The sequence below is a fragment of the Pedobacter suwonensis genome (assembly GCF_900111825.1).
In the GTDB taxonomy this organism is placed as follows: domain Bacteria; phylum Bacteroidota; class Bacteroidia; order Sphingobacteriales; family Sphingobacteriaceae; genus Pedobacter; species Pedobacter suwonensis.
The window spans coordinates 1-57,671 of the sequence record NZ_FOJM01000014.1; the positions used below are offsets into that span (position 1 = coordinate 1).

A 57,671-nucleotide genomic window follows, 5' to 3' on the forward strand; every position below is an offset into this window, starting at 1 on the left:
CAGCACTTGCTAAATAAAAATGGTATCAAGTGCAGCATGACGGAAAGTTACGATCCTTATAGCAATGCAATAGCCGAACGTATAAACGGAATTTTAAAACAAGAATTTATCCCTATTAGAGAAGGAATAACAATTTCAAAAATGAAGAAAATAGTTTCTGAAAGCGTTAATATTTATAACAATTTCAGGCCGCATCACGCATGCTTTATGAATACACCCAAATTTATGCATAGGCAAAGCAAAATTAAAATCAGAACTTATGGACAAAAAAATAGCAGCCAGAATGAACTAGCTGCTACCTAAAATTGTAACTTTATTTATTATTAATCCTGTATCAAAATTTCAGGACTAGTCAATCTGGTTAATAACTAACTGAAATACCAAAATTTACCGAAGTACCTCTCCCTTTTGAATAAAAACCCGGCTGCATAAACCATTGCGCCCTGGCCGGGAAATAATCCTGGTTAAAAATGTTATCAATACCCAGAGTAAGCCTGGTGTTCTTTTTTACCTGATAAATACCCGCAAAACTGAATAAATGATAAGCTTTAACAGCACCTTCATTACCGTTATACACGCCATTGCTGTTTTTTTCAAACCTGTTACGCGAATTGATACCGGTGTAATTTAAGGTCAAGTCCAATACTTTTAACGGACTATAGGTAACTGAAGCCGTAACTTTTGGCGCGGAAATGCGGCGACCATTGAGGTACATGTCAACGGCATCGTTAAACTTTCCATTCTTGTCAATATCGCGCTTACCTTCAGTATAACTGTAACTTGCAGATAGACCTAACTGATCAAAAAGGTGATAATCGGCCGCCAACTCAAAACCATAAATCTTTTCAGGGTTTCTTGCCGTATTGAAAAGCCCGGTAGCAGGATCATAAACCACTTCGATACCCAGTTTGGATGTACTGATATAACCCGACGCAGAAAATGTTAATCCAGCGACTTTACTTTCAAAACCAGCCTCATAATTATTAACCTTCACCGCATCGGTATTGATCTTATCAATGCTGTTTACTTTGGCATCACGTAAAGCCAATCCAATATCCATCACAGAAAAACCCTGAGAGAAACTTACAAAGGGGCTGAATAAATTAAATTGATTATACCTTAAACCTGCATTAAAGAGATAAGTGCTGTATTTTAAATTTCCCCCTGTTACATCAAAAGATGGTGTGATGGTTGAATTGTTTGCACCAGTGGTTCTTAAGGTACGGTAATCATCAACGGCTATATTTACATTTTCGTAACGCAAACCTGTTTTAAAAACCAGTTTACCTAAAATGTTGAAATCTGCCTGTGCGAAGGGTGCGATGTTGGTCATATCCATTGTAGGCACCCATACCCTACCATCAACCAATGGCTGCGCCGTTTTATCTTTCATGAAATCTGCACCATAGGCCAGATTCATTTTCAAAGAGTTGAGGTTAAGTATTGGTGTTTCGAGAAATAAACGCGCGCCTCTTTTATCGTTTTTGGCCAACGATTGACCATCACCCCCATCAAAACGACCTAAAGAGACATAGAACACATCTTTTCGGGTTTCATAATAAACATCTGCATGCAGGCTGGAATGCAGAAAGGTGCTATCAATCTTATATGATAGATTTAGATTATGGTTGTAATCAACCCCGGTCGGAATCCCAAGTGGTTTTCCCAGTACCCCTGTTGCTTTCTGACCGGTTGCCAGGTTACCGTTTACCAAAGTAAAATTGCTGTTTTGCAAACTGCTGTAGGTATTATAAGAAAGCTGAATACGCTGATTTTTTGCTGGCACATAACCGAATTTGGCAAAAGCATTGTAAGTGTCTGTTTCGCCAAGGCTATAGTTTGGTCCTACCACATCACCTTTTGCATCTTTATATTCACCGGTTTGCTCGTACATACCGCTAACCACGTAGTCGAATTTACCTAATTTCCCATAAAACATCTGGCTAATTCTACCTCCTTCTGAGTTTTTGACCTTAACCAACGATCCATTTAAATTAAGCTGGGTTTTACCTGCAAACCTGGCCGCTGTATCCGGAACCATGGTGATGTAATTTACCAGACCTCCTGCAGCACCATTACCATAAATGGCAGTAGCTCCTTTTACCACTTCGATACGTTCAAGCACCGATGGATCTATGGATCTTAAATCCACCTCTGCGTTTCTTAATGGCGATGATTGGGACACACCATCAATCATCACCAGCATGGGGCGGCCCCTTAAGTTTTGCCCTACATTATTTCCGGTTTGCGCCGTAGGCGCAAAACCAGGCACCTGATTAGCCAATATTGTACTTAAATCGGGTACAATAGCCAACTCTTTTTCCAGTTTCTGCTTATTTACAATAGTCACTGAAGCGGTGACATTTTTGACGTTTTCCGGCTTTCTCGAAGTCGAAATCAATACATCATCTAAAGTATTGGGTACTGGTTCCAGTATAAAATTTATAACCGTATCAGCCTGAACTGAAGAAAATTGCTGTACAAATGTTTTATATCCAACCGCAGTCAACTGGACACTGAAGGGCACGCCACTTTTAATATACATTGTATAATAACCTTTGCTATCGGCCTGAGTTTTCTGGCCCGGCAACAAAATGGTTGCGTACGGAATTCCGCTACTTTTATCCTTGATGTATCCTTCAATCTTCACATTTTGGCCATACGCCAAAAGAAGTTGACACATCAGGATGGTCATGATCAGTATAATTTTTTTCATCTATCTTTAGTTTTCGCCAAAGATAGAAAATAGACGCTAATAAGAATAGGTCTAAATAAGAATTAGAATATATTAGTTGTTTTGACTGAAAATAGCACTGAAATCCTTGGTTACATAAACAATAACCAAAAGCGCAGCAATCACCAAGGCACCCAGGATGATTACGCCCCAGCTTCCTTTCAGCTTGTTTTTATCTTTTCTGATTAACCAGTATATCAGGCCGATTAAAGGTGCCGCACAGATAATCCAAAATATTAATGATGCTCCAGTCATATATGTATTTAATTTAATAGTTTTTATTGATTCGAAGTCGGAAGTTAAGGTGTTAATCCATTCAAGGGGCTATAATCCACATCAGTTTTTTGTATGCAATTTTCAGTTCACAGTTGCCGGTCTCCAGTTTTCAATCTATATGCTTTAAGAGCTATAACCCCAAAGCAGGCGTCCTCCTGATCCGATAGCTTCGGATTTATTTCAGGATCTATCCACAGCATTAATCATCATGGCGTCCCCTTACATCAGCCTGCAACCAGCTATCGTTGTAAGATTGATTCCCTGAAAAGAGATAACTAATGAATCAGTCAATATAATATGGAGTTGTTAAACTATTCATTCTAAACCAATGACCAATAAACCAATGACCAATAAACCAATGACTAATGAACCAATGACCAATAAACTAATGGCCAATGAACCAATCCCCAATGAACCAATGACTAATGAACCAATGACCAACAAACCAATGACCAATAAACCAATGACTAATGAACCAATGACCAATAAACCAATGCACCAGCTTTAAAACTCCATCCGTGCCATTGGAGAAACATTCTGCCCTACAAAATCCTGTTTCAGGTATTTGTGGTAACCAGCAATGGCAATCATGCCCGCATTATCCGTACAGTATTGAAAAGCCGGTATGTAAATCTTCCAGCCCAATTCGTCGGCAGTTTGTTGCAAACCGTTCCGTAAACCAGAGTTTGCCGAAACACCTCCTGCAATAGCTATTTCATTTATTCCGTACTGTTTTGCAGCTTTTTTCAATTTGTTTAGCAAAATCTGCACAATACTATGTTGAACCGATGCACAAATATCATCTAAATTTCCGGCAATAAAAGCAGGGTTCTCTTGCTCCTGTTTTCTGATGAAATACAAAATGGAGGTTTTGAAACCACTAAAGCTAAAATTCAGATCAGCTATTTGTGGTTCGGCAAACTTAAACGCCAAAGGATTTCCCTGTTGTGCATGCTTATCAATCAATGGGCCGCCAGGATAAGGCAAAGCCAGTAGTTTTGCGGTTTTATCAAAAGCCTCGCCTGCAGCATCGTCCAGGGTTTCGCCAATAATTTCCATATCAAAATAATCCTTTACCAGCACAATCTGTGTATGTCCGCCAGAAACGGTTAAACAGATAAACGGAAAATTTGGCTTGGGATCATCAATAAAATGCGCCAGAATATGCGCATGCATATGATTAACAGAAATTAAAGGTATATTTAAAGCTAATGCAAAAGATTTTGCAAAAGAAACACCCACTAATAACGATCCCAGGAGTCCGGGGCCACGTGTAAAAGCAACGGCATTAATGTCCTGTTTTGTAACCTGAGCATTAATTAAAGCCTGTTGTACAGCAGGCACAATATTTTGCTGATGTACCCTTGAAGCTAATTCAGGGATAACACCACCATAATTTTGATGAATTGTTTGGTTTGCAATAACATTGGCAGTAATTTTGCCGTTGTTACAAACAGCAACGGATGTATCATCGCAAGAGGATTCGATAGCAAGTATAACAGACAAATTATTTAATATTTAAGCTGCAAAATTATTAAAAAACTATTTAAAATACTCCTTTGGGTAATTGCATCAATAATTTTGCTGCTTGCGCTTCTTATTTTCTCACTCCAATTTAAGCCTGTTCAAACCTATTTTGCACAGCGGGCTGCCGCATACCTGTCTAAAGAGCTTAAAACCACAATATCAATCAAGAGTCTTTACATCAAACCATTTAAATCTATTGTACTTAAGGATTTATTGGTTTTAGATTTACAAAAAGACACTTTATTAAGCACGCCACAATTCATGGTCGATATTAATCAGTTATCCATTGATAAAAAGATTATTGATATCAATACCGTCCAAATTAATAATGGTCAGTTTTTCCTAAAGGATTTCAAAGATAAGTCTTCTAATCTCGATTTCATCATCAACTACTTCGATTCTGGTAAACCCAAGGTAAAGAAAAAGAAAAGCAAGCCTTTTGACGTCAACCTGGGCCGTCTTATTTTAAACAAGTTTGCCTTCAGGTACATCAACTATAATGCAAAAGACACCACTCAGGGTAAAAGTGTAAACTTTGATAATGTAAACGTAAAAGAGTTGAGTGGGATTTTTGAAGGGTTGGACACCAAGAAACACTTGTTGAAAACCAATATCAAAAACCTAACACTTAAAGAGCGTAGCGGGTTTTACCTCAAAAATTTAACGGCACAAACCACGGTAGACAGTAATGCCATCGAACTGAAAAACCTGCTGCTTGAAACCAACCAGAGCCGCTTAACCAACTATTACCAAATGCGGTTTAAAAGCTTTAGAGATTTTAACCATTATATCGATAATGTGCGGATGAAGGCCATCTTCAAAGACAGTCACATTACTTCAAGAGACGTTGCGTTTTTTGCGCCTGAAATGAATACCATGAAACTTGATCTGGATGTTGACGGCCAGATTACGGGCTTAGTAAATAACCTTAAAGCCAAAAAATTATCTTTAAGAACCGGAAAGGCTACCCACATTAAGGGCGATTTTATTTTGAAAGGGCTGCCGAAATGGAAAGAAACTTTTATGGACCTGAACATTGAAATGGCAGGAACAAACAAAACCGATCTTGATGAAGTGCTGGCTGGTATCACCAATAGCAAAAAGAAAATTGTTCCGGTAATTGTCAAGAAATTTGGCAACATCAACTTTAACGGAAGTTTTACTGGTTTTCAGAACGACTTTATTGCCTATGGAGAGTTTAAAACTAAACTGGGCCGTGTTGTCTCGGACGTAAACATGAAAATCGATAAAAATGAAGTTCCATCCTATACCGGAAACATCAAAACATACGATTTTAACATCGGCGACCTGTTAGATGAGAAGAGCCTTGGCCGGATCAGTTCTTCATTATATGTGAAAGGGCGCGGAACGGAACTAAAAGATTTGACTGAAAAAATAAATGGCGATGTAACTTATATCGACTTTAACCGATATCGGTACCGTAATGTAAAGATTGATGGTACCTTCGATAAAAAATATTTTGATGGCAAGCTAAGCATTAACGACCGAAACGTTAAACTGGTATTTGACGGGGGTGTTAACCTTAACCCCAAGCTACCGGTATTTAATTTTAATGCTAGCATTTCCAAAGCACGGTTAAAAGCTTTAAAATTGCTAAAGGATTCTCTGATGGTGGATGCCAAATTTACCACCAATTTTTCAGGTACCAACCTGAACAATATATCAGGCAAATTATTAATCCAGCAGATCAGGCTACAAAACCCTAAAGGCGTTTATAGCATAGATTCTGTGCAGTTAATGGCCAATGGTAACGGCGCTAACCGTGTGCTCGATATCCGTTCGGACATTTTTGATGCCAGTATTAAAGGTGAATATGACTTAAATTCAATCGCTTCCTATTACAAGGCCATCGCCAAAACTTATGTCCCTTCCTTAAAGGCCGACATCATAAAATACAACAAGCAGATTTTTCAGTTTAACCTTCAGGTTAAAAAGTTCGAACCGCTTGCGCAGATCCTGGCGCCGGGCTTAGAATTAGAAGAAGGCGCGACCTTAACGGGGGTTTTCGATTCGCGCAATAATACCGCCACGCTAAACGGTTTCGTAAAGAAACTAAAATACAATGGGATAGTAGTTAACAATATCATCCTCGATGAAAACACCACCACACAACAACTTCAACTGATTGTAACTTCCGATCGCGTACAGCTTAACGACAGCCTGTTTATCAAGGACGTAAACATTTCCAATATCCTGCGGAATGATAGTCTGGCCTTCAACGTCAAAATGTCTAATACCGAAGAAGATAACCAGCTTGATTTAAACGGATTGGTAGAATTTACCAAAAACCAGGATACCACGGCGAGATTGAGCGTACTGCCATCCATCTTAAAAATCAATAATGAAGAATGGCGTATCCAGGAGAAAGTACGCATTGTACTCAACAACGGTAAAACTGAGATCAGCAATTTCGATTTAACCAATGGCGAACAGCAGGTAACCATTGATGGATTGATTTCTGAAGATCCTAAAGATTTGATCAGTGTTGGATTTAAAGATTTTAGCTTAAAAACCCTCAATCCGTTTACTAAAGGCTTTGGTGTAAAATTAGCTGGAAACGTTAATGGTAAAACCGACCTGTATGGCGTATTAAAAACACTTAGGGTAACCGACGATCTAAAAGTTGATTCGTTAAACTTTAATGATATTTATATCGGCACCTTAACAGATACCTCATCTTACAACAACGAAAGCCAAAAACTGAATGTATTTACCCGTATTGTGGCCGACAATTCGGAGAATTTTAAGCTTACCGGAAATCTTGATCTGAAGGAAAAGGAAATAGACCTTGCGGTAAAAATGGACGACAGTAAACTCACCGTACTAGAGCCTTTTGTTAAAAAACTGGTATCGAACCTGAAAGGAAACATCTCAGCTGATTTGACGGTAAAAGGTAAGTTGGAAAAACCGGAGATTAACGGAACTTTATCCCTGGATAAGGGACAACTCATGGTAAATTACCTCAAAACCACTTATGTAATTACAGATAAGGTTGAAGTAAATAACAGCGTAATTAAACTTGAGAATTTTGTACTTAAAGATTTAGAAGACCATGAAGCCACCGCAAGCGGTAGTGTAGATTTAAATGAAATTGACAATCCTACACTGAACGTTAAGATAAATGCAAACAGTTTTATGGCCTTAAATACCACGGCGAAAGACAATTCCATTTACTATGGCCGTGCCTATGGCACAGGTGTATTTACATTTACAGGGCCTACTGATAACATGAAGATTGATATTAAGGCAAAAACGGAAAAAGGAACCGTGTTTAACCTGCCTTTAAACAGTTCTGAAACCGTATCGGATAAAGACTTTATTAATTTTGTGAGTCGCGACTCGGCTGTTGTAGTTAAGAAAAAAACCAATTTTGAAGGATTAACCTTAAGCTTTAAATTAACCATTGATCCCAATACTACAGCAAACATCTATACTACCTTAGGTAATTTAAGTGGCAAGGGTAATGCCGAGCTGAGCTTAAACATTAATAGTGTTGGCGATTTTGAAATGTCTGGCGATTATATCATCGAGACCGGAAGTTTTGACTTTACCGCGCAGGAGATCATCAACAAAAAATTCGAAATCAGACAGGGAGGAACCATCCGCTGGACAGGCAACCCTACTGCAGCGCAAATCAACTTAAAAGCCGTATATGCTTTGAGGGCAAGTTTAAATGATCTTTACAAAGCAGCAAACCGCGATGCCAGCAGCAATGCCAACCAAAGGGTAAATACCGAGGTAGAAATGGGCCTTACCGGTTTATTGTTAAAGCCTGATATTAAACTTGATATCAATTTCCCTTCACAGCCTTCAATTAAAGAAGAACTGCAAACCTATTTCAGCGATCAGAACAACCTGAACCTGCAGGCATTCAGTTTGATTATCAGGAGAAGTTTTGCCCCCGGAAACGGTGGGCAGTCGATTGGAAACCAGTTGAGTTCAACAGCTACGAGTACCGCCACCGAATTGGTATTTAACCAGTTTAACAACGTACTTTCTTCCTTAAACCTAAACTTTGTTGATTTAAATGTACGTTCGTTAAGCGAAGCCAATGCCTCATTCAAGTTCTTTAATGATCGATTAATTATTAATGCCGGTATCGTAGACCGGAACAGCGTGAACGATTTTACCGTTATCGATTTTTCTAAAGATAATGTTGGCCGAGAGGTGGAGGCGCTTTTCCTGATCAAAAAAGATGGAAGTCTGACTGCCAAAGCGGCAAATAAACCACCCACTCAACAGAGTATATTCTTAAACAGTGGAATCAGCCCGACGGCAAACGTAACCTCTTTTGGTTTGGTGTATACCCAGCAATTCGATACGTTTAAGGAATTCATCCAGAAAATTTCTGGTGCTTACCGCCGAAACCTGAAAAGAAAACAAAGCCCGGTTAAAACAAATAAATCGCTTAATAAAGATATTATTATTAATCAAAGTAAGGGAAACCAGCGGAGGTAAGGTGAGTTGCGTTAGTTCATTGGTTTATTTTATCACCTGAGTTCGATTAATAACATAGCTTTAAATTGCCTCATATAAAATATTTTCAGTTCTTAATCGTCACCCTGATCCCATAGCCATCGGATTTATTTCAGGGTCTTTCATGATACAAGATGCTAAATAAATTCAGCCTGAAGAATATCTATAAATCAGGCGCTTTTAAAACACCATTTCAACAAATAACTATTCGTCAACCCGCTACAGGCCTATCGTGTGTACACATCTCTGTTTGCCTTTATTTGTTCTTTAGCACTTAGTTCTAGGGCGATCGTCATGCTGAATTTATTTCAGCATCTTTCGTACTATTAATCCCGTTGATTAAGAAAAATTATTTTTCTACAAAAGTATTTTTTTTCCGCTCTATGCCGCGGGGGCATGGTACTTTGGAGCGCCAAAGTACCCAAAGCGCTTTGTCAATCCAGCTAGGAGCCTTTCACACAACCACACTCACATCAAAAAAACAGCGGCACTTCGTTTTGTGTTCAATTCTCTTTAGCAATTAAATTAGTATTATAAACACAAAACCACTGCGTTTAAGGTTTGGTAATGCTATTTTTTCTTTCCTGCAACTGTTTTTTTGATAGCTCCGGCTCTTGGGATTGACGGCGTTCTTCGGTAAAACCTGTAATCTATTAAAGCAAGCTAACAAAGCGTATAAAAAAGAAACTAAAAGATGTGTCCACACGATAGGCCACAGGCGGGAATCCTGATGCCTGTTGTTTGCTCTCGTTCTTAATTAGACACCAGAACCACGCCAACATAGATCCTGAAACAAGTTCAGAGGACGAATCTTGTGAAAAATAAACCCTAAAACAAAACCGGTTTAGAAAGACTTATTGCAAAGAAAACAAATACGCACAAAAAAACCAACAATCGAAAACTGGTCTTCAATTTTTGGTTTTTAACTATTTTTAATTATCTCGTCAGGCTAAACGCAGGAATCTCCAAACTCAAACACCCAACTCCAAACTTAAGCCTATCCTTTCATAATGGAATGGCCCATTTTATCTCTTTTGGTGGTTAGATAACGTTCGTTGTGTACATTACTTGCAATTTCAATAGGGATATTTTCCACTACTTCTAAACCGTAACCAATTAAACCTGCTCTTTTGGTCGGGTTATTGGTCATTAAACGCATTTTAGTTACCCCTTCTGATCGCAGGATCTGCGCACCTACACCGTAATCACGTTCATCCCCTTTAAAACCCAGTTTAATATTGGCTTCAACAGTATCAAATCCGGCATCCTGTAAGTTATAAGAACGTAACTTATTAATCAGCCCGATACCTCTTCCTTCCTGATTCATATACACTACAATACCTTTACCTTCTTTTTCGATCATTTCTAAAGCTTTATGCAACTGCGGTCCGCAATCGCAACGGCAGGATCCAAAAATATCACCCGTTACACAAGAGCTGTGTACGCGTGCCAAAATAGGTTCGTTTACATCCCATTCGCCTTTAGAAATGGCCAGATGCGTAGCGTTATTGTCCAGCTGGGTATAAGCCGTCATCCTAAAATCGCCCCAGGCGGTAGGCAAATCAATGCTCACCTCCTGTTTAATCAAACTGTCTATCTTTAAACGATAGGCAATTAAATCCTCAATAGATATGATTTTGAGCTGATGCTGCTCGGCAATTTTAAATAAATCAGGAAGTCTGGCCATTTCGCCATCTTCTTTTAAAATTTCTACCAATAAACCTGCAGGTTTCATTCCGGCCAAACGTGCCAGATCTACAGCGGCTTCTGTATGGCCCGCGCGGCGGATTACTCCCCCATCTTTGGCTATTAAAGGAAAGATATGGCCTGGCCTGCCCAATTCTTCAGGATCGGTTTTAGGATTAACCAAAGCCAACATGGTTTTAGAGCGGTCGCTTGCCGAAATCCCTGTAGTACAGCCATGACCAACCAGATCAACCGAAACGGTAAAATTGGTTTCGTAAGCAGCCGTATTCTTACCCACCATCAGGCTAAGGTTTAACTCTTTACAACGCTCTTCTGTCAATGGAGCGCAGATTAAACCACGGCCGTAAGTGGCCATAAAATTAATGATCTCAGGTGTTGCATTTTCAGCTGCCGTTAAAAAATCACCTTCGTTCTCTCTGTTCTCATCATCTACAACAATAATTACTTTACCAGCTTTTATATCTGCGATGGCTTCTTCTATTGTGTTTAATTTTGTTTGCATTTTATAAGCATTATGGGGAAATGGTGTATAAAGCGCATTAAAAACGGTTTTATACTACAAACAATAACCCGTACAAATGTACAACCTTATTGAGCAATATTTTGATTAAAATATCATCTGTAAGTAAAGGAAAAACGGCCTATTTTTCTTTCTTTTTGAAAAACCTAAGAAAGAGCTGTTTGTAATAATCCACATCGAACAAGGCCGAATCTACTGTAGCCTTATAGGTTAGAAAAGCAGCTAGCGGCGACAGCACAATCACGGCAATCCACATCCCGAATATCGGGTTTAAATTGCCCTCCCGAGCTGATTTTTCGGCCACAGTGGTGATAATATGGTAGACCAGGAAGAAACAGATCGCCACCACCACCGGCAAACCCATACCGCCTTTTCTGATGATGGCCCCCAATGGTGCACCAATAAAAAACAGCAGGATGCAGGATGCTGCCAACGTAAATTTACGCTGGTATTCTACTGTGGTAAAAATGATCTCGCCGGTTAAATCTGTTTGGCGCGGTCCCCAGTTGGGTACACGCTGCATAATATTGGCAACTGTATTGTTTGCATTTTCAAGGGCCATTTTCCGCGATCCGTTCGGAATACTCTTTAGTATGACGTCATCAATCACTTTAGGAACGGCTTTAACCCTGGTATAACCCTTAGTTACGTTAAACTGCTTAAAATTACTGGTAAGGTCAGCCACGGTACGCATTTTCATTGTATCCAATTGTTTGGTCAGCGAATCGCGCTTTTTCACAATCCCTTTCAGGTTTAACATGGGTGTACTGTTTCCGAAAGCGTTGGGATCGGTGGTACTGCCGTCAAAAGACGACATATCAAAACGGGGCGAAGTTTCTTTAAAACGGTTTCGGGTAAAAATCTGCCTTGGGTTGTACATGCCGTTTTTCGCAGCCTGCTCTTCGTATTGTACACCGTTTTTGAGGTTAAGCACCAAAAACTTACCATCGGCAGTTTTATTCATTTTGCCCTCTCTGGCCAGAATTACTTTCGGAATACCATTATTTTCGCGGTGGTCGTAAATCATGATATTGTGCAGCGTACCGTCTTCCTCTTTAGAGTCCACGCGGATGGCATACCCTGGAATTTCATTATTGAAAACGCCTGGTTTAATTAAAAAAGAAAGCTTTTTGTTTCTGATATCATACAAAAGCGAACCAAATTTAAGATTGGCTTTGGGCAGCATATAGTTGGCAAAAAAGAAAGAGGCTACGGTAAGCATCAAAATAACCACCAACAGGGGGCGCATGGCTTTTTGCAGAGAAATACCTGCAGATTTGATGGCCACCAGCTCATAATTTTCGCCCAATGTGCCAAAAGTCATGATGGAAGAAAGCAACACGGAAAGTGGAAGGGCCATGGATACGTTGGCGGCTGAGGCATAATACATCAACTCCAGAATGGTGTACCATTCGAAACCTTTTCCAATTAAATCATCAATCCATTTAAACAGAAAAAACATTAACAGAATAAACATCATAACAAAAAATGTTGCTATGAATGGCTTCACAAATGCTTTTATTAACAGAAGATGTATTTTTTTCACCTTACAAAGGTAAACAATACGAAGATAATATTAAGCACCCAAAACGCTAATCAAATAATCGATCTGGTTATCCCAGATTAATTTTTTCTCTGCTAAAAGCTCATCGGTGGTAAAATCGGTAATCGAGAGGGCAACATCGTTGGTTAATTCGTCCTGCACAATTTCCATCTCAAAATAACATTGAGGTTCATCGTCCAGCCACTTAAATTTAACCAGTTTATTTTCCTTCACGGCAACCAGCTTTGCTTTTTGCTGTTCATCATCCCAGGTGAAAGTATATACCTGATCGCGAAAATTCACATCATCCGCAAACCATTGCGACAAGCCGTTCGGCTCACTTATAAAACTATACAATATTCTTGGTGACGATCTAACTTCGTACTCTAGTGTAAATTTTTTCTTTTCTGCCATTTTAGTACACTACCAGGATAATTTCCGGACAATTTTTTAATATTCTTTTGCTAAAGAAAGGTAATTTATTCTATATCTGCAACAATATAATTTTTATTGGTTTCAGGTGGTGCATTGGCTCATTTGCCATTGGTTTAATGGTTATCAGTTCATTGGTTTATTGGGGATTGGTCATTAGTTGATTGGTCATTGGTTCATTGGTTCATTGATCATTAGTTTATTGGTCATTGGTTGATTGGTTATTGAAATTCATTGGTGTGTGACCAATTGCAATTCAAAAAGAACATCAATAGCCCACATTATACGCTGGTACATAAAACTTTTGCCATATCAAAGATGTATTTTTCGATTGAACTTGTATGTGCCTTGTATTGCTTACATGGTTAAGAAATGCGGGGATTGCCGTAAGCTGTTCAGGAATCGAATAAAAGTTATGAGACGGGTTAATTGTTTAAACGGGTTATTTGGCTTTAGGAAAAGAGCCAAATTCCTTTACCTATTCTTTACCATTTGTTTACCTGTTCTGTACACCAAGTTAACCCCATGTTTACCCTTTCGTTACCTATTGGTTACCCTTTGCTTACCTATTGGTTACCTATTCTTTACCTATCGTTTACCTCTTGCTTACCTAAAAGGTAAACAAGAGGTCAATAACTGGCACAGGCTGGGTTAAGCAGAAGTTGGCTTGGTCATTTCAAAGACTCACAATCACTGAAACCATTTATAACATTTAGATACACTATTCTTAAGCACGAGAAATTTTTAAGCTGACAGCTATAAACATATACGCAACACAGTATTGTATTGTAAAAACTAGCTTCCTATCAGCGCCAAAGTGAACATTAAAATACTCAAAAAGCAATCAATTTTATTGACTACCAATATCTTAAAGTATTTTTTACATTTATTTTTAATTGAATGTATATTTATCCTATATTTGCAACTCTTAAAAATAACCACATCAATATTTACATTTATCGGTAAATATGAAGCCCGGCGGGGTAGCTCAGATGGTTAGAGCGCAGGATTCATAACCCTGAGGTCACGAGTTCAACTCTCGTTCCCGCTACTTGATTATCAAGCCTTTAGCTTTAAAAAGCTAGAGGCTTTTTTCTTTGTTATCGTATTGTTAACGCCATTGTCATAGCCAGCATCCGCATTTAAAAATAAATATTTTGGTACTCAGAAGCAAACGATTGAATATTATTTTCACTCAATCCTTCTTTTAGAATATATTGTTCCTAATTACTTTTTATTATAATTGAAATGAAGCCTCAAAATCTTTTGCCCCTGCTTCGACCCCTGACAATACCGCAGATAATAATGAACTTAGAATTAAAATATAACTACTTTTTTGTTTTAGTTCGATATAGGTATGAAAAATCTATTCGTTTACTTATCTAAGCCTAGGGTCATTTAAATTATTTTTTCGGACTTGTCTTCTGTTTTCTAAAATTAGAGCCCTAATCCAAACCACAAAGAAAAGAAATAAAAAACCTATGCCATTAAACTCTTTGTGCCAAGATCAGCTCTTCGTCATAAAGGCGCTAAAAAGCAAGCATGAGCCAAAATTGCAAGAAAGCATATTTGAAAATCTATCTGACCATCTGTACGATGAAATTTCTTGAAAAGCAATTTTCTGCTTTATAGCGAAAGCTGCCACAAGCAGTAAAAAGCATATTTTGCCAACCTGCTCGGTTTTAACAACCTTAATGAGATAGTCGATGACAGAGAAAATGGTGGCAACTTAAAATTTGGTATTATTTTATAGAGATAGCTAAGGATTAGAAAAATTGTTATAGAATGTAGTTCCATTGCTCCCTGTTCCAACAAACCCTTTTCCATAATCCGTAAACCCAACTGCATTTCCCCTCGCTTCTCCTTTAAAACTGGCTTTTTGCGTCCAGGTATTAGTTGCTGGATCAAATGCCCAAAAATCATTTGTAGGTTTGCTATTTCTATCAAACCCAATTCCAACATAACCTATGTTACCGATGAAAAACGCTGCTGTTGCCAATCGATAGCTTCAGATACCCATTGCATTTCACTATCCGCACGACGGAAATTTCTCATCAATATAATTTCCGAAAGGTTCAGCCAAGACTTCGCAGATTTTACTTTTATCTATGGCTTTTTTTAGAAGCCACTTATTTTGAACAGGATAAAAGTGTCCGATGACATGATAAAGTTTTTCAATACTATATTCGAGTATAACATCTTCCAAAGCCAATAGCTCTTCTTGCAATTCCTTTAATAATTTTTTTTTAGACTTTCTATTAGCAGGCACATCTAACCAGGATTTAGGTATGTATTTATCGACAATACGGCATAGAATGCTGTAACCACGGATGTCAAGACTATTATTCGGATAATACAACAGTTCCATTTCATCCAAAAATCTATGAGGATCATCAAATGCAATCCAATCTATCTTTTTGAATAACTCTTTTTGCGAAATTTGTAAAACTTGTGAGAAATAAACTCTTGCGCTTAAGACATGACACTTTGAATATTCATCTGTTTCATCTTTAACATTGAAAACATGTAAGTTATTATATCCATCATTAGGATAAAATTTGGATAAATAATTTTCTAAATTATTATTCCAAAAGGTACGTTTTGATCTAGATTCCCATAAAGAAAATGATGTTTCAAACTGCCCTTGTTCTAATATTCCAAAAAAACTTATGATAAATTTTTTAAATTGATTAACAAGTGAGCTTTCATTTTCAACTACATTTATCTCGTTAAATATTCCAAGTGTCTTAGGTGCTGAAATGTTATTTGAGATTTTAGAATCTCTTAGTCTGTCGACAATAAACTGTTCCCACAGCTCTGTCGCCTCCACCTTGTTTTTTTGTTTTATCGGAAGAAATTTTATTTTTTCCTCAGTTTCTTTAGAAAGTTCATAACCAATCTTATTAAGTACCGCAATAATAACTTTCTCACGTTCTTCGATGACACTATTTGGGTTTTTCTCCAGTTTATTCTCTTGAAGATAAAAATGGCGTATTTCTCCAGTTCCTAAATTAAGGTTATATATAATGAAATCTTTTTTACCATTAACTTCTAACCAATAATTTATTTTTCTTGGTTTGGGAGTACTGCCTTCTCTTTTTAGTTCCGCTTCATATAAACCTCTTACTGTTTCTAGAAAATGTTTATATAAATCTCCTTTGATTTCCATTGATGTCAATTGAAGCCAATTTTTTAGATAAATTTTTTATCTAATTTATATAATTTCAAACGCTTCCACAAAGCATCACTTTTGCTTAAGCTTTTTAACTAAAGCTTTATCCGATTTTATAATCGGATGTTCAACAGCACATTTAATAAGTTTTTCTTTATGCTTTGTAAAATCTTTCAACATCACTTGCGTCTTAGATGCGCTTCTAGCAAATCCGCCGTTGCTAGGATTCCAATGCAACAGCATCCAGTCTGCCTCGGCTCTGACATCGGCAATAGCTTCCAAATAGCCAAGTGCTCTTTCTTCACCGTACTTGACAATATATGCTTCAAGCGTATCAGCTTCAACCGGAACACTTGTTTCTGCAAACCGCCAGTTATCGGAAAGCTTTGCTTTATCTCTATCACTCATTTATCACCTCAGGCATAGTTATACATATTAACGGATAAATGTCAACTAAAATCAATGGATATACGCCCAAAAATCAACATCGACAAAGGCCTTAGAGCAATCGTTAACGAAATGCTGGCCTGTGGGGAAACCTTTAGTCCAAAAAAGGTTAAGACCAAACCAAAATCTAAAAAAGTTAAAAAAGATAGTGGTTAACCATTATCAATTCTGGGAATGAAAGGAGAAAAAGATTTTAGAACATAAACAGTAACGGAAATGGAAAACAGACAAAACACCACCATGATCTGCCTGGGAGAGGAACAACTCTACGAACTGGTAGAGAAACTATTTGACAGGCTCAAAGACAGTCAGAAGCAGAAAAAGCTTTGGATGACGAAAGAAGAAGCTATGAAGGAACTCAATATTAAAAGTCCAGCCTCGCTACAAAAATTAAGGGACGAGAACGCTATTGTTGTTTCAGGACTATCGAGGAAAAACCTGGTATACCTAAGAAGTTCGGTTGAGGAATACCTGAGGAAAAAAACACGCAAATTCTAATAATAATCATAAACGCGGATGTCCACTCGCGGAATTGTGGATTTACTTTAATACCTGTTAAAATGAGTTACGCAGATGATGCTCAAAGAAGAGCAGCCAAAGAAGCCGAAGAGGCACGCAGGGCAGCCAAACGTGCCGAAGAAGCGGCTAAACGTGCAATACGTGCTGCTAAAGAAGCGAGAGGAAATTCCCGCTAATTAAAAATTATCCTCCCTGCTGGTTGCGGGGAGGATTTTCAAAAAACTTAAATGCAATTTACTATGAATTGGAAAAACGATAACCTGCCGTTAGTGGAATTCCACACAGGCAAAAACGTAACGGTATTTACCCAGAAGATGGCTTTTACAGGGGTAAGTATCATGGGCAGTACAGGTAGTGGGAAAAGTTCGACGAGTTTTAGGAAGTTCCTAAATGCCTATCTCAAGGCAGGTTATGGTGGCATATTGCTGACCACAAAAGTAACTGATACGAAAGAATATAGAAGCATTTGCCATGAAGCCGGCAGGACAAAAGATGTCCGTATCATCAGCGTGGGTGGCAAAGAAAAATTCGATTTTCTGGATTACGAATTTAGCCAGGGCGATAATTCCGAGGCAACCACCGATACGATTGTTGATCTGCTCAAATCGGTCATTGAAGCTGGGCAAGGAAATCAGGGTAATTCCCAGAGTGATCCGTTTTGGTCGGAAACCATGTTGGTTATGCTTTCAAACGCTGTTGATCTTTGCAGGCTTGCCTACGAAAAAGTAAGTATTCGGCTATTAAGTGATATAATTCTTTCCCTCCCTAGAAACAAGGTCAACAACTCGACAGATGACGAAGAAACGGCCTATCAGGCAGCCCACAGGATTGTAAGAACTAGAGTGTTTGAAAAAATCAATAAATGGGAAAGTTTCCTTGCAAAGGAACATGTGGAAGCCCTAAAGCTTGTTGGTTTATACGAAGAAAGGCTTTTCGAGGTAGTGCCGGAAGCCAGAACATTTCAGGCTATAGACCAGTTTGCTACTGAAACGCTCGGAAACCTTGCCGAGAAAACGCGTAGCATCGTTGATATGAAGATTTCGGGCTTTTTGTTTCGGCTGTTACGGGAACCTTTTTACTCGATGTTTTGCAATGGAAGTACCTTAACGCCTGATATGTGTTCTGACGGGGCAATCATCATTATAGATCTGCCTATTAAAAAATATGAAAAAGTAGGAAGGGATATTCAGTTACTTGTGAAGCTTATCTTCCAAAGGTATGCAGAACGCAGGGATTTGACTGATAATAACAGGCCTCTATTTATAGCCTGCGATGAAGCACAATCTTTTATAATCCCAAAAGACCTGCAATTTCAACTTACGGCACGTAGTAGCAGAATAGCTTGTTTGTATTCAAGCCAATCTATTCTCAATTACTACAACTTTGTTGAGGGGCGAAATCCCGAGTATATTATTAAGGCTTGGCTAGCGAATTTGGGGTGCAAGGTATGGCACTTGAACACCTGTTTAGAGTCTAATAAATGGGCTTCTGAGATCATCGGGGATGACTATTTTCTGGAACATACATACAACAATACACTTGCCGAAAAAGTATCACAATCGAGTGGTGCTTCTTATAAACTAAGGCAGATTGTGCTTCCATCTGATTTCACCAAGCTCAAAAACGGCTCCGCTGAGAACGCTTTTGAAGTTGAAGCATATATCCACATTCAAGGCAAACCAATCTATGGCGACGACAACCATTTGATGGTTACTTTCAGGCAAACGCCTCTCAAGCCCTATAACGAAAAATAGTCCAATTAATAACAATAATTATTCACTTAAAATTTAAATAACATGAAAAAGCAACTTTATTTCAAAACAACAATTGCAAGAATCAACCCGATTAAAACATTCTTCCTCAACATGTTTATTATAGGATGTAGCATGCCAACCATGCTTTGTGAAACATTCACCAGAACAAAATTTGGTGAAAGGCATTGGAATATCGGCTGGGCAATCATCTATACGGCCCTACTGTCATTAGTTCCAATCCTTGGTCTATTACCAATGAAACTATTCGGCGAACATGCAATTGAACTGATTATAGATACTTTCACATGGTATCTGTTCATTGCGGCCTTTGCCTACAAATCGGTGCTACATTGGAAAGATCAGAGGCGTAGCCCTTCTACCTTCGATTTCGGCAGGTATAGCTATTCTAGTGGTAAACTCGACAAGCGATTGATCGATTTCAAGATAAACGGCAAAGCTGTGAACCATCGCACAATTGAAACAATCATCGAACCTGCTTTCTTTTTTGTTGTTGGGTTGGGTTTTACCATCCTGCACCAAAGCGTAGGCTTGCTCTTGCTTTTAAGTAGTATTTCCTATTCTGCCAGTCGGTTCTTGGACTATCACAATGGCGATGAAATGGTGCTTGATATTATCGATTCCATGATCATTAAAGAAGATTATGAACGTGCCTTTATGGATGAGATGGAGCTTGATAATGAGCGTGGTCTGCATATTCCAAGCCGTCGTCCAAAAGGCATGGAAAACCGCAAGAAAGTGGTAGATGCAATGTTTGCTCAGGACGATGAGGAACAGCGCACTTATGTCGCCTAGATGCCTTGAGCTTCGAAAGGGAAGATGCCTGTAAGAAAACAAATTACTCACTAGCCTTAAAATTAACCAATGGACTTAGCCCAGCTTTACAAAAAACACGATCAGGACAAGCAAGCCTATAACGAATTGAGGGATAAGATTTGGTCGGATGTTAAACAAAAACACGAGCAGATAATATCAGCATTCGGGTCAAAAGATAACTTGCCGCAAAGCTATTCAAAGCAGATTGATAAAGAACTGAACGATTTTACGAAAGACTGGGCTATCCCACACGGCGTGCGCTACAAGGCGATGTCTGTCCAGCACCAGCAACAGTTCGAGGCAATCGCGGGTAAATCTCCCGCTTTGGATGGCGAGGAATTTCAAAAGTCCGGCTTTGAGAAATCCCTTGCCAGTACCAAAGCAAAACAGAAAAGCAAACAGCGCGAAAAATCTCCTGAAAAGTTCGTTGATTTTGATAAGAACAAAGAAAGCATGGATCTTGATCTAGAATACTAGCGCAAAGTTTTGCAAAAGAGAGAAATATCCCCCTAGTAGATAATCCTGCCCTAAAAGCACTGGCATGTTGAGATTTACCCAAAGCAAATCCGCCGAACAGGCAAAGAACTATTTTAGCCAAGCATTGCAGACATCAGACTATTTTATCAGTGATGTTGAACTTCCTGGTCAATTCCATGGCGAATTGGCCAAGAAGTTAGGCATTAGCGGAATGGCTACAAAAGAAGCTTTCTATTCGCTCTGCGAAAATATAAATCCGGTTACAGGCAAGATGCTGACACAGCGCACAAGAGAGGATAGAACGGTTGGTTACGATATTACGTTTTCCGTTCCCAAAAGCGTTTCCATCGTTAATGCTCTTTATTCAAATTCCGGCATACAAGAGGTATTCCAGCAATCGGTAAATGAAACCATGAAACTGATTGAAGCCGATATCATGACACGTGTACGTGTTGGCGGTAAGGATGAAGACCGCAAAGGCAATGGTTTGATCTGGGCAGAATTTACCCACTTATCTGCTCGCGCCATTGATGAATATACCGCTCCAGACCCGTTCTTACACTGCCACGCATACGCCTTTAACGCTACGTATGATGAGGTTGAGGGTAAAATCAAGGCGGCGCAATGGCAGTTTTCTAAAAGAGATGCGCCCTATTATCAATCAATATTCTATAAGAAACTAACGGATAAACTGATTGACCTTGGCTATTCCGTTCGCAAGCAGGGCAAATCGTTCGAGCTGGAAGGTGTTCCACCTAGTGTAATAGCCTTGATGTCTAAGAGAACCAAACAGGTGGAAGACTTCGCTTTGGAACATGGCATAACTGGCGACAAGGCAAAGTCGGAATTAGGAGCTCGGACACGTACAGCTAAACGCAAAGGCCTAACCCTTGATCAGCTAAAAGCCGATTGGAAAAGGCAGATCAATGCACACCTTGCAGATAAACCCATACCCAATACTCCTATACGATTTGCCAGAACAAAAGAACCTGTAAAAACCTCTGTCATCGACTGTATTGATACGATACTCACACATAGCTATGAACGTGCATCTGTTATGCCTGAAAGACGATTGCTGGCGCATGCCTATATGCACAGCCTGGGCAATCGTAATACCAGCATCATCGATATTGATAGCGCTTTTAAAAGCGATAAGAGGATAATCCACGTCAAAGATAATCACCAAACGATGTGTACAACCACAGCCGTCCTGAAAGAGGAACAGCACATGGTAAGCCTAGCTCAAAACGGCATTGGTGTTATGAAGCCCCTATATAGCCAAATGCCCGAAACAAACCTTGAAGGGCAACAATATGATGTGGCTAAACATCTGCTCACAACCCGTGACAGGGTAAGTATCTATATGGGCGCGGCTGGTAGCGGTAAAACTACCTTAATGAAAGAGGTTGTACCGCTAATTGAGCGCACGGGATGTAAGGTAACGATTGTGGCTCCAACTGCGCAGGCTTCGAGAATCGTATTGGGCAAGGATTTTAAGGATGCGGAAACGGTTGCCAAACTTCTGATTGATGAAAAAATACAACGTCAGCTACAGGATGGTATTCTATGGATGGATGAAGCAGGTCTTTCTGACAATAAGCAGATGATAGCCTGCCTTGAACTGGCTAAGAAATATAACGCCAGAGTTGTATTAGGTGGCGATACACGCCAACACAGTGCAGTATCAAGGGGTCAGGCACTAAAAATCCTAAATACTGTTGGGGGTATTAAAGCGGCAGAGGTAAATAAAATCTACCGTCAGCGTGATCTAGTTTATAGGGAAGCGGTTGAAGACATGGCAAAGGGAAAAATGAAAGATGCCCTTACCAAACTGGATCGAATAGAAGCAATAAAGGAAATTGACCCTTTGAAACCAAACGAGCAGCTCGTTTCCGATTACACTTCAGCATTAAAAAAAGGAAAATCTGCCCTTATCGTTTCACCAACGCACGAACAAATTGGAAAAGTGACTAAAGACGTTCGTCTCGAACTGCGCAAAATGAACCTGATTGGCAAACATGAAACGCAGTTTACAAGGCTAAGAAACCTCAACCTTACGGAAGCGGAAAAATCTGACTGGCGGAATTTCCAACCTGATCAGGTGGTGCAGTTCATGCAAAATCTGCCAAAGATCAAACGCGGAAGCCAATATAAAATTTCCGAAGTTGAAAACGGGAAAGTAAAACTTGTCAATAAAGATGGCGAAATAAGCATGCTGCCCTTGGATAAAGCGAACAAATTTAATGTGTATCAGCCTAGTGAAATGCAACTGTCAAAAGGCGACAAAGTCCGCATCACACAAAACTCTTATGATGTAAAAGGCAAACGGGTTGATAACGGACAAGCTTTACAGCTAAAGCGGATAAACAACGAAGGATGTCCAATTTACGTCAGCGAAAAAAGTGATACCGAATATCAGTTTGAGAAGGATTTCGGCCACATCGACTACAACTACTGTACAACCTCGCACGCTTCGCAGGGGCATACAGTAGACGAAACTTTTGTCTCCATGCCTGTATCGACCCTTATGGCTGCTGATTCAAAGCAATTTTACGTTTCCACGAGTAGAGGGAAAGAAGCGGTTCATATCTACACGGATGATAAAGTGGAACTTTTGAAAATCGTACAGGTAGATAAGAAAGAATTATCTGCAATTGAACTTATGCAGAAAGGGCAGCAAAGGGATTACGCGCTTGGGCTTCGTAAGGACAACGAACCTGAAAAAGCAAAGCAGTTTACAAAAGAAAAGCAGTTGAATTATGAGCCAGAACTTTAGACTTCGTTCAGACGAGTTACGAGAAAACAGCCCAACTAAAGATGTCCGCCAAGAAGATAATCCTTTTTACAAGGTTTACCCCGATAATGGGCAGATCAGGAATTTTATGCTCACATGGCCGGACGGTTCCAGTATAACAATCCCCTACTATACCGTAAGCCGGATTGAATTTAAAAGCTATGACGGCTCCATTATGATGGCGGTCGGGAATGATAACATCGTATTCGAGGGCGTTGAGCTAAAATCTTTATATAATGATTTCTTTTTTCAATTGCCTTTGGAAGTCCTAATAACGGATGAACGGTATAACGAGGTAAATAAATCCTCACGTTTCATTGTAAATAAAATAAACAAGCTGCAAAACTAAAAATTTCAAAATATGAAAGCCAATAATTTAAAACAAACCAATCAGAAAATAGAACAATTCTACAACTTCTTAAATTCTGGAAGCAATCTAGTCATTCAGTTTGAAAGCGCTCCGAAAATTAACGAAGCAATTATGCGAGAGGATGTTGTAACAAATAGTATATGTTTAATCTGAGCTTTATTTAAATGATAGATCGTGACTTTATAGTTCTTATAATTCTGTACGAAGTCTGCCATTCTTTTAAACAAGGCTTAACCTCCAAATCAAACATTACAAGGCATCGGAATATTCCAGACTGATAAAAGGTGTGTTGAAACACTTAATTTAGAGGATGACGACATTGTCCTTTTTCTATTAAAAAAATTATCATGAGAAAGAGATATTAGTTTTATTTTTTATGCAAGATGTAGACTTCATTACGGATATTAATCAAAAAGATGCTTTGCTATAACATCTTTCAATAAAAAACCTGCGATCAACATGACGAAAGGTATCACCCATTTTAAAATTAGATCTAACTTTTCTTTTTTCTTGGTTTTTTCTTCTTTCTCTAATTCTTTTTGTTTTTTTCCATCTTCAACATTTTTAGCTTCGACAAATAGATGCGTAGTACCCAAAAGTTCCTTATGCCATTGCAATAATACAGTAATTACTTCTTCATTAGAAATTTTTATAGCTTCTGGAACTTTAGAATTCGTTTGTCTTGCATGCCTGATCTGCGCAATTCGTTCTAATATAACGACTAATTCAGGGCTAACATGGCTAAAGTATTTTGGATAGATTTTAGCAAGCACTTCTACGCCAAATTTAGGGACGTAGGCTTGTATTTCATCAATTAGAAATGAGCAAATCATCATGAAAAGATCGTAATATGCCCTATATAAATGCTCTTTAGCTTCAATATAATTTTCGGTTACCCCCCTCTTATTGTTAGCCCCACTTGGCACATTTAAAAATGAATAAAGATGATCTAAGGCACTTCTAATATCATTGAGGGGTGCAACTCCAACCGTGCCACCTCCTAAGTTCTCGTATAGTAATGTATAGGACTTAACATCAGTAAAAAGTTGATGGGTTTCATTGAAGAAGTCATTGTATTCCTTTGATAGATCTTTGTTTGCGTCCATTTAGTTATAAATAAAAAAGCCTCCCACCATATCAGTCAGAGGCAATTTATAAATAACGATTTTATATCGCAAATAATTTTCAAAATTTAAATATTTTGTAAGCGGGCGTCTACAACAGCAGGCATTTTAAAGTTCAATACTTTATCTAACATTTCTTGCGCTTGCTTATAAGTCGTGATCTTGCCTTGCATTAATTTCGTGTTACCACGAACTCTATTGAAATCAAAATCTTCAACATTCTTATCTTTTAAATCGGGGAATTCGGATTTCATTATATCCGTAATTCCAAATTCATTTCTTAAATAAGCTTCTATCGTATTCCCATTACGATAACATTCAGCAATATCTTCCTTAAGATTTTTCAAATAATCAGGTGAATTGCTTTTTTCTTTTAAATCCATTATTAACTCCATTTATGAGCAATATCTTTCAGTAATAATATATTATTTATTTGAATCTATGAAAGATAGCAATCTTTTTATAATTCAAAGCATAAAATGTACAATATTTCAAACGCCAGTGTCTTTTTTATGAAACACTAATTAATTGCCAATCAAACATTTAACCAATTCATCCTTCAATGAATGCTCCTCACACAAATAAAGCATTATTACCCGACATAATTCCAATATTCATGCCTCAATGTCAATAACTTCACATAATGTTGACAATTTCAAGATGTTAGAATTAATAAAAAGGCCTTTTCGAAAGGGATTGCAAAGATACATAAAAATTTATAACTAGAGCTTTTTTCAATCGACAAAACACAGAAAATTAGAACTTTACTTTATCTCAACTACAAACCAGCCTCTTATCTAGAAAACAATGCTTTTCAGATATTTTTGAACGCCTCTATAGAATTTAGATAATCATTGTGAAGTTTATATATGATATTATTTAAAATAAGAAATGTAAAGAATTTTGACGATTAACTTAACTAAGTTTGAATAGCTATATTTATAGTAACAAAGTAAATATATGATGGATGTTGAAAAATTAGGGAACATTATTGGCGCTGAAACTTTAAAGAAAATCTATGAGGATAGCGCATCTGAAAGTTTAAAAGAAACAAGTAAATTAGGTGTTGATATCATTAAAACACTTAGGCTTTTCACTCTTCCATTACAGCTTGCGGCTACAGCTCAAGATCGACTAACGGCTTATCTTGATAGAGTTAGGAAGAATGTTCCAAAAGAAAAACAAGTGCAAGCACCTGCGTCACTAGCAGGGCCAATTATTGAAAGACTAAAATATCTTGAGGAAGAAAATTACCTTACAGACCTATATCTAAACCTTTTATCGAGAGCTATTGATAAAGAAAGAATAAATGAAGCGCACCCTGCATTTTTTTATCTAATAGATCAGCTTTCACCAGATGAAGCATACTTTCTTTTCAAAATAAATTATAAAGAAATTAAATTAACAAGGGAACATAATTTTAATGAAGTTGGGTGGCCCTGTGACCATAGAATAACTAAAAATGATTTCAATCTTTCAGAGTTGGATTTTCCCGAAAATTTTGAAATGTATGTTTCACATCTTGAAAAATTGGGCTTGATTGACTGGACTGTAGTAGATAGTGAGTACCCTGTGAACTCTGATCAGGTGCAAACAGGTCTAATCAGAAAAGGAAAAATACACCTTACTGAATTTGGTAAATTATTTGCTAAAGCTTGTATTCCGGAAAAAGGATTTTTAATGTCTAAAAGCAAGTCTTAAAATTATAGCTGCTACATAACAAAAATTATGGTCACTAGTCACTGAGCGAAAAAAGACCAAGATAAATTTTGTCTTGGTCTTTTAATACTGGGTATTGGTTGTAGAGCTGTTAAGCAATCAAATGCCTTAGAAGCTTCGCTTGCTGAAAGAAGATGATCAGGCCATCTTCTTTCAGCATTTAATGTAATTCTTGATATAGGTAGCAGGATATGTTTATTTAAATGGCAATCTTAAACTTACACACATTAAATCAATATTGAACCAAATTCTGCCACAAGCTTTTTTTGCATAGGAAATTGAATTGCCGCTTAATCTTTCAAAGCGGTTTTCCGTACCGGTCCAATGCATAAGTTCATGCGCAAGACTGCATTCTTTTCTGTCGATTTCAACTTTAAATACATGCTTTCTTTAAAACTCAATACATTTAAAAATCGCCCTAACTGATTAGTTAGGGCGATACATACTAGGGGTTAGTTAGGCACGAATTTTTTCACAATTTCCCTGTCTGTCACGATATGCTCGTAATAACGAGCGGCTCTTGCATAGACACTTAGTGGAAATTCTCCCTCGAAGTGTTGATCACGCTCTAAAAAACGAGACGCACCTTCGGCAGATTTTACTTCTGAGAGACTAACATATCCGAGTTCGGGAAAGCCCATACCTAGATCACAGAGTCCAAAAGCAATGTCTTGTGTTTCGGGATCAAGTTCGGATAGCAACCATGTACAGTTTGTTCCGGTCATAAATAGTTTGACCACTGGTGGATGATCTTTGTCTTCATTTATATCCCAACTGTTTTCGAGGAGCTTTTTCAGTTGTGGTTTTGTAAAGAGTTTCATTTTGTACCTTTCTGAGTGAGTTAATGTTACAGGAATGGCAAAAACTTCGTTCTAGCGAACGAACCAACTGTTATTTTGCTTCGCGAGGAAGCCACTCGTGGCGGGGAAAATAATATTTTGAGAGATGAGCGAACAAGTTAATGACTGTGACAAACATTAATTCTTTCAGAAAGTCGAAACTTATTTACGATGGAAAGAAAAGGTTTATCGAAACAGTGACATTGCCCTAAATTCATTTTGAGTTATCAGCGAGGTATTAGCAGGTTTTCGGCCATTGAGAAAAATCCGGACGAGGTCAGTATAAGGTGGTCATATACGGGCATGCTTAGCATTTTACCTCCTTCAACAAGTTGCCGAGTGGTTTTAATATCAGCCTCACTAGCATCAAGAACTCCTGAAGGATGGTTATGAGCCAGAATTATGCTACTGGAATTTGCTTTTAATGCTGTGGCAAACACAATTTTTGGGTCAACAATACAGGTTGAAATGCCTCCTGTTGAAATGCTGGACACGCCAAGGACGCAATTTTTAACGTCCAAAAGTATAATTTTGAACTCCTCTAGTAGATCAATCCTGTTTTCATCCCAAACTGATTTTAAGACATCATAAGCATCATTTGCTGTGATCACTTGAATATCTCTATCCGGCCGGTTCCGTTTGTATTTTAAGCTGACTTCTTGGATTTTTAATTTTTTCATTAGATCACCTTCAGGGTTTTAAGATTTCTTTCAGCAACCAGCCATTCATTTACATCTTTGTAATTGGCGTATTTCGTGTGCAAAGAAACATGTTTCAATCCTTTTTGCGACTGGATAAATTCTTTCAGGATTTCCCGATGATTTACTCCTGCTTTATCATTATCAAAGTAGGAATAAACCTCTTCGTAACTTGAAATCTCAATGATTGGAAACGCTTTAGTTAAGCAGGATAACGAATTAAGAATGATTGCATCGTCTTTAAGCCGTTTAATATCAAGCAAGACTAAAACAGAAACAAAATCCATCATTCCTTCAAAAACCTGAACTCTCTTTTGTTCTTCATTTGTTCCCCGAATAAATGAGATATCTTTTTGATTGATAGTGCCTTTAAATATTTTATTCTTGAGTTCATATCCACTGGATTCATTTTTAAGTGCGATTGCTTTAAAAGTTTTTCCTGAATTGGTGTTCAACACTTCTGCTTCTTTAAAATAAAGCTTTGCTATTTCTAGTGGTATGCAGCGGTCTTTCAGATAGTTTATAAGCGCTGGGTGCTTAATAGAATAAATCAGCTTTTCCTTTAGCTTATATCTGTCCGCCTCGGCTAACTGTGATTGAGGAATAAGCGGTGTAATGGGCTGATCGCCCCAAATCCGATTGAGGAACCTTAAACCGTCACCAGCTGTATGGTCTACATTTTGTGATTTAAGATATTCAAGTACAAAGCGGAAAGTGCTGCCACCTTTTCCAATCCCATGGTCGTACCAAACATTTTTTACTTTATTGACGCGAAAACTTGCTGTTTTCTCGATTCTAAGGGGCGATTTATAAAGTGCGCTATCGGGATAATCTCTATAGGACTTGCATCCTAGTTTTTCCAACAGATCGAACATAGGTATAGCGTTAGCTTCTTCAATATTCATTGAGCCTCACAGTAAGAATAAATTTTAAGTGGAAACGGAGAAGTAAAATCCTGCTCAATTATGCAGGGCTGCAATTTTTAGCATTATTGTATTCATCTAAGTCTTCTTTTGTATAATATGTGTTCCGTCCTAATTTTTCAAAAGGCAATAAATGCTTTTGGCGAGTAGCCATCGTGTTTAGTGCGGAAATAGTCTTGTTCAGATATTGTGCGGCTTCAGCTCGCAAATACTTTTGCTTGATCGGCATTACTTCTCCTTGCTTTTGATGACGGCGAATTGATACCCGATGTCATTACACGAGAGCAAGAAAACTATTTTGTACAAAGGTTTGTAATATCTGTGCTAATTCAATCTTAGGAATATAATTAAAGCATAAATACTCATATACAGCGTATTTATTGTTTCACGAATACATCCGTATTTTGTAAAGTTTTTCTTTTTCATCTGCTTTTTCTTTGAGGCGAGTCGCCAATCATACAAAGATTTGTGAATCCAAAAATTCTTACAAACCTTTATGCTTTAGCAATATAGACGAATGCTAAATTATTTTAAAAGGAAACGCACATGCTAAAACTTATCGATTATGAGCGCGCGTGTAGAACAGCGGCGAAACTGGTTGAGAAATTTGGAGATAAGTATTTACCAATTTTTGAGCGAACCTATAAAGAACTAAAACAAGCACAAGAAACAAACAGCCTTAAATCAATCGTGATACAATTTGCCACCAATTAATCCATGCTTGTATCAGGTGGTGACTGTGCTATAATCTGTTTAGTTGAAAATGTCATCCAAACTGTAACACATTCTTTTGGATTTGTGTAGATTGAAATAGATATTTTCTTTTTAAAACAACCACTAACAGTTTTTCCAGTTTTGGCTTTGACGACTTCCTCTCCGCCATTTTTGGCCTGATTTTGAAACAATATTCTTTTGCAAACCTTTGCAAAAATTAGATTTTTTATCAGTCGGAGTGACTTAAGAACATAGTCTTCCCAAAACTGTAACACAAAACTGTTACACATTTTGGGAGTCAGTCCATTGCATAACATCATTTGTCGCGAAAATACCTGGTACTTCAATCGCCGCGTTCCTGTCGAAGTTAAGGAATATGACCCGCGTAAGCTTATTCGCTATTCCCTCAAAACGGACAGCAGAAAAATCGCCAAACGACTTGCAAGCAAGGAAAACCAAAAACTCGAACAATATTGGTCAAGTCTTATCGCAACAGGGGCAAAACATTGCCATGACCAGTATAAGAACCTCGTGGAACGCGCCAGTTTATTTGGCTTTCAGTACCAACATGTAAACCAAATCGCGATTGGTGACTTTTTGGATTTGTTCAATCGCCTGAAATTCGTGGAAAATGATTTTTCGGAAAAAAGAGTCGAGGCTGTTTTCGGTACTGAAACGCCGCCAGAGATAACATTGAGTGAAATTTTCCCAATCTTTCTAGGTTTGACAAAAAGCGTGGAAGTGGAAAAATCAGAAAAGCAGTATATCAAATGGAAAAATCCTCGTGAATTAGCCATGAGAAACGTGATTTCGGCACTCGGTAATAAAACCATAAACAGTTTCACAAAGGATGATGCCAACAAAATCAAAGATTGGTATTTAAGTAGAATTAAAGCAAAGGAGATAAGCTTCGGAACTGCCGATAAACTTCTTATTTATACCAAAACGATGATTTCTACGGTGTGCGAAGACCGCAAAATAAAGTTGGATATAAGCCATGTGTTCAATAAGTTTCTTTTCAACGTTGACGACAAGAAACAACGTCCGCCCTTTTCAACAAACCATATTATTAATGTGTTATTGAACCCAATCAAATTGGCGGGCTTGTCCCAGGTAAATCAGGCGCTATTGAAGATTTTTGCCGAGACTGGCGTTTGTGTCGACGAAATAGTTGGTGTTCGACCAAACGAAATATTTCTTGAAGGGAAAATACCGTACTTTTTAATCAAACCGCATGAGAAAGATAAGCTAAAAACAAAGCATCGTGAAAGGTTGATGCCTCTTGTTGGATATGCGCTTGACGCGTTCCAGCAATTTCCGCAAGGCTTTTCGGAATTGGTTAGTGATATCGATTCTACAAATTCAGCAATTGCAAAATATCTTCGTCAAAACAACTTACTGGAAACACCTAAACATAGCGCATACTCACTTCGCCATAGTTTTCAGGATCGGTTGACTAACCTGGATTGTAATGACCGTATTCAAACTGATTTGATGGGACATGCTTTTAGAGACCGAACAAAATATGGTACGGGCGCAACTTTGGAAAAGAAATTTGAATGGATGAAGAAAATTCAGCTTAAATAGAATTTATTCGTATGGTAATTGGCTAAATTAGTTATCTCCTCTTAAACGACTCAAAGAAATTTCATAGCTATCTCCCTCTTTAACCTTTACACCTTCATAAGCTGGAGCAATAAGAGCGTTAACACCACTTTTTCCTAGATATTCTATCACTAAAAAACAATGTTTCCAGTTCACAAATTCCTTATCAAAGGGCTTGTCTATGTTTTGTTGAATTGAATATCCAAAAATAAAACTTTCACTAGTGTTTTTGCTGATAATTAAAGTTAAAGAGTCGCTCATTAGCTTAGTATTTGGCTTTGCAACATCAATAAGAAATTTCCCTAGATTTTTTCGTGGAACCCAATTTGCTCCATTCCATCCAACAACTCCACCTTGTTGTTTCGAAGTTGGGTGAGCGAGATAGATTTGTACAACATACATATCACGAGAGGGATCGTTGTTAACAATGCTAAATCTAATGATTGAGTCGCTACGACTTTCAAGGATTAGTGCGGGCTTTTTTTTTCCTCTTCAAGTGTGTATTTTAACCATTCCTGATTCATTTCGATAAATGATTTTTGTGCTTCCAATAATAGCTCTGGGCTATTATCAAAAAAACCTGATTGAACAGAGGTATAAATATTACATATAGGAGCTCTCATTTTTTGATATAGCTCAAAAAACTCCTTAGAAACCTCAACCTCTTTTGAGGATATTTTTTTTATTGTTTCATCAAATTTTGCAGAAGCCTTAACATCACCTTTACCTTCGGCAATTTGGGCAATTTGATTTGCATCAGCTTTAGCCGCTGCTGATATCTCTGCTGCTAATGCTAATACCGCATTCTTATCATATCCTTCAGTAACTTTCATCCAAGCAATATTTTCTAGATTGCATTGTCCTTTAAATAAAGAATGAGTTGCCTTATTCATTCGTTTAATCTGTGATTTTGAAAGCTTTTGTGAAAATGCTGATGAAGTAAAAATACAGGAGAGCAATAGGATGAGAGTTAATTTCATATTTTTTATTTTAAATATACAAATAATGCCAATTAAAAAAATAAAATTAAATAATTTTATAAATAAGAATTGTAGATCTAAAATATGAAATTTGAAGCGTAATAGGCTTATTAGATATACAAATCTAATTGTTAAAAATATGAAATAACAGCCTCCAAAAAACGCAATATTTCATTAAATAGAAATAAAATAATATTGACTTAAGGTTTATCCATCCTTTTTCTTTATGAAGTTCCGTAGTGAGATTATGATCGTTTAGATACGGTAAGGCTGAAGGGTGATTATGAAGGATGGGTATACTTTTTACGTGCGATAAGATCATGTGCCGATGATATCGTAAAGCGTGCCTGGGGAATTGATAATCTGTTACAGGAATGTAACATGGTCATTCAGACCAAACCAGCAGGGTGCGCAAGAATGCCCTACTTTTGTTGGAACAGCTCTGCCATACCCCGATTTTAAATACAAATGACGTCATGGAACTGTTGGAAGCAAATTCTTACAACACTGCGCAAAAGCTTTTAACGACTTTTGTTGAGATTGATATCCTTGTTCCTGATAGCAACAGAGAAAGAAACAAATCCTACACATTCAGAAAATATCTTGATATTCTGGAAACAGCATTTTTAGATATATAATTGCAGGTTAGGATTGTACTGTAAAGAATAAGGCGATACGCTCCTTTGCCAGTAATTCGCAGTATTTTGGAATAAACTTGTGGTAAAGGCATCTTAACGGTACACACAGCACGGTACCGCCACTCTTCCATCGTTACAACGATGAATTACCAAAGCAATTTCTCCCATGAAAAAGCAGACGAGGCACTGGATGCGGTGCTTTGTTTCTAAAAACAGATAGCCCCGGAATTAATCCGGGGCTATCTTCGGGGTTGCGGTTCCCTCTTAAAATAATTTTGTGCCTATCTTATACAAGTTATCAATACGAAAGAGAAAGCGATGGACGACAAAGGTACGCTGAAGATCAATAACGCACTAAAAAAAGGCAAGCCGGATTAATCTCCGGCTTTTATATTGGATCACTTTTTAATGTTTCATTGTGTCTTTTTATTTCAGATTTTACTCCTAAGATTATGGGTATTATAACAAGCATTGAGGCAAAAGCATTGTCATTTAGGTTATAAAGTCTTCTTAAAGACATCCACGATAAACCTATACCTATTAGAGCCATAGCAACAAAAGGATAATATAGTTTCACTACAGAGGTCTTGAAATTTATATGAATTCCTTTTAACTCCTTCTTACTTGATGAATACAGTTCTGTTAAAGACTTTGCTGCATTAAAGAAAATGAGAAATATAGAATAATGTATGATAGCTATAACGATATAATTAGCCTCTTGTACTTTTAATAATTGTTGAAAGGGCATCATGCCAATACATAACAGCATTGCAAGTGGAAACCATAAATATCTCATTTTCTTTTTGGCTTTATTCTTTTAATTAGTTTGCCATTGAAATCGTATATCCATACATCACCATCGACATACTCTGTTATATGACCTATTATTAAATCAGTAGAACTACTATAAGCCGCTTTCCTAATACACATACCTGTACCATCTTTCCGATAGTATCCTTTGACATTTAACTGTGCGGTTGCAGATATAGCCCATAGCGTCATAGCTACAACTAGCATTGAGAGTTTTTTCGTCATTGTAGTAATTTTTGAATATTAACGTTAAAGATTAAACAATGAACCAATATAACAATTTAACAAATGCGAAGGTTAGCTTTCTATATGATTGCCATAAATTTAACCCAATTTGCTTTCATTTAAAATAAAAACTTATCTTGTACTCCGAGAGCGTTAATTTAGATAAAGGGAGCAGTAAGAAATTATTGTTCCTTTTTCTTTTCATTGCCCTATTAAAAAGGAAAGAATTTGGTCTTTCTGTGAAGGCCTTAAACAACACAGGCCAGAACTATCTGTTCTGGCCTGTGTTGTTTTTATTATTTGATATTAAAACAGTAGCCCAACTTTAACTGCAAAACCGTAATAACGGTTTTTTGTGATTGAGGGATCACTTTTAATCGTTTGATCGCTATAACCTAAACTTCCAGTCATCCCAGCTTTAGGAGCAACTTTAAATTTATATCCAAGCCCTAGGTTGAACATTTGGCCTTTTCTAAAATCATCAGCTATCTTTAAGCCTGTTCCTGCATCGCCATAAGCGAAAAAAGTATTATTTTGATTCTTAAAATAATATCTCGCATCCAAGAATAACTGAAACAGATTGTTGTTGGTAAAATAGCTGTCGTCATCTGTGTAATTTTCAAGCCCTAAACCTAAGCCAACTGATATTTTGTTGGTTAAAAATACGCCATTGATGTTTCTTAAACTAAAGGCATAAGCGCCGGAAGTGCGCCCCTCATATTTAGATGGATTTACCTGTTGTTCATACGTATGGTTTCCACCTGTGTACCCAACTTCCGTGAGATTGAAATATCCCTTTTCCTGTTTGGTAATTGTTTGCGCCTTCACGATGCCTGCGGTACAAATTGCAAGCCCTAATAAAATTAGCTTCTTTTTCATAGTTTTTTAGTCTTTCATTTTAAAATTTAATCTTATCGATCTCCATTGGTTATCCCATTTTACAGCGCCGATGATTGTTCCTTTATCTACGTCGTAGTGCGCGCCCAGTTGATCTGTTAGCAAAGACCTTGCAGCTTGGCCGATATCAAGTGCAAGCTTATTTACATTAGTTGATAGATTTACATCTACTGTCGAGAATTCTAGTGGAATATCAATCATATCCGTATTGTATTCACGAATTTCCTGTGGAGAAACAATCGAATATACTTTGTAATCACCATTTAGATATTGTGTTTTAGAGATGCCTTTCATAAATGATTTTGGCATATTCTCCATATCGTTGATTGACAGATATTTCACTTCGCCATGCCCATTTAACGGATAAACCGGAAATTTAAAATTCTTGGCATTTGGATTATATAATGATGGTGCAGCTGACGGAGCCGAAGCTTCAAGAACGTTCTTTAATTTGTTCCAGCCACTTTGCACAATGCCTTTAAATATGCTTGATGGTAACTCGATATCTTCCAAATTATTAACTGGTAAAATGCCACCAGGGATTGTAATGGTAAATATCTCATTGCTTCCGCGTTTCATATACCATCCATACAGATTATAACGTTTGGCATAGCTGTCGGTGCTTGACCACATTGGAACACCATAAAATGGATCTTCCGTAGGATTGATCAAAAACGGTTCTCCGATTGATGGGGCAAATTTGGTGCTTGGAAGACCAATTTTGTCGACGCTACGATCCGACTTGTACGAAATATAATCCCATCCGGCTCTGATTTCCTGCGCTTCGGTCTTGTTCCACCACAACCATCCCTTTTTTTGGCATTTCACTTTTATACCAAGCGTTTTTATAATCCCATAGTTTCTATTATAGAATAATGCACTCATTCGATACTTGTTAGTAAAATTATTATATCTCGTTGAGTTATCAAAAAAGGTTTGCAAAAGACTTCCTGAACCTAACAAACCACTTCTGAATTCAATTGAATACTCAATGTTATTATTATAAGCAGGATCAGGATTTGAAGTATTGGTTCCCATCTCCTTATTCAGAATATAGCTTTGGCGATTTTCGATTGGAAGATCGTCTGATGGCGGTGGTGGCGTTGTGGTATTACCGTTGTTATTCCCTGAATCATTGATACTTGGAAATACAAGTGGGGCTAAAGCTTCATCAGACGGAAAAACAGTTACTTCCGGTTGTGGTACATCTTCTTCAACAAAAGAGTCAACAAAAAAGACATTGCTATTAAGCAACCTCACATCATTGTATTGTGTACTTTGAACCTGTACTGAATTCATTAGGATAGGTGCGGTCTGATCTTCCAATCGTAACGTGTAGTCATTTTGTAATGCAATATCTGCAAATACACTATTAAGCGAATTATAGTTACTTGCATTTGTGAAAAATGTACCGTAAGGGGTAACTTTGTAGACAATATCGTCCACCTGAATTTCTCCCTCCACATTAAGAAGTGATTTAAAAGCCTGATCGTCAACAAGCTCTGTCATTACCTCATCATAGGTTGGAGTATCTTGTCCATTCGTAGGGGTTGGCGTTGTACTGGTTTTAGGTAATGGCGTTAATGATGCTTTCAAAGCGTCCTTCCGCGCCAACATAAGAGTAGAATTTGGCTTAATTGATAGTGCCGTTTTACTTACCAGTCTTGAATCGTGATGTAGGAGTGAAACAAACTCCGGAAAACGGCTTGAAATATTAGCAGGCAGCTCTTTGCCATTTGTTTTTCTTAATTCTGAGTAAATTCCATTAAAATCCTTTTTTGTCAAGCTTAATCTTTCTTTTGAATTGCTAGCGATTTCATCCGGTAAATTTTCAGATTTTTCCTTTTTACACCCCAAAATTGTTAATCCTGTAAGAGCAATCAGGAGCATATACTTCCCGATTAATTTAAATTTGGTTTTGTTCATGTTATTATTTAATTGTTTTAAAGTTTCAAGCTGCATTAATTGAAGTTCAGATTTTAAATGCCAGCATTATAAACTTTACATTCCTTGAAATAGGAAAAACTCTTAAATAACAAAAGAGAACTTTGGAGAGCTGATAAGATAGACATTTTGGTTTCAATAATTAGTCAGCCAAGATACCATCAAAAAAGTTACACGAAGGTTTTATTACACCAAGCCTGTCTTTCTTTACATCAAACGCTAGAGAAATTTTACACGAAACCTTTTTGATACCTAAAGTAATAGTAATTGAAAGAATAGATAAATTTCAAAATCCTTATGGGTATGTGGAATAATAATTTTCATTCATAATCTCTCTATATCAATTTTCTTCGTACTTTAGATTATTAATTTCTTGAACTGCGAACTCGTTTTATAGCTTCCGAACCGACCAAAAATTCCAAACGCTAAAAACAAACACACGAGGCCGAGTACTGCCACGCTATGCGTGGGGTTAGCTCATTCGTGTGTGCGCTCTTGGTCGGGCGCGGAAGCTTATGAGGGCCCCGCGCTGTTTTTTTATAAACCGTCTGAAAGGGGCTAAAGACATTTTAGCTCAAATTATGAAACTTTTCTTTATTGCCGTTTTTACAGCCTGCACTCTGGCTTGTATGAATGCCAGTGCGCAGAACACTGAGAAACTGACCAATGCAAAGATTATTGCGATGGTCAAAGGCGGTTTACCCAAAGCTGCAATTGTTAAATCAATCGAAAACAAGCAAAGCGGTTTTGATACCTCAACGGCTGCATTGATTGCCCTAAAAAAACAAGGTGTGCCGGATGATGTGATTACAGCGATGGTTTCCAAAGGTTCGGAAACAGCATCAGCCCCAACAACAGCTTCAGCCTTGCCGAAATCGCAAATTGCAAAACCGGCAACTGTAAAAATGCCTTTTCCACCCTTTAAAGCAATACCCTCAGCAAATGCCAAAGATTGCCGATTAAGGGAAGTTAAAACCAAAGATGGTGGCAAGGAAACGATTGCACTTGCACCAACGAAATTAGGTGATTTTGCCATTGGCAGGGATCGCGGAAAACTAACGTTGGTCTACAATACTAATTCAATACTTTCCATGATCGTTCAGCAGGACACAAAGAACCTTGCAACGTTGCATATTGATAGCGCGCAATTCCTGTTCGATGAAAACACTGTTTTAACCATAAAAACAACAGGTAGCTATGGCAGCTTGCCAAATAGAAACCTTGAACTGAAACCGCAATTGGAAAACATCAATCTTATGATTGTACTTGAGCCGGGCAGTAAGGAAGAACACATTTTTACCACAGGAAAACTAAAACTGTTTCAGGTCTTTGCTGAAAAGAATGGAAAGTATGGTGATAAGCTAAACGAAAAGCAGCAGGCGAAGTTTACGCAGGCATTTAATTGTATTCCAGAATAATCATAGATATCAATTATAATTTGATCCTTCGAAGAAAAATGAACACCATCAAACTTAATTTCATCCCTTATCAATTAAAGGGTATAACTGGAACCGTTGAACATTTGGATAAAAGTTCAAACACACATGTTTTTGGCTCAACGGGATATACGCATGGCAACCATTACAGTACAGACATTACCTCCGCGGTGGTTGTCGGTGACGATATCTACCTTAAAGACAAAACAGGGAAAGATCATTTGTTCAGGTTGAGAAATTTCGACGTAGCCTGCCGTGCCGGAAATACCCTGACGGTTGTATCAACGTCAAGATGGGGAAAAGCGAAAGGCAGAAACCTTGTTGTAATCAACCATAATCTCGATAGAGCATTTTACCACAAATACAATGTTAAACGCCTATGTGCGCCGAACAAATATTTATTGATAGGAGTATTTGCAATATTGACATACTTTATAGTGCCTGCATTCACTTTTTATTTCATAGGTGAATATGCTGTAACACTTATTGTTTTAGCCTTAGTATTGGTTGCATACTATTTTACTATGACGAAGGTAAATGAGCAGAAGCTGAAAGCTGCTATCGAGCCAAAATATTTCCTTTAATAAAATTTAGTAATCATGAAAACTCTTTCAACAATAAGTGCTGCCCTATTAATCTTTGTCATGATTTCTTGTGGCAAAGGCAGTGACCCTGTTCCGGTAACGCCTCCGGTGGTGGTTACACCGCCTCCATCAGATAATGGCAATGGCACGGGAACAGGCACAGGCAGCGCTAACAAAAGATATGTATTCGAAAACAGTTTTTCATTGGGGTATGGGGTGTACCTTGATAACGATAATGATAAGGTCATTCAACTTTTATTCCAGTTCACTGACAGGAGAGACAAGAAATATTCTACAAAGACAGGTAATATAAAGATTATACCCAAAAATATTGTAGTGGCTGATAATCCGTATTCATTTCCTGATCCCTATTCGGAATTCATACAGTTGAAAAACATTCTACCACGTGAATACAAAACCGAAGACGTTGATTCAACGAAAGCGGTATTCAAAGTAATTGACCCTAAAAACAAAGATAAAGATTGCAGGCAAATCATTGAATTAATATACCTGTGGAACTTAGGAGTAATCGGAAACGATGGTATAAATGTAAATGGTGGGAAAAAACTAAACGGCCAACCTATTCCCGTTGATGTGATTGTAAAAAAGGTAACAGCATCAACATATACTTTATTGTAATCCATTCAAGAATGCCAGATAGGCGAAAAAACACTCCCTAAATGCTTTTTTTAAACGTGCCGTAGGACGTAAGCCGCAAGCGCGCGGGGATTTATTGGAAATTTAAAATCAAGGCGGCCATATGTGCCGCCTTGATCATGCGTGAGGATTGTCGCGGAAATCCTTTTATGAGGTACGAATAAAAGATTGCAGCAAAAGCCCGACCCTTGCGCAGCTTGGGTAACGCCTAAAATATTTTTAATAATTATACTGAGATAATCATCATTTACATAACTTAATAATTAGAAATTATAAACAGTTTGAAAGAATTCTTATATAAGGAAACTATATTTGATATAGCAAGCTCTCCGAATTAGCCAGCTTCTTCATTCTTGTCTTGATTGATCTTTAATATATAAATTTGAGTTATGAAGATTTTAAAAGAAAACTATATTCTCGTTGACGGTTCAGTTAATCTTTCTTACTTTGAAACGCATAGTACAATTACAGGTTCTTATGACACCCGATCCAGTTGGAGGCGAGCGCTAGAAAACACATCTATACTCGCATATACAATATCATATTGGGCTGGTAATGAAAAAAAAGACAAATATTTTGTTTCATATAACAGAACACTTGAAATGCAATGTGACTTTGAAGACCTCGAAAAGGACGTTGATCAAATAATCGAAATAAAGAAGAAAATGCACTTATCCCTTAGCGAGTTTCTTAAAGAAAATTGTCAATCATTTTATTCCTCGTTAAAATTTGTACCGCAAACATTCGGGGAATACGATATCACTAGGGAGAAATCCAGCATTAACCGAGCAATGGTAGAAAAGGCCTTTGAAGATTTATCTAATGAAGAAAAGTAAATGGCAGGATTTCATCAGGATCAAGATATTTTTAAAATTGTAGCTGCTAAAGATTAGTTTCTAACTATATATGCTCAAGAGCAGAAACGAATATATGATCGATTGCTATCTAACTGTTTTAGATAATTTATTCTTTTTGCTACATTAAATGTATCTGTATCAAATATACTTCCGAAAAGCCGCTACAGTCTGATAAATACCATAGGCAATCAAAATTTTTCCTAAGATAAGAGCAATTGATCACAACACGGTTATATTGGAGAATAATTTAAGATTTCCAATCGGCAGAAATTACAAGCATCTCGTGATTAACCTTATTCGCAATTAATGGAGTAAGAGCATTCACACTTACTACAAATTCAGTAACCATTTTAAGATTATAATAAATACGCTCTTGGTATGGCTGTAAAATTAATCTGCTACATTGAATAGAATGAAAAAGGGATAATAATTTCTTACTACCCCTCTTATCTAAATTAACGCTCTCAAGCCAAATATATTTTTTTTTTGCTGGAAACAAAAATTAGAAAACTACCAAATTTATCCGACCACTAGATCCAAAGCCTCATCTGTTTTTTTCTTTGAAAAATTGGACTGGTAGATCATTGTTGTCTGAATACTTTCGTGACGATAAAGTTCCTGCACAACACGTGGATGTATTCCTAACTCTTCTGCACGTTGCGCAAAACTGTGCCTTGTTACATGAGTTGATGACTTTTTCTTTATATCAAGCATCGCAAATATTTTTTTCATCTTTGTATTTTGATAATTTACGCAATGCGAAATTCTTTTCTGTAATAAATAGATATCATTTAAAGTATCAAGAAACTTTAATTCTGGAAAGATTAAATCATGTCTCGGTTCATCCGTTTTATACTGCTCTAAAATTGGGTGAACTTTTTGAGGAATCTTAAGAGAGCAAGGCTCATTATTTTTAGACATTGTATAAAATAGCCTATCGTTTTTAATGTCACTCCATTTTAGTAGCAAAACATCAGTAATACGCATTCCTGCAAAGTAATACGCGGTAAGCCAAATGTTTCTTGCATGGTTTAATATTGGGTTCGCAGACAAATCCAAGTTTTCCAGGCTTGCAATTTCTTGATCGATTAATCCTATTTTGGAAGACTTAGGAAATTTTATTGAAATCTTTCCCTCTTCCCCAAAAGGATAGTTTTTAACATCTGCGGCACCAGCTTTGATCGCCCTGTTATATAGCGTTCTCATAAGCAATAGATGATTAACGACAGTTCGTTCACTTATAAATTTCGGCTCATCAGATTTCTTTTGGTTTTTATTTTTACATGTTCGAAGATAGCGCTGGTATTTTTCGAGCAAGCCTACAGTAATTTCTGAGAACGGCATATTCTTGTTTTTGGCAAATTCTATAAAGCGTTCAATACGAGGTTTGTCTGCGTTATAAATATTGTATTGCCCTAAGGCCAATTGGTCTTTGAGATAGATATCAGCTATTTCATTAAATGTTGCACCACAAACAGGTTTTATTTTCTTTTTGATAGCGCGCGTTGAGCTATCAGTTTTGTTGGCCTCCATTTCCAGAGTAGTATCTGTAGCCTCGGTAAGCTTCTTCAACAAAAGGTTATTCAGTCGTTTATAATTCGGGTGTGCTTTTGTAACCTGTTGCGCCTTGCTATCCCAAAGACTGCGTTCACTCAAAGCATGCTCTGTAAAAATGTAAGATGGTGTCTGCCCATTTTTTGAGATTTTTACTGCGATTGGATACTGGCCATCTTTATTTGGTCGTGACCAAACGACCAATTTTACTGCTCCCATTTCTGTGAATTTAAATTTAAAAAATCAATTATTTCACGAATGCAAGCTATAAATTTTGTTAACGTATTGTTAACGTTTTTGGTAGTTCAATCTAGTCTAACATAGTTTAATAATGGCTTGCAGGCCATCAAAAACCGCATTTAAGACTACTTTAAACCATCTACATTTCAAGTCAGCAGGATTCATAACCCTGAGGTCGGCAGTTCGATCCTGCTCCCCGCTACCGAAGCGGCAAAAGAGGCATAATTCAGATCCAATTCTGGTATGCCTCTTTGCTTTTTAAGGACAACCTGCTGAAAATAAGCTATATACAAAAACACAAAATTGATTTCCTTGGTTCGAACTTTATCATTTTTCTTATCATAACTTATACCCTTAGGGAATAGTAATGATTGCAATTGTTGCTTAGTATGATAATCACCAGAAACCCACTTAGAAGGCAGTTGAGTGGCATATTCGATCGCTAATTCGACACATTTTACTAGGTTCGAACTTTTATTTGATAGCGTCATTAAATTACGCTCAATTTCATATTTTTCTTGAGAATATTTTTCATGATACTTAGTATAAAGTTCATTACTAACCTCCTCCTCAATATACCTTTCTTCAAGACGATCTACTTTACTTTTAATTTCTCTATAGCTATTCTCCAACTGTATAAGGTCTGTCTCCTTATGTTTAGTTAATTGGTTAAAGGTTGCCACCACTTGATTTTTTATTAATTCTAAATAGTCTTTTGCCGTTTCTATTTTAAAAAATTCCAAAACCCTTTCGAACCTTCTGTTTAAATCATTAGCATTTTTATTATTACAACATGCTTTGGTTTTACACTTATAATAATGAATATTTTTTTTACGTGCTAAATACCCACTTAAAGGCCTACCACATTCAGCACAGACCATAAACCGTTTAAGTGGTATATCTACATTTTCCTCATTGATTGAGAATCCATGTGACAATGTATCTAACAAACCATTAACTTTTAAGAATAATTCTCTAGGAACGAGTTTTTCATGATTTCCCTCAACTACTTTACCTTCCAGCATATTATGAACCATTAAACCACAGTAAAATGGATTCCTAAAAATTTCAGATATCCGCTGATGGATCAATTTTAATCCCCTCAGCGCCAAACGGTCACGAATAACTTCGTTGGAGACATTTTCATAGGCCTTCCACTCAAATGCCTGACGTAATAACCTACCTTTTGCATTGACCACTATCTTTCTTCGATTTCCTGATTTATCAATATCAAAACCAAGAGGGGGACTGGTTGGCCAATCGCCACGTAGCAGCATTTCCCTTATACCTGCTGTACACTTTTGCTTGCGTAACTGGTTGTCAAATTCCCCAAAAAGAAAAAGTAATTTTTGTTGCATCTGACCAGATGCATTTGAAGTGTCAATTGGCTGCGTTACAGAAATAATTTCAATCCCTAACCTCCTGAGTTCACCACTTAACCAAATAGAATTGTCATTTCTAGAAAAACGTTCAAGACTATAAACTAATATGGCGGAAATTTTTCCTTTATATTTTTTAACAAAAGATAACATTGCTGTAAATTGTTTTCTTTCATCATTCTCCGCACTCTCATAGGTACCTCCGAATTGGGCCATGATATCGAAACCAAACTTTTCAGCGTACGACGTACAGGCTTTAAGCTGAGTACCTAGGCTGAGGTTATCAACCTGGTCTTTACCACTCACTCTGGTATAAATAACACATTCTTTACTCCGGGTTACTTGCTTATGTTGTTTTCCCTTGGCGAAAGAATCAAAAAATAAAACATCTGACATATAATAATTTTACCTTAATGTATATCACTTAATATAGTAATAATCAATCGCTTTTTCCATCATCACTCTCTAACTTTTGATGGGCATTAAATACAATAATCGAAAATTTTTTCACAGTTAATATTAGATCTTCTGCTTCATCAACAGTAAAATTTGCGAATAATGGTAGTGACAGAACTTCTTCAACCGTAAGATCGTGGTGTCTTAGAATCATTTCAACAGTTAATTGACTTTCCATACTGATTAAGTTATAGTAGCTAGCTACTTCATTAAAATATTTGTTTCAACAGATAGGATACCATGATATTAAAAAACATCATATACAACAAGACAGGGGACTAAAAGCCCCCTGCATTATTACAAACCTGAATTAGTGATTACCTACCCCGACCCTTTTTTTCTTCGACTTTTGGCTCTATTGCGCCTTCGAGAGCATATTCTTTTTCCTTTTCCTCTTTTAATACCGGTTCCTTGCGGTCTACAGCTTTACTGTAGATCTCCCCTAAATCACGATCATAGAAATCAAGTGTTTTAAACTTAGGATTAGCTGTAACAAAGCCAGTTACTTCCTTTCCATTTTTCATGAAGGATACCTCATGAAGATTACCCCGTTCAAGACTTTTGAGCAACTGATCTTTAAATCCTAGCTTTTCCATGTTAAGTATGTGAAAAGTTTCTACTGTTTCTTTAAGACTAAAGCCATAATTTTTACCATAAGGATCTATTGCGTAACCCTTCTCTGGAGTATGTTCGGTAAAATCTAACTTAAGCCAAAGGTTCGCTTTTTCGCCACTCTTTAAAACAACATCTTTATTTACAGCACGTCCCGACAGCAGGTTATAACTTTCTTTGGCTGTAACTCCTTTCCCTTTATTGATATAAAAGGTCTGCGAAATAAGATCCTTTGTGTCCGCTTTTTTCAGTGTTGCCTCATAGCTATTAAAAAAATACATGTCGGTTTCCTTACTTTTTGAAAAACTAAGTACGTATGTCATCTTATCACCAAACTCCGGCTCATATCTTTTAGCCGGATCTGGCATCTCCTTGGTGGGAGACTGGATTTTAAAGCCCACGGGGCCATGTGCAATTGACTCCTTTAGATCTGCATTAAGAGAATCTCCAAAGCCTAAGTACTTCAATGTATTCTGTAAGTACTCCAAATTATTCTCATTCATAATTGAAAAAATTAAGGTTAAAATTCATTTAATTATTTTGTTTGAACAGGATTATCTCGACACCCCTGATCTGCCGTATCCACGTGAATACTCGTTATTATTGGATATGGCTGAGGTTGTTTCTTCAGGGTTCTTAACCGTAGACTTCTGCGCGGCCGCTGCCTGAAGGGCCTTATGATAATTTTCATTCCGCTCATCTTTCTGCGGCAACAGTCCCCGATCGCCAACCATGGCTTTTAGACCTGTTAGCAGAAGGTAGGATATTCCACCGTCCATCAAAAGAGAGACGACAAGCGCCAACCTATTGGAACGGATTCCATCCGGAGTAGCGCTACTGGCCTGAAAGGTAGTCCCATCAGGCATTTCAATCTGGCGGCCATTGGCATAACGCTCTTTTTGATAAGGTGTTAGTGGTATACCATTCACCATTTCGGGAACGCGTAATCTTGAAGTATCAGTCACAATGAACTCCCTTGTGTCCCAGTCATATTCCACCATCAGTTTTTTATTCTGTCCATTTTCAACGGTTTCTTTGATAAGGTTTGCTTTAAGTCCGGTAATCAGATCATCTGCCTCCGTTGATGAAATAATTTTCGGCGCAATTGATTGTTTGTATACCGGGTGAACTAAAAGCTCCGCTTTTCCATCTGAATTTTTGGCAAGAGAAAGCTTTACGTTCATCTCCTGCACTTCGACACCACTGTGAATGACATTATTTAGCTTGATTAAGCTAGTCCTCATGCCAGAGAGCAATGCATCGATATCGTTCTTGGGAAGATTAATCTCCCCATCCTTAAATAGTCCGAGTTCGCGCAAATCCTCAACAGGAAGATCGCGCACATTCAAATTTGAATACTGCATATGGGTGTATTTAAAAGTTTGGGTTAAATTATGTGGGCAGCAACTGCTGCAATTTTTTGAACTACAGATTCAGATACTGCTCAAGCTCATTATCATTTCTAAAAAGTATATCTGCTAAGAAATAAAGTGGATTGATCGGCAGACCTTTATGCTGCACTGTTAAATGCAGGTGTTCGCCAGTTGTTCTTCCAGTCGATCCGCTTAAACCGATTGGAAATCCCGTATAAAGGTTTTGGTTTACCACACAATATAATTTTGAAAGGTGTGCATAGTAAACTGTATAGTTACCATATTTCACTGTTACGAAGTTTCCCATTATCGGGGTATATCCAACCTTAACAACCTGTCCATCTAGAACAGAACAGACAATTTCATTTTTTGCTGCGATGTCAATCCCTTTATGAAATGATTTTTTTTCGCCGGTAACGGGATGAAGCCTAAAGCCAAATCCAGAATTTAGCTTAAACACTTTAAGCGGAAGTGTCGCATAACAATTTTTAGAAGAAACAGTATCCTGAATGGCCCCGTATCCATTAGCACTGATAAACATAACACTACATAAAACCAGCGACCAATAATTCGATTTCTTTATTGATCCGCAAAAAATTCCGTGTGAGGATTTCTTCCTTCTTTCCTCCAAAATCGTAAAAATCCGGCAGTTCAACATATCCTTCTTCCTCCTTTTTAATTTCTTTGAGATCCAGGTTTATTTTGCAGTTTACAGCTGAGGTTTCATACTCACCCGTATATTTATCATCCGCATCCGTGGCAAGTAACCCCACAAGCTCTCCTGCGCCAAGGGTAGTGATTTTGCCAGCTGGGATTAAAACTTCCAGCTTTTCGCTGATTGATTTCGACACTTTGCTCCTATCGATAGAAATGCTTTCTCCGATCTGTTTCGATTTACCGAAAATTCTTTCCAGCCAGTCAAGCGTTTCTTTGTTCCTCGCCGAACCGGACAGCACATTGCCAACTACGGAAGTGATGGTTGTTGCGGTATCTTTTCCATACTGTTGTTTGAACTGGGGCAATTCCTGCATTCCTATTAATACGGCTACTTTATTGGATCTACCCGTTGCAATCAGGTTCTCGATCCGGTGAACAAAAAGCGTGGGACCTTCATCTAGTAAAATTGCAGAAGGAAGGTTGCCTTTCGAATTAATCAGCCGTGTAAGGCGGTTGATTACCACCGAATAACATGCAGAATTGATATTCTGTGTATTGGGATCGTTAGCCATTACTAAAATTCCCGGAGATTTCGGATTCGAAATTTTTAGATCAAAATCATTCCCGGAAAACACCCAAAATGTTTCCTTTGTAGCCATACGGCTCATAAATATTTTTAGCGTTCCGATCTGTCCCTCCAGCTGATCAAAGGCCTTCGCGGCGAATGCAGACTTAAAAGGTGATAGTAATGAGACCAATTCAGGATTGGTAAAAAGTACTGAAAAAATCTCTTGATAAGAACGGTTTAAAAAAGCCATCACATGTGGAAGACTGGAATATTTTCCGTTTTCATATCTGCTCATAAAATAAATGCATGATGCAAGAAAATTGATTGCTGATTGGGTAAAAAAAGCGTCACTCCCGCTGGCCTTATCGCCTTTTTTTAATGCTTCCACGGTTCCTTCTGCTGTCTCTGAAGCGTCCGCCAACATAGTAATATAATCGCACCGGAATGGATTTATCCTCCGGCTTTTTTCGACATCCGTCAGGTTGATGACATGAAAACTAAAATCCTTCAACAAGCCTTTTTTCTTTCCCTGCAAAAAGTGGTAATATGCGATCTTTGCTAGATCTGGAAACTTAAAATCGTATAAACAGACCGTAAACGACTTGGCAATCAGCTGCCTGATAAAAGGGTTTACAACCGAAAAGGATTTTCCTGACCCAGGTGTCCCGATCAAAATCGTTGCACGAAAAACGTTCACCAGATTTAGCCACCCCTTTCTTACTTTTCCTTTGTAATAGAAAAGCATCGGTATATTTACCGAGTAAGGATTCTCAATCTTTTTGGTCTGTTGCATGAAACTTTCAGCTTCAACATTCCATTTATCCTTACCAAGTCCCGATCTAATGATTTTTGAGATATTATCCATCGACACACTGATCATTACCGCCCCAATCAACGACAGAAACATATAGGTCAGGTTGGTTACCGTAGTATATGAAAATACTAAGCTGCTAGGTCTTCCATAAAAAAATATGCTGCCAAAATAAAAAAGGAGTCCCAAGGTTAAAGGATAAACAACTTTTGTTTTAGGATCAAAATCTAACTCTTTTTTGGATAGCGTACCAATACTGACCAGACAGATCAATGACAGTACAGAAAGTTTGCTGTAAATCAGTTCTTTGTATATAATGATTGATTTCACCTTCTCTAAACCCATATTGAATATCCCCCAAAATGGGGCGCCCAGATATACGAAAACGCTTATCTCTAACGCAATTGCAAAATAGATCAGACACTGCAGGAAACCATGTAGTTTCTGAATTTCCTTCGACTCTTCCATACTCCGTTTTTTACCTGCTGATCTTCTTTGCCTTTAGAATGTCGGAATAGCGGATATTAAAGGCAATAGATCGACCCGAGATCTGTTTTTCTGATAATTCAATATTAAGTATTTTATGATCCGGGAAGGTCAATTTGCGCAAGACAAATATATTCCGGTAGCTTTTTTCAAAGATTGGAATATCTCTAAAGCTGGATATCGGAACAACATCCAATGACTGAACAGTTGTTGCCTTGTGCTGTTTTCGGTCTTCAATGTGCATCCTTAACACATCAATCTCGTATGGAATTTTCGTCGCATTATCAAAGCTAATATCCAAAAGCAGGTACTGTCCAACAGTGGTGATGCCATTCAGTATTGCCCTGATTCCATTTTTCTTTTCTCTTACTTCCGCATCGAATGGCTTGTGCTCGAACATTTTTTTGGAAATACTGTCAAGTTCGGCACTAGAGATTATTGAACTTTTCGCTTCAACTGCCCTCATCTCGCCAAAGGAGATATCAATCAAAGAACTGAAAGCCGTTTCCGGCCGATCATCAAAGATGATTGCATACTGTTTGATCCTTTTTTCTCCCATGATAGTTAGGACACCCATATAACCATCTTTAAACTTGGTTGAATCTAGCATCTTAATTCTTAGCAGGTTCTTATCAGGAAGATCACCAACGAGCCCCTTTGGAATATCCACATATGTTATTTTTTCCGGAGCAAGAAAATGTAGCGTTAATGTTCGTTTGATATAAATTTTTGGGACCTCAATGGATGCTCCAATTGTATTGCCCATAGATTGGGCAGAAAGCGTCCCTGCCATCAAGAATAACAGGACAATAGTTAGAATATTGTTTTTCATGTCTTTTTAATTTTTTTCTTGCAGATCATGTGGATCGACAAGGAATACCTGATTATTGAATTTTAATTTGGCTCTGTTTTTTCTAACCAGATTGGCAATAGCCGATGAAGTAGACTGGAACAGTTTATCCACTGTACTCATTACGAATTCATTTTGATTCTGGGAACTGCCCATGGTGTTAAATCCCTGAACAGGGCTTGAGCCCAGGCCTTTGGAAAACTCCCTGAAAGCTGATGCAGGAACATATAGACCAGGTAAACCATCCGTATCATAAACCAATAGTTTTATCGGCAAGATCTTTCCCGAGCAGATCACAGAACTGATCTCTAACTGCACACGTTGTTCAGAGAAACCGCTGATCCTGGCATATAGATCAGTACCTTTTGGTAAAAGTGATTTTCCTGCATAAACCTGGTCAAGTAACCTGAGCCTTATCCGTGAACCGGAATAACCAGTTATATCCTCATCGATGATCGCAGTGATCATTGGCCGGTTTTCGAAAGCTGTTAACGTGTTGAATTCGGTTGTAGGTGCAGAAATCTTCGAAACCTGAAGAGTTCTTTCTTCTTTAGCCGATCCGGCCACTGCTATCATTTTCTCTTTTTGCCGGGCAATATGGTCAGGATCATTCACTTTCTGAAGGCTGTCCACATAAGCCATCTGTTTTTTGAAAAGATCCATAGGATCTGTTTCCTTTGATATATTATTCGGCGATGGTTTCTCCCTACTCCTGGCCTCCGCCAGACTTGCCAATGCCTGTGCTACTGCCCGATCCTCAGGCTTGCCACCAACACTATATTCTGACCTACCTGCAGAATAAACAGGATATGATTTATTTTCCAGTTGCCTGGGCATGTAAGCTTGTCTTTTGATCGATTCTTCGATTGAATCAAGTTTTTGCTTTTCCCGATCAGAATATGAACTGGCCATCGTTGCCTGTGGCAATTGCTCTTCACTAACTGTTTTAATCGCTGAATAACCATCTGCCTCTTTGTAACTGTTCTTATAAGCCTCTAATTTATCGGATAAGCCCCGTTCGCGGACCTGGTCTGATATTTCAGTGAGATTACCATTCATATCCTCCTTCAGGTTGCCCGACTGTTTTTTAGATGCACTCTGTTGGTATACATAAAAGAAAAGGCATAAGAAGGGGATGGAAATCAATGGGATTATATACCGTGGTTTTTTAAAATTTATTTTCATAACATTGTGATTAACGAAGCCTCTTTAGCTCCTCTAGTTTAGCTTCCAAAAAAAGCGTATCCATATTGTTCAGCTCAGCCCTCTCCAATACTGAATCGACCTGTTTTTTGATCTCTACCGTTTTTCTCAGTTTTGCACCCGTACTACTGATCTTTGACAATCCGTCGTCAATAGACTGCGGATTTTTTCCACTCCCATGCTGGCTGTGGAGATTATTAGCTTTTGCATCCAACTTATTGTCAGAACTGAAAAGGCCAAAGGAAAACAGCAATGAAAAGATAATCAGGGCAACCATCAGAGTAAATACCAGCCTGGGGTGTGCCCGTAAAAAACGCACCGTTTTTCTGCGGATTAGTGTCAGGTATGGCCTGAATTCTTGATAGAGTTCGGCAGAAACCGTTATGCCGGGGTCTCTGTTAGATCGGATTTTTCTGAACATTTTCTACATCTTTATTTTCAAGCGTTTTCCAGGAAAGGATAAGCACTCCATATAGATTATTGTCGCTTTTCGGAATGTCCCGTAGATACCCTTCGGTAATTAGCGATCTGGTAACAATTGAGCTTCTGCGCTCAATACGCTGCTTCCCATAGTAGCGGAAAAATTTCTTTTTGACATCTATAAAAATAGAATCAGTCTGTAAAGTGAGTACTGAACTACTGGAAAGTATAGAGCTGAAATAACCTTTTTCCTTGAGGTTTAGGTACTGTTGCATTCCCGATTCATCAATTAGATACATGGCCTTTTTCATCTGGTAATCGATATAACGATCATCTGGTGTTAGAGAAAAGAACAGTGAATGAAAAAGCTCTACATGTCCCCTATAGATTGCCGGCCTGATCAGTTGTTCATCAGTCTGCCTGGCCAATACTGGTACATTATTTTCAAAGATGTAAATACTCTTTCTTGCGACTTCAATCTGTTTATAAGCGAAAAAAGCAATGGAAATACAGATCAGAAAAGCACAGGCCAGACTTCCTATAGATACAAATGTTGCCAGCCGGATCTTAGATTCGATATTTTTAATGATCATAGTTGGTGGATTTAGATTTAAAAGAATTTGCCAGTGGCTTTTTTAGCAATACCGACAACGGTCTGTGAACCACGGCCAAAATTTGATGCGGCTGAACTGATACCAGATGTCGAGATAATCCAGGTGGAGATACTAGGGACAGTAAACATACAGATGGCACCGATCAGAAAACTTAAGATCACGGTACCAAAGGATAGAATCCCATTCCCTGCAAACCAGGCCATTTTTTCTAAATTGGCGGCATCTCCGTTTTCTCCGATCAGCTCCTTATACCTGCTGATCTCAGAGGTCATAGCGTATTTTTGCAGCAACGCTACCAGATACATAATCAGATATGCAATTCCCAAATAAAGGTTAACAGACACGAAACGAGCGATCCAGGTACTCAAAGAATCCCGAAAAGCGGGAAGTATGCTTACTGCAACTGCAAATGGTCCAAGAATAATAAGAATGGTGGAATAAATAATCTGGATCATAAAGATCACATAGGTTGCCAGCCGTAGTATCCATATCCCTAACAGTTCAAGCAATTGGGTAAGCAGCAACTGCATACCAATTTTTAAGCGGTTTTTCAGTTCTATTACCGGACTGACCACTGTCGACATCCCTTCCTTGACCGTACTGGTCACGGAATCCCAAGCCCTCCCCATCCAAGTATCGGATTCTTTTTCTGCCATTTCTGTCTCAGCCTGAAAACTATAGAGGGAATTGGCAACCTTCTGCATATAATCGGCCCGAATGAGTCTAAGCGTGTTTACCTCTGCCTGCTCACTGTTGAACATAGTTTCGGTTCTCGCAGCTACCAGATCAGTTGGGAAAGCGACCATTTTGACAAACGCCCCCCACCAGAGTATGATCATCACCAGTCCGAAGGGCCGCAATAAGGGCATAATCTCCAGTTTTTTATCTCCAGCGATCATCTCATAAGATTTGATTGCAAAAAAAATGATCATGAATATCGCCGCTAGTGCTTTTGCATCGGCAATGAACATATCGAAATGTGTCCATATAGATTCCTTAAGCCCTCTGAGTATAACCATCACTCCTTCTTCATACACTCCGTTACCCTGCAGAAACTCAAAGGATCTGCGGTAGTCGGTAGTTTGTCCCATTGCAAAACCAGTGGCCAACATCATGACCACTCCAAACAATAAAATCTTTTTCATTTTCCTTTGATTTAGTACTTTCTTTTCTGAAGGATCTCCCGCGCAATCCTGATATCGGATTCCGGTGTCCAGTTTTCTATCTTTACATCTTGCCCGATAAGATCCTGTCTTACTTTAACTTTTGCAGGTTCCCGGGCAGTGGCAATTACTTTATCGGTCCAGAGCGCCGATAGTTTGCGGAATTCACTGAGCAATCGGTGATAAGATAAGATCCTAGCGCCCCTTTCGAGCGTTGTCGATCGTGCCGCTTCCAGTCTTTCAGCAAGGATACCGATCTCCCTGCTATACCAGTTGAGGCTTCCGCTGGCAATGATCTTTTCTCTGGCATTTGGAGGAACCCTACCTAAAAGTTCTTTTGGATCGAAGTCAGTTACCCCTTTCAGCTGCCTGGAATAATAGAGTATCCACAGAGGATCGGTTGTGGAAAGGATTCCCGACATCCCCGCAATCTGTAATAGGGCAGTTTGGGCAAGGGTATCAGAATGAAGCTCATATTTTTTATCGATCCCTTGCATACCGGTCACGGCTCCCAACCGCTGGGTCTGTGGCCCAAATGGGCCTAATGGCCTGAGATCCGTTTTGGGATAGTTGGGATGTAACCCCCAGGTTAGCCAGTAATAAGGATTTAGCCCTAAAAAACCAGATGTGGGTGTAAACTTTTTTCTATCCCACTGCTTAAAGACCATACGTTCCTGCTGGTTAACGATACTTTCATCCTTGATCTGTTTCTGTGAATATGCTATCATGTTTTCACACAACAGCAATGTTAAAACCAATAACTTCTTCATTATATCTAAGTGTTATTTTTTGAGATATTTGGTCTTTGAGATGATATCGGCTACAATCTGCCGGTCGCGGTTAATGTAACCTTGAAATGGATTGAGCATACTCATCACTCCCTTAACCTTTGCCCAGTACATTGCTTTCCATGCACCGTATGCCAAGCCGCGAATAATCTGTAGATCGCTTCGGATACCCGTAAGCAGATTATCCCTGCTATTGTAATCCATCAGAATATTTTGATCTTCCTTGAGCACAAAGTCTGAAACTTCTGTCATCATTTTGGCACTGCGTGTTCCTACATCTTTGATGATCTGCTCACTGAACAGTACAAGATAAGGTTCGTTTACGGCTAGCTTACTCATTTCCCTGCCATAGCCAATGATCTCCTCACACACTGAATACATATCCCTTAAGGCCAGTCCATTTTTCAATGCAGAATTTACGTTGGAAAGAGAAGAATAGATCATGCTCTGTGCAATTACAATGCTTGAACTATTGGTATTAATGTTGTCCAGGGATTTATTGATCTTGTTCAGCAGTTCATTATGGCTGACTTCAGCGGCATTTCTGGCCACAGCGTTTTCGCTTACTGTTGCAAGATGCCGTGTATCGATAACTATCCGCTGCGCTGAGAGCCTAAATGAACTCAGGCCAAAAAGCACTATATAAAATATTCGTTTCATTTTTTGAGGTATTTAGCGTTTTGGAGAATATCCTTAACAATTGCCCTATCCATTTCGACGTAACCAGAAAAGGGATTAGCTTTACGAATTGAAGCGAATATATTTCCATAATTAAAAGTTTGGACCAGTCCGACTGCCAGATTTCTTAAATTTGAGAGTTCCGAAATTATATGGTCAAAGAGGATTCTCCTGTCCGATGACTTCATTTGATTTACTGCACCAAGACTGGCCGTAAGCCCTGCTAAATAATAAAGCAGATTTCTCGATTTTTCGAGCAGATCAATTTCTGTCTGGAGCACGAATGGTAAAAGTTCAGGCGTTTTTCCAGCCAGTTCATATAAACTATACTGATCCTTTGCAATCTGACTGACCATGGGTGCCGCACGGGTTCCGATGTCAAGCAGATCAATGGCAGTACCGATGGAATTAAAATGTGATTGTAATTCCCGGTATCTATTTTTGAACCGCGCTAAAAGCGTTCTATTAGCTTCTTCGTTAATACTGTTTACCGCCTGCCTATCCCTTGCCGTTGACTGCCGCTCATGCTCATTTTTGGAATCAGAAACCAGCTGATGGATTGCGGGAATATTAAGTGCTTTTTGTTGAGCTTCGCTAATCTGTATACAGAAAAAAGAAGCTAATGATAGAATCAGCGCCCTCATCTTTTCAGGTATTTAGCAGTCGACAGAACACTATTGGCAATCCGGACATCCATATTGACCCAGTCAGACCACGGGTTTAGGGAAGCAAAAATCCCCCTCATCTTTGCCCAATACATTGCCCGGTGCATTCCATAAGAGGTGCCCCTAAGAATACGCATCTCTGATGCAATATGGTTTAGCAATTTGGAACGTTCACCAGCATCCATTAGGTTATCACGGCCACCTTTGAGCACAAATGCACCAACTTCCGAACTTAGCCTTACTGCCCTGGTTCTGAACTCGCGCGCATTTTGCTCGGCAAAGAGTAATAATATGGGATTGGACTTTCCAAGTTCCATGGCTTTCTCTACATCGGTAACGATATCGAGTCCAATATCTGTAATCTCCTTTACCGACATTAGGTTGTTAAGTATTGTAGATACCTCGGTCAATCCCCTGTAAATCCTGTCCTGCATATCATTGACTACAACCAATTGACCTGTTACCAACAGCTGTCCCCTGGAAATGAGGCTCAGATTATCATTTGTACGGTCGAGCTGCCTATTTATTACGCCTGAATGGCCTGCAATGGCCGCGGAAGTAACCGGATCAACATAAAGAGTCTGTGCATTTATGCTACCGCATAACAAAGCACAAAAAATAATTAGAAATACTTTCATGATTTTAAGTTGTTTAAGCGTTTGTTAATAATCCAGACGCACCCGAGTTGACCCGTTTAACGAAATCACCAAGGGAAAGTCCGGAACCTTTAAAATCACCAATAAAGGCTTCGAGCGCATCAGGATAGGAACCGAACCTTGCTAGATAGTTTTCCACCGCTAGTTTTTCAGGTTTCTCGGTGGTATAGGTCAGGTATTGGGGAAGCGAAGCCTCTACACCATAAACCTCTCCAATGTCGCCCCTTCTGATATACACTTCCTTGAAGGGGCTTCGGCCTTCACGGTTGTCCAGTTGATTGACACTAAAAATCTTGTTCCTTTCACTTTTAGAAATAGAGAGCATTGCTGCAATTTCATCATAATTGTCCCGAAATTTGGCTTGGTCTAGCAGAATTACGGTATCAGAACTGCTTACAATCGTATCTTTTACTATTGCATTACCTACAACATCGGCAAGATCTTGGGTAACCAATATCAGTTCCCCCCAAAATTTTCTGACCGTTTTATCTACATAGACCAGAAAGCCTACCATTAGGGGTGATGAAATGGCTTTCCAAGCTTCTTCGATGACCAATGATTTCCGCTGAAAATTCCGGTAACGCATTTTCTGGATGAAAATGTCCATTATATTGAGCGTGACAATTGCAAAAAGTAAGGCATTTTCCTTAATGCTGTCAATTTCGAAGACAATCAAACGCTCCTTGAGGAGGGATTTATCCGCATCCTCGTTGAGTATAGTACCAAATTCGCCACCACTGCAGAACTTTCGCAGGATGAACCGGAAAGCCTCAAAATCAAAAGGCACGGTATTCTCTTTCATAATCAGCGGGATCTTTTCAATTGCATAAGCATAGAAAGAATCAAAGTTGAGCTTTTTGATCCCTGAAGATTCTCCCATCGAAAACCATTTGGCATAATAGGAAGTAATCACTTCAGAAATCACATCCCTTTCCAGCTGGCTGGCATCCCCCTCAGGCCCCTTTAAACAGACTAGGATCAGTACTAGGATAAATTCCTTCTTTTCGATGTTATATTCTTCCTCACTAATAGCAAAAGGATTCATCGTAATTGGACTATCATCGCTATAGGTGATATACCTGCCACCGGCATAATGGCACAGCCCTGAATATGAGTGACCTGTATCAATGACCACGGTATCCATATTATATAACAGATACTGTTCCATCAGGGAATTCATGAAAAAGGACTTACCTGTACCAGACGGACCAAGAACGAATTTATTCCGGTTTGTGATCCTTCCGGAAGACATCGGCAGATCCGCAAGATCAATAGCGATCGGGATTCCAGACCTGTCAGTAAAACGGACCAGAAATCCTGACTTCTCGTCCCTGGGTAGGCTTTCCTTCAAAAAAAGACATATCGCTGCTTCAGCAGTGGTTAGAAACCAGTCATACTTCCGGAGTTCAGCAGCATTGCCAGGGAGCGCCGTCCTGAACAGCTCAAGCTGGTTATATGCATTCCTGCTAGGGATAATCCCGGCCCGGAACAGCGCGCTTTCGATATAGTTATAAGCCCTGTTGAGCAGTGTTTTTTCTGCACATACAATAATATTAAAATGTGCGTTGATGATTAACCTGCCATCCCTTGCAACCTCGTCCAGCAATAAAGAAATATCTTCTACGCAAAGATTATTCGCAGGGTCTGGTATTCCGCTGTGCCGTTTCCGCTTAAGCTCCATCTGCCGGACAGTTGTAGTCTGCGAAGGGATTTCGAAGACCTGGTTATAAAGAATATTGGAGCAGTTTGGCACTTTAAAAAGAAAAGAAAGGATATCCGTTGGAAATCCCTTTAAGCTTTCTTTATCCGATAGCTTTCCAAATGTCGGAAGCATCGCAGGCAGATCAACCTGGTCGATATTGATCAGCGGTACACAGCGGAAAGAACGCGTTCCGATATTTACTTCGGTATCCGTAGGATTATAATTGTCCAGCGAAATACTTTCTTCCCCGAACTGCATCGCCATGATCTTCATGATAAACATATTGATCTCTCTTTCCCTCATTGCCCTCGGCACCATACCGGAACTGTCAAGCATACCGATAACCTTGGCAACAGTTACCTTAAACTCAGCAAGCGATTTTTTATCGTGTACAAACAATGCCCCTTTTTTTACCTGTCTGGTAATGGTGAGCACCGTTTGGAGCTTGACATATGGCCTTCCTTCAAAGTGCCGGTTGTAACTGTCCTGAAGATATTCTTTTGCAACTTTATATTCATATTCGGCCCTATAAATAATATCCTG

At 38.3% G+C, this 57,671-nt stretch carries 55 protein-coding genes and 1 tRNA gene (1 of these 56 running past the window's edge); 19 read left to right on the forward strand and 37 right to left on the reverse strand.

The genetic code is table 11. From position 1 onward, the window contains the following. A partial coding sequence (locus BM107_RS17355) for an integrase core domain-containing protein (RefSeq protein ID WP_139222299.1) occupies window positions 1-303 on the forward strand: 303 nt, incomplete at its 5' end. A gap of 58 nt (window positions 304-361) precedes the next feature. Here BM107_RS17355 and BM107_RS17360 read toward each other — a convergent pair. Then, window positions 362-2,716, reverse strand: a complete 2,355-nt coding sequence (locus BM107_RS17360; protein WP_090985675.1) for a TonB-dependent receptor — start codon at window positions 2,714-2,716, stop codon at window positions 362-364. Window positions 2,717-2,788: 72 nt separating this feature from the next. After that, window positions 2,789-2,989 carry a hypothetical protein gene (locus BM107_RS17365; RefSeq protein WP_090985677.1) on the reverse strand — a complete coding sequence of 67 codons (201 nt, stop codon included), beginning with the start codon at window positions 2,987-2,989 and terminating at the stop codon, window positions 2,789-2,791. 349 nt (window positions 2,990-3,338) lie between these two features. Here BM107_RS17365 and BM107_RS24740 point away from each other — a divergent pair, with 349 nt between their 5' ends. Beyond that, window positions 3,339-3,518, forward strand: a complete 180-nt coding sequence (locus BM107_RS24740; RefSeq protein ID WP_159435266.1) for a hypothetical protein — start codon at window positions 3,339-3,341, stop codon at window positions 3,516-3,518. Here BM107_RS24740 and tsaD read toward each other — a convergent pair. Further along, window positions 3,515-4,516 (reverse strand): tRNA (adenosine(37)-N6)-threonylcarbamoyltransferase complex transferase subunit TsaD, encoded by a 1,002-nt coding sequence (tsaD, locus tag BM107_RS17370; RefSeq protein ID WP_090985679.1) that lies wholly within the window; start codon window positions 4,514-4,516, stop codon window positions 3,515-3,517. The two genes, BM107_RS24740 and tsaD, sit on opposite strands and share 4 nt — an antisense overlap. A gap of 75 nt (window positions 4,517-4,591) precedes the next feature. Between tsaD and BM107_RS17375 the strand changes: the two genes are divergently transcribed. Beyond that, entirely contained in the window at window positions 4,592-9,016 is a 4,425-nt protein-coding gene (locus tag BM107_RS17375; protein ID WP_090985681.1) for a translocation/assembly module TamB domain-containing protein, read from the forward strand. A gap of 1,015 nt (window positions 9,017-10,031) precedes the next feature. Here BM107_RS17375 and BM107_RS17380 read toward each other — a convergent pair. The 3 genes from BM107_RS17380 to BM107_RS17390 all read right to left on the reverse strand — a co-directional run bounded on the left by BM107_RS17380 (window position 10,032) and on the right by BM107_RS17390 (window position 13,218). Further along, on the reverse strand, window positions 10,032-11,243 hold the full coding sequence (locus BM107_RS17380) for a bifunctional 3,4-dihydroxy-2-butanone-4-phosphate synthase/GTP cyclohydrolase II (protein WP_090985683.1): 1,212 nt from the start codon (window positions 11,241-11,243) through the stop codon (window positions 10,032-10,034). Between the two features lie 139 nt (window positions 11,244-11,382). Continuing rightward, on the reverse strand, window positions 11,383-12,807 hold the full coding sequence (locus BM107_RS17385; RefSeq protein WP_090985685.1) for an LptF/LptG family permease: 1,425 nt from the start codon (window positions 12,805-12,807) through the stop codon (window positions 11,383-11,385). A 30-nt stretch (window positions 12,808-12,837) separates the two neighbouring features. After that, window positions 12,838-13,218 carry an START-like domain-containing protein gene (locus tag BM107_RS17390; protein WP_090985687.1) on the reverse strand — a complete coding sequence of 127 codons (381 nt, stop codon included), beginning with the start codon at window positions 13,216-13,218 and terminating at the stop codon, window positions 12,838-12,840. A 995-nt stretch (window positions 13,219-14,213) separates the two neighbouring features. Between BM107_RS17390 and BM107_RS17395 the strand changes: the two genes are divergently transcribed. After that, window positions 14,214-14,287: transfer RNA gene (locus BM107_RS17395), tRNA-Met, on the forward strand. A gap of 708 nt (window positions 14,288-14,995) precedes the next feature. On the opposite strand, the gene BM107_RS17400 is transcribed toward BM107_RS17395, so the two are convergent. The 3 genes from BM107_RS17400 to BM107_RS17410 all read right to left on the reverse strand — a co-directional run bounded on the left by BM107_RS17400 (window position 14,996) and on the right by BM107_RS17410 (window position 16,816). After that, window positions 14,996-15,235 carry a Kelch repeat-containing protein gene (locus BM107_RS17400; RefSeq protein WP_090985689.1) on the reverse strand — a complete coding sequence of 80 codons (240 nt, stop codon included), beginning with the start codon at window positions 15,233-15,235 and terminating at the stop codon, window positions 14,996-14,998. Window positions 15,236-15,265: 30 nt separating this feature from the next. Further along, entirely contained in the window at window positions 15,266-16,405 is a 1,140-nt protein-coding gene (locus tag BM107_RS17405) for a hypothetical protein (protein ID WP_090985691.1), read from the reverse strand. 75 nt (window positions 16,406-16,480) lie between these two features. Beyond that, window positions 16,481-16,816 (reverse strand): hypothetical protein, encoded by a 336-nt coding sequence (locus tag BM107_RS17410; protein WP_090985693.1) that lies wholly within the window; start codon window positions 16,814-16,816, stop codon window positions 16,481-16,483. A gap of 54 nt (window positions 16,817-16,870) precedes the next feature. Here BM107_RS17410 and BM107_RS24750 point away from each other — a divergent pair, with 54 nt between their 5' ends. The 8 genes from BM107_RS24750 to BM107_RS17440 all read left to right on the forward strand — a co-directional run bounded on the left by BM107_RS24750 (window position 16,871) and on the right by BM107_RS17440 (window position 23,582). After that, complete coding sequence (locus BM107_RS24750; RefSeq protein ID WP_159435268.1) at window positions 16,871-17,011, forward strand: hypothetical protein; 141 nt, start codon at window positions 16,871-16,873, stop codon at window positions 17,009-17,011. 60 nt (window positions 17,012-17,071) lie between these two features. After that, window positions 17,072-17,353 (forward strand): helix-turn-helix domain-containing protein, encoded by a 282-nt coding sequence (locus BM107_RS17415; RefSeq protein ID WP_090985695.1) that lies wholly within the window; start codon window positions 17,072-17,074, stop codon window positions 17,351-17,353. Between the two features lie 62 nt (window positions 17,354-17,415). Beyond that, entirely contained in the window at window positions 17,416-17,550 is a 135-nt protein-coding gene (locus BM107_RS25225) for a hypothetical protein (protein ID WP_262987387.1), read from the forward strand. A 63-nt stretch (window positions 17,551-17,613) separates the two neighbouring features. Further along, window positions 17,614-19,128 carry a type IV secretory system conjugative DNA transfer family protein gene (locus BM107_RS17420; RefSeq protein ID WP_090985697.1) on the forward strand — a complete coding sequence of 505 codons (1,515 nt, stop codon included), beginning with the start codon at window positions 17,614-17,616 and terminating at the stop codon, window positions 19,126-19,128. 42 nt (window positions 19,129-19,170) lie between these two features. Then, the gene (locus BM107_RS17425) at window positions 19,171-19,941 is read left to right on the forward strand and encodes a hypothetical protein (RefSeq protein ID WP_090985699.1); all 771 of its coding nucleotides are present in this window, start codon (window positions 19,171-19,173) and stop codon (window positions 19,939-19,941) included. A 69-nt stretch (window positions 19,942-20,010) separates the two neighbouring features. Further along, a complete protein-coding gene (locus BM107_RS17430; RefSeq protein WP_090985701.1) occupies window positions 20,011-20,439 on the forward strand; it encodes a hypothetical protein in 429 nt (142 codons plus the stop codon). A gap of 64 nt (window positions 20,440-20,503) precedes the next feature. Further along, window positions 20,504-23,215, forward strand: a complete 2,712-nt coding sequence (gene mobF, locus BM107_RS17435) for a MobF family relaxase (RefSeq protein WP_090985703.1) — start codon at window positions 20,504-20,506, stop codon at window positions 23,213-23,215. Further along, a complete protein-coding gene (locus BM107_RS17440) occupies window positions 23,199-23,582 on the forward strand; it encodes a hypothetical protein (RefSeq protein ID WP_090985705.1) in 384 nt (127 codons plus the stop codon). Before mobF ends, BM107_RS17440 begins: the two co-directional genes overlap by 17 nt. A gap of 425 nt (window positions 23,583-24,007) precedes the next feature. Here the strand turns inward: BM107_RS17440 and BM107_RS17445 are convergent, their stop codons facing one another. Next, complete coding sequence (locus tag BM107_RS17445) at window positions 24,008-24,709, reverse strand: hypothetical protein (RefSeq protein ID WP_090985707.1); 702 nt, start codon at window positions 24,707-24,709, stop codon at window positions 24,008-24,010. A gap of 86 nt (window positions 24,710-24,795) precedes the next feature. Beyond that, window positions 24,796-25,110 (reverse strand): hypothetical protein, encoded by a 315-nt coding sequence (locus tag BM107_RS17450; RefSeq protein ID WP_090985709.1) that lies wholly within the window; start codon window positions 25,108-25,110, stop codon window positions 24,796-24,798. A gap of 577 nt (window positions 25,111-25,687) precedes the next feature. Here BM107_RS17450 and BM107_RS17455 point away from each other — a divergent pair. Then, complete coding sequence (locus BM107_RS17455; protein ID WP_090985711.1) at window positions 25,688-26,428, forward strand: DUF4393 domain-containing protein; 741 nt, start codon at window positions 25,688-25,690, stop codon at window positions 26,426-26,428. A 470-nt stretch (window positions 26,429-26,898) separates the two neighbouring features. On the opposite strand, the gene BM107_RS17460 is transcribed toward BM107_RS17455, so the two are convergent. From BM107_RS17460 to BM107_RS17470, 3 genes are all read right to left on the reverse strand, one after another. Beyond that, complete coding sequence (locus BM107_RS17460) at window positions 26,899-27,267, reverse strand: DUF2958 domain-containing protein (RefSeq protein WP_090985713.1); 369 nt, start codon at window positions 27,265-27,267, stop codon at window positions 26,899-26,901. A gap of 245 nt (window positions 27,268-27,512) precedes the next feature. Then, window positions 27,513-27,965 (reverse strand): JAB domain-containing protein, encoded by a 453-nt coding sequence (locus BM107_RS17465; RefSeq protein ID WP_090985715.1) that lies wholly within the window; start codon window positions 27,963-27,965, stop codon window positions 27,513-27,515. Beyond that, the gene (locus BM107_RS17470; protein ID WP_090985717.1) at window positions 27,965-28,888 is read right to left on the reverse strand and encodes a toprim domain-containing protein; all 924 of its coding nucleotides are present in this window, start codon (window positions 28,886-28,888) and stop codon (window positions 27,965-27,967) included. Before BM107_RS17470 ends, BM107_RS17465 begins: the two co-directional genes overlap by 1 nt. A gap of 564 nt (window positions 28,889-29,452) precedes the next feature. Here BM107_RS17470 and BM107_RS24755 point away from each other — a divergent pair. Further along, a complete protein-coding gene (locus BM107_RS24755; protein WP_159435269.1) occupies window positions 29,453-29,620 on the forward strand; it encodes a hypothetical protein in 168 nt (55 codons plus the stop codon). Between the two features lie 291 nt (window positions 29,621-29,911). After that, window positions 29,912-31,207 (forward strand): DUF6538 domain-containing protein, encoded by a 1,296-nt coding sequence (locus tag BM107_RS17485; protein ID WP_159435270.1) that lies wholly within the window; start codon window positions 29,912-29,914, stop codon window positions 31,205-31,207. Window positions 31,208-31,234: 27 nt separating this feature from the next. Here the strand turns inward: BM107_RS17485 and BM107_RS17490 are convergent, their stop codons facing one another. From BM107_RS17490 to BM107_RS17515, 6 genes are all read right to left on the reverse strand, one after another. Then, window positions 31,235-31,627, reverse strand: coding sequence for a hypothetical protein (locus BM107_RS17490; protein WP_090985724.1), 393 nt, complete (start codon window positions 31,625-31,627; stop codon window positions 31,235-31,237). A 65-nt stretch (window positions 31,628-31,692) separates the two neighbouring features. After that, window positions 31,693-32,205 carry a hypothetical protein gene (locus BM107_RS17495; RefSeq protein ID WP_139222300.1) on the reverse strand — a complete coding sequence of 171 codons (513 nt, stop codon included), beginning with the start codon at window positions 32,203-32,205 and terminating at the stop codon, window positions 31,693-31,695. Between the two features lie 1,026 nt (window positions 32,206-33,231). Continuing rightward, the gene (locus BM107_RS17500; RefSeq protein ID WP_090985728.1) at window positions 33,232-33,639 is read right to left on the reverse strand and encodes a hypothetical protein; all 408 of its coding nucleotides are present in this window, start codon (window positions 33,637-33,639) and stop codon (window positions 33,232-33,234) included. Beyond that, window positions 33,636-33,878: a hypothetical protein gene (locus tag BM107_RS17505; RefSeq protein WP_090985730.1), complete on the reverse strand. Its 243-nt coding sequence runs from the start codon at window positions 33,876-33,878 to the stop codon at window positions 33,636-33,638. The genes BM107_RS17500 and BM107_RS17505 overlap by 4 nt, the downstream gene beginning before the upstream one ends. Before the next feature lie 306 nt (window positions 33,879-34,184). Next, entirely contained in the window at window positions 34,185-34,757 is a 573-nt protein-coding gene (locus BM107_RS17510) for an outer membrane beta-barrel protein (RefSeq protein WP_090985732.1), read from the reverse strand. Window positions 34,758-34,763: 6 nt separating this feature from the next. Further along, window positions 34,764-36,737: a hypothetical protein gene (locus tag BM107_RS17515; protein ID WP_090985734.1), complete on the reverse strand. Its 1,974-nt coding sequence runs from the start codon at window positions 36,735-36,737 to the stop codon at window positions 34,764-34,766. Window positions 36,738-37,300: 563 nt separating this feature from the next. Between BM107_RS17515 and BM107_RS17520 the strand changes: the two genes are divergently transcribed. The 4 genes from BM107_RS17520 (at window position 37,301) to BM107_RS17535 (ending at window position 40,232) form a co-directional block, all read left to right on the forward strand. Next, complete coding sequence (locus BM107_RS17520; protein WP_139222301.1) at window positions 37,301-38,137, forward strand: hypothetical protein; 837 nt, start codon at window positions 37,301-37,303, stop codon at window positions 38,135-38,137. Window positions 38,138-38,175: 38 nt separating this feature from the next. Continuing rightward, a complete protein-coding gene (locus BM107_RS17525; RefSeq protein ID WP_090985738.1) occupies window positions 38,176-38,739 on the forward strand; it encodes a hypothetical protein in 564 nt (187 codons plus the stop codon). A 15-nt stretch (window positions 38,740-38,754) separates the two neighbouring features. Next, entirely contained in the window at window positions 38,755-39,378 is a 624-nt protein-coding gene (locus BM107_RS17530; RefSeq protein WP_139222302.1) for a hypothetical protein, read from the forward strand. A 407-nt stretch (window positions 39,379-39,785) separates the two neighbouring features. After that, window positions 39,786-40,232: a hypothetical protein gene (locus BM107_RS17535; protein WP_090985747.1), complete on the forward strand. Its 447-nt coding sequence runs from the start codon at window positions 39,786-39,788 to the stop codon at window positions 40,230-40,232. Between the two features lie 540 nt (window positions 40,233-40,772). Here BM107_RS17535 and BM107_RS17545 read toward each other — a convergent pair. The 17 genes from BM107_RS17545 to BM107_RS17625 form a co-directional block, all read right to left on the reverse strand. Beyond that, window positions 40,773-42,026: a site-specific integrase gene (locus BM107_RS17545; protein WP_090985750.1), complete on the reverse strand. Its 1,254-nt coding sequence runs from the start codon at window positions 42,024-42,026 to the stop codon at window positions 40,773-40,775. 182 nt (window positions 42,027-42,208) lie between these two features. Continuing rightward, window positions 42,209-43,822, reverse strand: coding sequence for a recombinase family protein (locus tag BM107_RS17550; protein WP_090985752.1), 1,614 nt, complete (start codon window positions 43,820-43,822; stop codon window positions 42,209-42,211). Between the two features lie 43 nt (window positions 43,823-43,865). Continuing rightward, window positions 43,866-44,060 carry a hypothetical protein gene (locus tag BM107_RS17555; protein ID WP_090985754.1) on the reverse strand — a complete coding sequence of 65 codons (195 nt, stop codon included), beginning with the start codon at window positions 44,058-44,060 and terminating at the stop codon, window positions 43,866-43,868. Window positions 44,061-44,199: 139 nt separating this feature from the next. After that, complete coding sequence (locus BM107_RS17560; RefSeq protein ID WP_090985756.1) at window positions 44,200-44,997, reverse strand: hypothetical protein; 798 nt, start codon at window positions 44,995-44,997, stop codon at window positions 44,200-44,202. Between the two features lie 51 nt (window positions 44,998-45,048). After that, window positions 45,049-45,858: a DUF4099 domain-containing protein gene (locus tag BM107_RS17565; RefSeq protein ID WP_090985758.1), complete on the reverse strand. Its 810-nt coding sequence runs from the start codon at window positions 45,856-45,858 to the stop codon at window positions 45,049-45,051. A 61-nt stretch (window positions 45,859-45,919) separates the two neighbouring features. Further along, entirely contained in the window at window positions 45,920-46,408 is a 489-nt protein-coding gene (locus BM107_RS17570; RefSeq protein ID WP_159435272.1) for a M23 family metallopeptidase, read from the reverse strand. 4 nt (window positions 46,409-46,412) lie between these two features. Continuing rightward, entirely contained in the window at window positions 46,413-48,371 is a 1,959-nt protein-coding gene (locus BM107_RS17575; protein WP_090985760.1) for a type IV secretory system conjugative DNA transfer family protein, read from the reverse strand. 10 nt (window positions 48,372-48,381) lie between these two features. After that, a complete protein-coding gene (traN, locus tag BM107_RS17580) occupies window positions 48,382-49,221 on the reverse strand; it encodes a conjugative transposon protein TraN (RefSeq protein WP_090985762.1) in 840 nt (279 codons plus the stop codon). A gap of 6 nt (window positions 49,222-49,227) precedes the next feature. Beyond that, the gene (gene traM, locus BM107_RS17585; protein ID WP_090985764.1) at window positions 49,228-50,424 is read right to left on the reverse strand and encodes a conjugative transposon protein TraM; all 1,197 of its coding nucleotides are present in this window, start codon (window positions 50,422-50,424) and stop codon (window positions 49,228-49,230) included. Between the two features lie 10 nt (window positions 50,425-50,434). Then, window positions 50,435-50,863: a hypothetical protein gene (locus tag BM107_RS17590; protein ID WP_090985766.1), complete on the reverse strand. Its 429-nt coding sequence runs from the start codon at window positions 50,861-50,863 to the stop codon at window positions 50,435-50,437. Further along, on the reverse strand, window positions 50,841-51,455 hold the full coding sequence (traK, locus tag BM107_RS17595; RefSeq protein WP_090985768.1) for a conjugative transposon protein TraK: 615 nt from the start codon (window positions 51,453-51,455) through the stop codon (window positions 50,841-50,843). Before traK ends, BM107_RS17590 begins: the two co-directional genes overlap by 23 nt. Before the next feature lie 17 nt (window positions 51,456-51,472). Then, window positions 51,473-52,621: a TraJ family protein gene (locus BM107_RS17600; RefSeq protein ID WP_090985769.1), complete on the reverse strand. Its 1,149-nt coding sequence runs from the start codon at window positions 52,619-52,621 to the stop codon at window positions 51,473-51,475. An 11-nt stretch (window positions 52,622-52,632) separates the two neighbouring features. Continuing rightward, window positions 52,633-53,367: a hypothetical protein gene (locus BM107_RS17605; RefSeq protein ID WP_090985771.1), complete on the reverse strand. Its 735-nt coding sequence runs from the start codon at window positions 53,365-53,367 to the stop codon at window positions 52,633-52,635. A gap of 54 nt (window positions 53,368-53,421) precedes the next feature. After that, window positions 53,422-54,087, reverse strand: a complete 666-nt coding sequence (locus BM107_RS17610; RefSeq protein ID WP_090985773.1) for a hypothetical protein — start codon at window positions 54,085-54,087, stop codon at window positions 53,422-53,424. Beyond that, a complete protein-coding gene (locus BM107_RS17615) occupies window positions 54,084-54,749 on the reverse strand; it encodes a hypothetical protein (RefSeq protein ID WP_090985775.1) in 666 nt (221 codons plus the stop codon). Before BM107_RS17615 ends, BM107_RS17610 begins: the two co-directional genes overlap by 4 nt. Next, window positions 54,746-55,408, reverse strand: a complete 663-nt coding sequence (locus BM107_RS17620; protein ID WP_090985777.1) for a hypothetical protein — start codon at window positions 55,406-55,408, stop codon at window positions 54,746-54,748. Before BM107_RS17620 ends, BM107_RS17615 begins: the two co-directional genes overlap by 4 nt. Before the next feature lie 13 nt (window positions 55,409-55,421). Next, window positions 55,422-57,671, reverse strand: the 3' portion of a protein-coding gene (locus tag BM107_RS17625) for a TraG family conjugative transposon ATPase (RefSeq protein WP_090985779.1). It continues 216 nt past the right edge of the window; the window shows 2,250 of its 2,466 coding nt (coding positions 217-2,466); the start codon falls outside the window, past its right edge; its stop codon occupies window positions 55,422-55,424.

Bases quoted from the DNA above. Each gene is read 5' to 3' on its own strand.
- BM107_RS17360 (WP_090985675.1), bottom strand. From the start codon at position 2,716: ATGAAAAAAATTATACTGATCATGACCATCCTGATGTGTCAACTTCTT.
- BM107_RS17365 (WP_090985677.1), bottom strand. From the start codon at position 2,989: ATGACTGGAGCATCATTAATATTTTGGATTATCTGTGCGGCACCTTTA.
- BM107_RS24740 (WP_159435266.1), top strand. From the start codon at position 3,339: ATGACCAATAAACCAATGACCAATAAACCAATGACTAATGAACCAATG.
- BM107_RS17380 (WP_090985683.1), bottom strand. From the start codon at position 11,243: ATGCAAACAAAATTAAACACAATAGAAGAAGCCATCGCAGATATAAAA.
- BM107_RS17390 (WP_090985687.1), bottom strand. From the start codon at position 13,218: ATGGCAGAAAAGAAAAAATTTACACTAGAGTACGAAGTTAGATCGTCA.
- BM107_RS17405 (WP_090985691.1), bottom strand. From the start codon at position 16,405: ATGGAAATCAAAGGAGATTTATATAAACATTTTCTAGAAACAGTAAGA.
- BM107_RS17410 (WP_090985693.1), bottom strand. From the start codon at position 16,816: ATGAGTGATAGAGATAAAGCAAAGCTTTCCGATAACTGGCGGTTTGCA.
- BM107_RS24750 (WP_159435268.1), top strand. From the start codon at position 16,871: ATGGATATACGCCCAAAAATCAACATCGACAAAGGCCTTAGAGCAATC.
- BM107_RS17415 (WP_090985695.1), top strand. From the start codon at position 17,072: ATGGAAAACAGACAAAACACCACCATGATCTGCCTGGGAGAGGAACAA.
- BM107_RS25225 (WP_262987387.1), top strand. From the start codon at position 17,416: ATGAGTTACGCAGATGATGCTCAAAGAAGAGCAGCCAAAGAAGCCGAA.
- BM107_RS17420 (WP_090985697.1), top strand. From the start codon at position 17,614: ATGAATTGGAAAAACGATAACCTGCCGTTAGTGGAATTCCACACAGGC.
- BM107_RS17425 (WP_090985699.1), top strand. From the start codon at position 19,171: ATGAAAAAGCAACTTTATTTCAAAACAACAATTGCAAGAATCAACCCG.
- BM107_RS17430 (WP_090985701.1), top strand. From the start codon at position 20,011: ATGGACTTAGCCCAGCTTTACAAAAAACACGATCAGGACAAGCAAGCC.
- mobF (WP_090985703.1), top strand. From the start codon at position 20,504: ATGTTGAGATTTACCCAAAGCAAATCCGCCGAACAGGCAAAGAACTAT.
- BM107_RS17440 (WP_090985705.1), top strand. From the start codon at position 23,199: ATGAGCCAGAACTTTAGACTTCGTTCAGACGAGTTACGAGAAAACAGC.
- BM107_RS17445 (WP_090985707.1), bottom strand. From the start codon at position 24,709: ATGGACGCAAACAAAGATCTATCAAAGGAATACAATGACTTCTTCAAT.
- BM107_RS17450 (WP_090985709.1), bottom strand. From the start codon at position 25,110: ATGGATTTAAAAGAAAAAAGCAATTCACCTGATTATTTGAAAAATCTT.
- BM107_RS17455 (WP_090985711.1), top strand. From the start codon at position 25,688: ATGATGGATGTTGAAAAATTAGGGAACATTATTGGCGCTGAAACTTTA.
- BM107_RS17460 (WP_090985713.1), bottom strand. From the start codon at position 27,267: ATGAAACTCTTTACAAAACCACAACTGAAAAAGCTCCTCGAAAACAGT.
- BM107_RS17465 (WP_090985715.1), bottom strand. From the start codon at position 27,965: ATGAAAAAATTAAAAATCCAAGAAGTCAGCTTAAAATACAAACGGAAC.
- BM107_RS17470 (WP_090985717.1), bottom strand. From the start codon at position 28,888: ATGAATATTGAAGAAGCTAACGCTATACCTATGTTCGATCTGTTGGAA.
- BM107_RS24755 (WP_159435269.1), top strand. From the start codon at position 29,453: ATGCTAAAACTTATCGATTATGAGCGCGCGTGTAGAACAGCGGCGAAA.
- BM107_RS17490 (WP_090985724.1), bottom strand. From the start codon at position 31,627: ATGTATGTTGTACAAATCTATCTCGCTCACCCAACTTCGAAACAACAA.
- BM107_RS17495 (WP_139222300.1), bottom strand. From the start codon at position 32,205: ATGAAATTAACTCTCATCCTATTGCTCTCCTGTATTTTTACTTCATCA.
- BM107_RS17500 (WP_090985728.1), bottom strand. From the start codon at position 33,639: ATGAGATATTTATGGTTTCCACTTGCAATGCTGTTATGTATTGGCATG.
- BM107_RS17505 (WP_090985730.1), bottom strand. From the start codon at position 33,878: ATGACGAAAAAACTCTCAATGCTAGTTGTAGCTATGACGCTATGGGCT.
- BM107_RS17510 (WP_090985732.1), bottom strand. From the start codon at position 34,757: ATGAAAAAGAAGCTAATTTTATTAGGGCTTGCAATTTGTACCGCAGGC.
- BM107_RS17515 (WP_090985734.1), bottom strand. From the start codon at position 36,737: ATGCAGCTTGAAACTTTAAAACAATTAAATAATAACATGAACAAAACC.
- BM107_RS17520 (WP_139222301.1), top strand. From the start codon at position 37,301: ATGAAACTTTTCTTTATTGCCGTTTTTACAGCCTGCACTCTGGCTTGT.
- BM107_RS17525 (WP_090985738.1), top strand. From the start codon at position 38,176: ATGAACACCATCAAACTTAATTTCATCCCTTATCAATTAAAGGGTATA.
- BM107_RS17530 (WP_139222302.1), top strand. From the start codon at position 38,755: ATGAAAACTCTTTCAACAATAAGTGCTGCCCTATTAATCTTTGTCATG.
- BM107_RS17535 (WP_090985747.1), top strand. From the start codon at position 39,786: ATGAAGATTTTAAAAGAAAACTATATTCTCGTTGACGGTTCAGTTAAT.
- BM107_RS17545 (WP_090985750.1), bottom strand. From the start codon at position 42,026: ATGGGAGCAGTAAAATTGGTCGTTTGGTCACGACCAAATAAAGATGGC.
- BM107_RS17550 (WP_090985752.1), bottom strand. From the start codon at position 43,822: ATGTCAGATGTTTTATTTTTTGATTCTTTCGCCAAGGGAAAACAACAT.
- BM107_RS17555 (WP_090985754.1), bottom strand. From the start codon at position 44,060: ATGGAAAGTCAATTAACTGTTGAAATGATTCTAAGACACCACGATCTT.
- BM107_RS17560 (WP_090985756.1), bottom strand. From the start codon at position 44,997: ATGAATGAGAATAATTTGGAGTACTTACAGAATACATTGAAGTACTTA.
- BM107_RS17565 (WP_090985758.1), bottom strand. From the start codon at position 45,858: ATGCAGTATTCAAATTTGAATGTGCGCGATCTTCCTGTTGAGGATTTG.
- BM107_RS17570 (WP_159435272.1), bottom strand. From the start codon at position 46,408: ATGTTTATCAGTGCTAATGGATACGGGGCCATTCAGGATACTGTTTCT.
- BM107_RS17575 (WP_090985760.1), bottom strand. From the start codon at position 48,371: ATGGAAGAGTCGAAGGAAATTCAGAAACTACATGGTTTCCTGCAGTGT.
- traN (WP_090985762.1), bottom strand. From the start codon at position 49,221: ATGAAAAACAATATTCTAACTATTGTCCTGTTATTCTTGATGGCAGGG.
- traM (WP_090985764.1), bottom strand. From the start codon at position 50,424: ATGAAAATAAATTTTAAAAAACCACGGTATATAATCCCATTGATTTCC.
- BM107_RS17590 (WP_090985766.1), bottom strand. From the start codon at position 50,863: ATGTTCAGAAAAATCCGATCTAACAGAGACCCCGGCATAACGGTTTCT.
- traK (WP_090985768.1), bottom strand. From the start codon at position 51,455: ATGATCATTAAAAATATCGAATCTAAGATCCGGCTGGCAACATTTGTA.
- BM107_RS17600 (WP_090985769.1), bottom strand. From the start codon at position 52,621: ATGAAAAAGATTTTATTGTTTGGAGTGGTCATGATGTTGGCCACTGGT.
- BM107_RS17605 (WP_090985771.1), bottom strand. From the start codon at position 53,367: ATGATAGCATATTCACAGAAACAGATCAAGGATGAAAGTATCGTTAAC.
- BM107_RS17610 (WP_090985773.1), bottom strand. From the start codon at position 54,087: ATGAAACGAATATTTTATATAGTGCTTTTTGGCCTGAGTTCATTTAGG.
- BM107_RS17615 (WP_090985775.1), bottom strand. From the start codon at position 54,749: ATGAGGGCGCTGATTCTATCATTAGCTTCTTTTTTCTGTATACAGATT.
- BM107_RS17620 (WP_090985777.1), bottom strand. From the start codon at position 55,408: ATGAAAGTATTTCTAATTATTTTTTGTGCTTTGTTATGCGGTAGCATA.